General features: G+C 44.7%; 60 protein-coding genes, 1 tRNA gene and 1 pseudogene (2 of these 62 only partly in view). 30 read left to right on the forward strand and 32 right to left on the reverse strand.

Annotated features, from left to right (window positions below):
- On the reverse strand, positions 1-329 hold the 5' end (the start) of the coding sequence (ahcY, locus tag FTT68_RS04030; protein WP_005179150.1) for an adenosylhomocysteinase. It extends 1,054 nt beyond the left edge of the window; only the first 329 of its 1,383 coding nucleotides appear in the window; its start codon is at positions 327-329; its stop codon lies off the left edge, out of view.
- Positions 330-662: 333 nt separating this feature from the next.
- Positions 663-1,175 carry a tetratricopeptide repeat protein gene (locus FTT68_RS04035; RefSeq protein ID WP_180056523.1) on the reverse strand — a complete coding sequence of 171 codons (513 nt, stop codon included), beginning with the start codon at positions 1,173-1,175 and terminating at the stop codon, positions 663-665.
- 306 nt (positions 1,176-1,481) lie between these two features.
- Between FTT68_RS04035 and FTT68_RS04040 the strand changes: the two are divergent.
- Together FTT68_RS04040 and FTT68_RS04045 are read left to right on the forward strand one after the other, a co-directional pair.
- A pseudogene (locus FTT68_RS04040) lies at positions 1,482-1,685 on the forward strand (amidohydrolase); the annotation flags it as partial.
- Positions 1,686-2,116: 431 nt separating this feature from the next.
- The gene (locus tag FTT68_RS04045) at positions 2,117-2,377 is read left to right on the forward strand and encodes a hypothetical protein (RefSeq protein WP_005179143.1); all 261 of its coding nucleotides are present in this window, start codon (positions 2,117-2,119) and stop codon (positions 2,375-2,377) included.
- A 13-nt stretch (positions 2,378-2,390) separates the two neighbouring features.
- Here the strand turns inward: FTT68_RS04045 and FTT68_RS04050 are convergent, their stop codons facing one another.
- From FTT68_RS04050 to lipA, 3 genes are all read right to left on the reverse strand, one after another.
- The gene (locus FTT68_RS04050; RefSeq protein ID WP_104484600.1) at positions 2,391-2,777 is read right to left on the reverse strand and encodes a carboxymuconolactone decarboxylase family protein; all 387 of its coding nucleotides are present in this window, start codon (positions 2,775-2,777) and stop codon (positions 2,391-2,393) included.
- Positions 2,778-2,928: 151 nt separating this feature from the next.
- Positions 2,929-5,502: an acyl-CoA dehydrogenase gene (locus tag FTT68_RS04055; RefSeq protein WP_180056527.1), complete on the reverse strand. Its 2,574-nt coding sequence runs from the start codon at positions 5,500-5,502 to the stop codon at positions 2,929-2,931.
- Positions 5,503-5,954: 452 nt separating this feature from the next.
- Positions 5,955-6,968 carry a lipoyl synthase gene (gene lipA / locus FTT68_RS04060; RefSeq protein WP_180056529.1) on the reverse strand — a complete coding sequence of 338 codons (1,014 nt, stop codon included), beginning with the start codon at positions 6,966-6,968 and terminating at the stop codon, positions 5,955-5,957.
- Positions 6,969-7,181: 213 nt separating this feature from the next.
- Here lipA and sthA point away from each other — a divergent pair, with 213 nt between their 5' ends.
- A complete protein-coding gene (gene sthA, locus FTT68_RS04065) occupies positions 7,182-8,597 on the forward strand; it encodes a Si-specific NAD(P)(+) transhydrogenase (RefSeq protein ID WP_005179136.1) in 1,416 nt (471 codons plus the stop codon).
- Between the two features lie 132 nt (positions 8,598-8,729).
- On the opposite strand, the gene FTT68_RS04070 is transcribed toward sthA, so the two are convergent.
- The 5 genes from FTT68_RS04070 to map form a co-directional block, all read right to left on the reverse strand.
- The gene (locus tag FTT68_RS04070) at positions 8,730-9,695 is read right to left on the reverse strand and encodes a TauD/TfdA family dioxygenase (RefSeq protein ID WP_180056531.1); all 966 of its coding nucleotides are present in this window, start codon (positions 9,693-9,695) and stop codon (positions 8,730-8,732) included.
- 205 nt (positions 9,696-9,900) lie between these two features.
- A complete protein-coding gene (locus FTT68_RS14050; RefSeq protein ID WP_005179131.1) occupies positions 9,901-10,035 on the reverse strand; it encodes a hypothetical protein in 135 nt (44 codons plus the stop codon).
- Positions 10,028-11,242 (reverse strand): MFS transporter, encoded by a 1,215-nt coding sequence (locus FTT68_RS04075; protein WP_104490149.1) that lies wholly within the window; start codon positions 11,240-11,242, stop codon positions 10,028-10,030. Before FTT68_RS04075 ends, FTT68_RS14050 begins: the two co-directional genes overlap by 8 nt.
- Before the next feature lie 156 nt (positions 11,243-11,398).
- Positions 11,399-12,457, reverse strand: coding sequence for an OmpW family protein (locus FTT68_RS04080; RefSeq protein WP_104473685.1), 1,059 nt, complete (start codon positions 12,455-12,457; stop codon positions 11,399-11,401).
- A gap of 319 nt (positions 12,458-12,776) precedes the next feature.
- Positions 12,777-13,598 carry a type I methionyl aminopeptidase gene (gene map, locus FTT68_RS04085; RefSeq protein ID WP_075175260.1) on the reverse strand — a complete coding sequence of 274 codons (822 nt, stop codon included), beginning with the start codon at positions 13,596-13,598 and terminating at the stop codon, positions 12,777-12,779.
- A 207-nt stretch (positions 13,599-13,805) separates the two neighbouring features.
- Here map and rpsB point away from each other — a divergent pair, with 207 nt between their 5' ends.
- The 3 genes from rpsB (at position 13,806) to FTT68_RS04100 (ending at position 16,118) form a co-directional block, all read left to right on the forward strand.
- Positions 13,806-14,552 (forward strand): 30S ribosomal protein S2, encoded by a 747-nt coding sequence (rpsB, locus tag FTT68_RS04090; protein ID WP_005179120.1) that lies wholly within the window; start codon positions 13,806-13,808, stop codon positions 14,550-14,552.
- A gap of 142 nt (positions 14,553-14,694) precedes the next feature.
- Positions 14,695-15,570 carry a translation elongation factor Ts gene (gene tsf, locus FTT68_RS04095; RefSeq protein ID WP_005179118.1) on the forward strand — a complete coding sequence of 292 codons (876 nt, stop codon included), beginning with the start codon at positions 14,695-14,697 and terminating at the stop codon, positions 15,568-15,570.
- Positions 15,571-15,635: 65 nt separating this feature from the next.
- Entirely contained in the window at positions 15,636-16,118 is a 483-nt protein-coding gene (locus tag FTT68_RS04100) for a DUF3465 domain-containing protein (protein WP_075175261.1), read from the forward strand.
- A gap of 45 nt (positions 16,119-16,163) precedes the next feature.
- Here the strand turns inward: FTT68_RS04100 and FTT68_RS04105 are convergent, their stop codons facing one another.
- The 7 genes from FTT68_RS04105 to FTT68_RS04135 form a co-directional block, all read right to left on the reverse strand.
- Positions 16,164-16,625 (reverse strand): DUF962 domain-containing protein, encoded by a 462-nt coding sequence (locus FTT68_RS04105; RefSeq protein ID WP_016659199.1) that lies wholly within the window; start codon positions 16,623-16,625, stop codon positions 16,164-16,166.
- 410 nt (positions 16,626-17,035) lie between these two features.
- Positions 17,036-17,647 (reverse strand): septal ring lytic transglycosylase RlpA family protein, encoded by a 612-nt coding sequence (locus FTT68_RS04110; RefSeq protein ID WP_005179113.1) that lies wholly within the window; start codon positions 17,645-17,647, stop codon positions 17,036-17,038.
- Positions 17,648-17,939: 292 nt separating this feature from the next.
- Positions 17,940-18,941: a lytic murein transglycosylase B gene (gene mltB / locus FTT68_RS04115; protein WP_005179112.1), complete on the reverse strand. Its 1,002-nt coding sequence runs from the start codon at positions 18,939-18,941 to the stop codon at positions 17,940-17,942.
- Positions 18,942-19,247: 306 nt separating this feature from the next.
- Entirely contained in the window at positions 19,248-19,898 is a 651-nt protein-coding gene (locus tag FTT68_RS04120) for a hypothetical protein (RefSeq protein WP_163145606.1), read from the reverse strand.
- Between the two features lie 20 nt (positions 19,899-19,918).
- Complete coding sequence (queF, locus tag FTT68_RS04125) at positions 19,919-20,734, reverse strand: NADPH-dependent 7-cyano-7-deazaguanine reductase QueF (RefSeq protein WP_180056535.1); 816 nt, start codon at positions 20,732-20,734, stop codon at positions 19,919-19,921.
- Positions 20,734-21,507, reverse strand: coding sequence for an ABC transporter permease (locus FTT68_RS04130; RefSeq protein ID WP_005179108.1), 774 nt, complete (start codon positions 21,505-21,507; stop codon positions 20,734-20,736). Before FTT68_RS04130 ends, queF begins: the two co-directional genes overlap by 1 nt.
- The gene (locus FTT68_RS04135; protein ID WP_005179107.1) at positions 21,504-22,439 is read right to left on the reverse strand and encodes an ABC transporter ATP-binding protein; all 936 of its coding nucleotides are present in this window, start codon (positions 22,437-22,439) and stop codon (positions 21,504-21,506) included. Before FTT68_RS04135 ends, FTT68_RS04130 begins: the two co-directional genes overlap by 4 nt.
- A 180-nt stretch (positions 22,440-22,619) precedes the next feature.
- Between FTT68_RS04135 and FTT68_RS04140 the strand changes: the two genes are divergently transcribed.
- Together FTT68_RS04140 and FTT68_RS04145 are read left to right on the forward strand one after the other, a co-directional pair.
- Positions 22,620-22,696 (forward strand) — tRNA-Arg (locus FTT68_RS04140).
- A gap of 550 nt (positions 22,697-23,246) precedes the next feature.
- Positions 23,247-23,465, forward strand: a complete 219-nt coding sequence (locus FTT68_RS04145; RefSeq protein ID WP_075166960.1) for a hypothetical protein — start codon at positions 23,247-23,249, stop codon at positions 23,463-23,465.
- Between the two features lie 101 nt (positions 23,466-23,566).
- On the opposite strand, the gene FTT68_RS04150 is transcribed toward FTT68_RS04145, so the two are convergent.
- The gene (locus FTT68_RS04150; protein ID WP_005179103.1) at positions 23,567-23,749 is read right to left on the reverse strand and encodes a hypothetical protein; all 183 of its coding nucleotides are present in this window, start codon (positions 23,747-23,749) and stop codon (positions 23,567-23,569) included.
- Positions 23,750-24,409: 660 nt separating this feature from the next.
- Here FTT68_RS04150 and FTT68_RS04155 point away from each other — a divergent pair.
- Entirely contained in the window at positions 24,410-24,628 is a 219-nt protein-coding gene (locus FTT68_RS04155; protein WP_005179101.1) for a hypothetical protein, read from the forward strand.
- 42 nt (positions 24,629-24,670) lie between these two features.
- On the opposite strand, the gene FTT68_RS04160 is transcribed toward FTT68_RS04155, so the two are convergent.
- The 4 genes from FTT68_RS04160 to FTT68_RS04175 all read right to left on the reverse strand — a co-directional run bounded on the left by FTT68_RS04160 (position 24,671) and on the right by FTT68_RS04175 (position 27,141).
- On the reverse strand, positions 24,671-24,961 hold the full coding sequence (locus FTT68_RS04160; RefSeq protein ID WP_005179099.1) for a hypothetical protein: 291 nt from the start codon (positions 24,959-24,961) through the stop codon (positions 24,671-24,673).
- Between the two features lie 132 nt (positions 24,962-25,093).
- On the reverse strand, positions 25,094-25,444 hold the full coding sequence (locus FTT68_RS04165; protein WP_005179098.1) for a hypothetical protein: 351 nt from the start codon (positions 25,442-25,444) through the stop codon (positions 25,094-25,096).
- A 216-nt stretch (positions 25,445-25,660) separates the two neighbouring features.
- On the reverse strand, positions 25,661-26,356 hold the full coding sequence (locus FTT68_RS04170) for a hypothetical protein (protein ID WP_180048416.1): 696 nt from the start codon (positions 26,354-26,356) through the stop codon (positions 25,661-25,663).
- Positions 26,357-26,442: 86 nt separating this feature from the next.
- Positions 26,443-27,141: a putative quorum-sensing-regulated virulence factor gene (locus FTT68_RS04175; RefSeq protein WP_168394210.1), complete on the reverse strand. Its 699-nt coding sequence runs from the start codon at positions 27,139-27,141 to the stop codon at positions 26,443-26,445.
- A gap of 251 nt (positions 27,142-27,392) precedes the next feature.
- On the opposite strand from FTT68_RS04175, the gene FTT68_RS04180 reads away from it, so the two are divergent.
- The 7 genes from FTT68_RS04180 to ahpF all read left to right on the forward strand — a co-directional run bounded on the left by FTT68_RS04180 (position 27,393) and on the right by ahpF (position 35,549).
- Complete coding sequence (locus FTT68_RS04180) at positions 27,393-28,652, forward strand: alpha/beta fold hydrolase (RefSeq protein WP_180056537.1); 1,260 nt, start codon at positions 27,393-27,395, stop codon at positions 28,650-28,652.
- A gap of 175 nt (positions 28,653-28,827) precedes the next feature.
- Positions 28,828-30,081, forward strand: a complete 1,254-nt coding sequence (glyA, locus tag FTT68_RS04185; RefSeq protein WP_005179092.1) for a serine hydroxymethyltransferase — start codon at positions 28,828-28,830, stop codon at positions 30,079-30,081.
- 165 nt (positions 30,082-30,246) lie between these two features.
- Positions 30,247-30,651, forward strand: coding sequence for a nucleoside diphosphate kinase regulator (gene rnk / locus FTT68_RS04190; protein ID WP_005179090.1), 405 nt, complete (start codon positions 30,247-30,249; stop codon positions 30,649-30,651).
- 231 nt (positions 30,652-30,882) lie between these two features.
- Positions 30,883-31,671: a tellurium resistance protein gene (locus tag FTT68_RS04195; protein WP_104510240.1), complete on the forward strand. Its 789-nt coding sequence runs from the start codon at positions 30,883-30,885 to the stop codon at positions 31,669-31,671.
- Positions 31,672-31,691: 20 nt separating this feature from the next.
- Complete coding sequence (locus FTT68_RS04200) at positions 31,692-32,825, forward strand: toxic anion resistance protein (RefSeq protein ID WP_045794839.1); 1,134 nt, start codon at positions 31,692-31,694, stop codon at positions 32,823-32,825.
- Positions 32,826-32,868: 43 nt separating this feature from the next.
- Positions 32,869-33,783 carry a hypothetical protein gene (locus FTT68_RS04205; RefSeq protein ID WP_168400247.1) on the forward strand — a complete coding sequence of 305 codons (915 nt, stop codon included), beginning with the start codon at positions 32,869-32,871 and terminating at the stop codon, positions 33,781-33,783.
- A 200-nt stretch (positions 33,784-33,983) separates the two neighbouring features.
- Entirely contained in the window at positions 33,984-35,549 is a 1,566-nt protein-coding gene (gene ahpF / locus FTT68_RS04210; protein WP_075166909.1) for an alkyl hydroperoxide reductase subunit F, read from the forward strand.
- A 135-nt stretch (positions 35,550-35,684) separates the two neighbouring features.
- Here the strand turns inward: ahpF and FTT68_RS04215 are convergent, their stop codons facing one another.
- From FTT68_RS04215 to arsC, 3 genes are all read right to left on the reverse strand, one after another.
- Complete coding sequence (locus tag FTT68_RS04215) at positions 35,685-35,939, reverse strand: YfhL family 4Fe-4S dicluster ferredoxin (protein ID WP_168407484.1); 255 nt, start codon at positions 35,937-35,939, stop codon at positions 35,685-35,687.
- 3 nt (positions 35,940-35,942) lie between these two features.
- On the reverse strand, positions 35,943-37,334 hold the full coding sequence (gene yegQ, locus FTT68_RS04220; protein WP_075166953.1) for a tRNA 5-hydroxyuridine modification protein YegQ: 1,392 nt from the start codon (positions 37,332-37,334) through the stop codon (positions 35,943-35,945).
- 144 nt (positions 37,335-37,478) lie between these two features.
- Positions 37,479-37,907: an arsenate reductase (glutaredoxin) gene (gene arsC, locus FTT68_RS04225; protein ID WP_075166952.1), complete on the reverse strand. Its 429-nt coding sequence runs from the start codon at positions 37,905-37,907 to the stop codon at positions 37,479-37,481.
- 84 nt (positions 37,908-37,991) lie between these two features.
- On the opposite strand from arsC, the gene FTT68_RS04230 reads away from it, so the two are divergent.
- Genes FTT68_RS04230 through arsH form a run of 4 tightly spaced genes read left to right on the forward strand, consistent with a single transcriptional unit; the run spans position 37,992 to position 40,544 of the window.
- Positions 37,992-38,309, forward strand: coding sequence for a metalloregulator ArsR/SmtB family transcription factor (locus FTT68_RS04230; RefSeq protein ID WP_180056539.1), 318 nt, complete (start codon positions 37,992-37,994; stop codon positions 38,307-38,309).
- Between the two features lie 4 nt (positions 38,310-38,313).
- The gene (locus FTT68_RS04235; protein ID WP_016659186.1) at positions 38,314-38,787 is read left to right on the forward strand and encodes an arsenate reductase ArsC; all 474 of its coding nucleotides are present in this window, start codon (positions 38,314-38,316) and stop codon (positions 38,785-38,787) included.
- Positions 38,788-38,790: 3 nt separating this feature from the next.
- Entirely contained in the window at positions 38,791-39,840 is a 1,050-nt protein-coding gene (arsB, locus tag FTT68_RS04240) for an ACR3 family arsenite efflux transporter (protein WP_168397851.1), read from the forward strand.
- Positions 39,840-40,544 (forward strand): arsenical resistance protein ArsH, encoded by a 705-nt coding sequence (gene arsH, locus FTT68_RS04245; RefSeq protein WP_034598177.1) that lies wholly within the window; start codon positions 39,840-39,842, stop codon positions 40,542-40,544. The genes arsB and arsH overlap by 1 nt, the downstream gene beginning before the upstream one ends.
- Here the strand turns inward: arsH and FTT68_RS04250 are convergent.
- Positions 40,525-40,950 carry a MerR family DNA-binding protein gene (locus tag FTT68_RS04250; RefSeq protein ID WP_005179057.1) on the reverse strand — a complete coding sequence of 142 codons (426 nt, stop codon included), beginning with the start codon at positions 40,948-40,950 and terminating at the stop codon, positions 40,525-40,527. The genes arsH and FTT68_RS04250 overlap by 20 nt on opposite strands.
- A 74-nt stretch (positions 40,951-41,024) precedes the next feature.
- Between FTT68_RS04250 and FTT68_RS04255 the strand changes: the two genes are divergently transcribed.
- The 3 genes from FTT68_RS04255 (at position 41,025) to FTT68_RS04265 (ending at position 42,326) form a co-directional block, all read left to right on the forward strand.
- Positions 41,025-41,645: a cation transporter gene (locus FTT68_RS04255; RefSeq protein WP_016659183.1), complete on the forward strand. Its 621-nt coding sequence runs from the start codon at positions 41,025-41,027 to the stop codon at positions 41,643-41,645.
- Between the two features lie 219 nt (positions 41,646-41,864).
- The gene (locus FTT68_RS04260) at positions 41,865-42,119 is read left to right on the forward strand and encodes a hypothetical protein (protein WP_016659182.1); all 255 of its coding nucleotides are present in this window, start codon (positions 41,865-41,867) and stop codon (positions 42,117-42,119) included.
- A gap of 21 nt (positions 42,120-42,140) precedes the next feature.
- Positions 42,141-42,326, forward strand: a complete 186-nt coding sequence (locus FTT68_RS04265) for a hypothetical protein (RefSeq protein ID WP_016659181.1) — start codon at positions 42,141-42,143, stop codon at positions 42,324-42,326.
- A gap of 54 nt (positions 42,327-42,380) precedes the next feature.
- Here FTT68_RS04265 and FTT68_RS04270 read toward each other — a convergent pair whose 3' ends face one another.
- Positions 42,381-43,160 (reverse strand): ferredoxin--NADP reductase, encoded by a 780-nt coding sequence (locus FTT68_RS04270; protein ID WP_005179053.1) that lies wholly within the window; start codon positions 43,158-43,160, stop codon positions 42,381-42,383.
- 105 nt (positions 43,161-43,265) lie between these two features.
- On the opposite strand from FTT68_RS04270, the gene tsaA reads away from it, so the two are divergent.
- Positions 43,266-43,976 (forward strand): tRNA (N6-threonylcarbamoyladenosine(37)-N6)-methyltransferase TrmO, encoded by a 711-nt coding sequence (gene tsaA / locus FTT68_RS04275; protein ID WP_168397853.1) that lies wholly within the window; start codon positions 43,266-43,268, stop codon positions 43,974-43,976.
- Positions 43,977-44,078: 102 nt separating this feature from the next.
- Here tsaA and FTT68_RS04280 read toward each other — a convergent pair whose 3' ends face one another.
- Both FTT68_RS04280 and FTT68_RS04285 read right to left on the reverse strand, forming a co-directional pair.
- Positions 44,079-45,137 carry a hypothetical protein gene (locus FTT68_RS04280; protein ID WP_180175220.1) on the reverse strand — a complete coding sequence of 353 codons (1,059 nt, stop codon included), beginning with the start codon at positions 45,135-45,137 and terminating at the stop codon, positions 44,079-44,081.
- A 129-nt stretch (positions 45,138-45,266) separates the two neighbouring features.
- Entirely contained in the window at positions 45,267-46,532 is a 1,266-nt protein-coding gene (locus FTT68_RS04285) for an MgtC/SapB family protein (RefSeq protein WP_168414883.1), read from the reverse strand.
- Positions 46,533-46,723: 191 nt separating this feature from the next.
- On the opposite strand from FTT68_RS04285, the gene FTT68_RS04290 reads away from it, so the two are divergent.
- The 4 genes from FTT68_RS04290 to FTT68_RS04305 all read left to right on the forward strand — a co-directional run bounded on the left by FTT68_RS04290 (position 46,724) and on the right by FTT68_RS04305 (position 51,074).
- Positions 46,724-48,481 (forward strand): GspE/PulE family protein, encoded by a 1,758-nt coding sequence (locus FTT68_RS04290; RefSeq protein ID WP_180056541.1) that lies wholly within the window; start codon positions 46,724-46,726, stop codon positions 48,479-48,481.
- A 111-nt stretch (positions 48,482-48,592) separates the two neighbouring features.
- Complete coding sequence (locus FTT68_RS04295; protein ID WP_005179042.1) at positions 48,593-48,949, forward strand: NirD/YgiW/YdeI family stress tolerance protein; 357 nt, start codon at positions 48,593-48,595, stop codon at positions 48,947-48,949.
- A 118-nt stretch (positions 48,950-49,067) separates the two neighbouring features.
- Positions 49,068-49,733: a response regulator transcription factor gene (locus FTT68_RS04300; RefSeq protein ID WP_016659177.1), complete on the forward strand. Its 666-nt coding sequence runs from the start codon at positions 49,068-49,070 to the stop codon at positions 49,731-49,733.
- A complete protein-coding gene (locus FTT68_RS04305) occupies positions 49,734-51,074 on the forward strand; it encodes a HAMP domain-containing sensor histidine kinase (RefSeq protein WP_160241173.1) in 1,341 nt (446 codons plus the stop codon).
- Between the two features lie 117 nt (positions 51,075-51,191).
- Here FTT68_RS04305 and hemP read toward each other — a convergent pair whose 3' ends face one another.
- Positions 51,192-51,362 (reverse strand): hemin uptake protein HemP, encoded by a 171-nt coding sequence (hemP, locus tag FTT68_RS04310; RefSeq protein WP_005179034.1) that lies wholly within the window; start codon positions 51,360-51,362, stop codon positions 51,192-51,194.
- Between the two features lie 138 nt (positions 51,363-51,500).
- Between hemP and FTT68_RS04315 the strand changes: the two genes are divergently transcribed.
- The gene (locus FTT68_RS04315; protein ID WP_005179031.1) at positions 51,501-52,424 is read left to right on the forward strand and encodes a thiamine phosphate synthase; all 924 of its coding nucleotides are present in this window, start codon (positions 51,501-51,503) and stop codon (positions 52,422-52,424) included.
- Here FTT68_RS04315 and FTT68_RS04320 read toward each other — a convergent pair.
- On the reverse strand, positions 52,421-52,975 hold the full coding sequence (locus FTT68_RS04320) for a hypothetical protein (protein WP_104470304.1): 555 nt from the start codon (positions 52,973-52,975) through the stop codon (positions 52,421-52,423). The two genes, FTT68_RS04315 and FTT68_RS04320, sit on opposite strands and share 4 nt — an antisense overlap.
- A gap of 16 nt (positions 52,976-52,991) precedes the next feature.
- On the reverse strand, positions 52,992-55,394 hold the full coding sequence (mrcB, locus tag FTT68_RS04325) for a penicillin-binding protein 1B (RefSeq protein WP_104472396.1): 2,403 nt from the start codon (positions 55,392-55,394) through the stop codon (positions 52,992-52,994).
- Between the two features lie 189 nt (positions 55,395-55,583).
- Here mrcB and FTT68_RS04330 point away from each other — a divergent pair, with 189 nt between their 5' ends.
- Positions 55,584-56,277: the 5' portion of an NAD(+) kinase gene (locus FTT68_RS04330; RefSeq protein ID WP_005179018.1), read on the forward strand. It continues 215 nt past the right edge of the window; the window shows 694 of its 909 coding nt (coding positions 1-694); it begins with the start codon at positions 55,584-55,586; its stop codon lies off the right edge, out of view.

The raw sequence follows: 56,277 nt of genomic DNA on the forward strand, positions 1-56,277 counted from the left end.
GTTTCACCTTTCCAAGCGAACACAGGAACACCAGACGCAGCAATGGCAGCAGCAGCGTGGTCTTGAGTTGAGAAGATGTTACAAGAGGTCCAGCGTACTTCAGCGCCAAGTTCAACCAAAGTTTCGATCAGAACTGCTGTTTGGATTGTCATGTGGATACAACCCAAAATTTTAGCGCCAGCAAGTGGTTTAGCCGCAGAGTAGCGTTTACGCAGACCCATCAGGGCTGGCATTTCAGCTTCTGCAAGTTTGATTTCTTTACGACCGAAGTCTGCTAAAGTGATGTCTGCTACTTTGTAATCAGTAAATGAAGCATTAACCGCGTTCATCACGATCTCCTTAATAAAAACAATTGATCATTCAGTTCGCGGATGCCGTTGTTGATCAAAGCGGATGTTTGACCGATGGTCGAGCCTAGCGCTTTTACATTTCGTACCTGTAAAACGTCGCAGCATCCCTCGACTAGCGCAGTATTGTACTTGGAAATTGCCCAGAGTTCCAATCTGAAATTGTTGAATATCTGGCTAAACTGTTCCGGTTTCTCGCTGTAGTGTTCTTTGATCTCCAAAACAATTAAAAATTCCGGCTAATCCAGCGCCTATCTCCATGCATCAATATAAAAAAGCCCATCATCTGATGAGCTTTTGATCGGGTTGAGTGGGTTACTCGGCAGCTTTGGCTTTTTCGGCCCAGTAATCTGCCTGTGCTTCATTAATTTCGACTCCCAGGCCATGTTCATAAATACAGGCCAAATCACGCATGGCCTGTGCATCGCCTAGTTCAGCCGCTTGCTGAACCAAATTTACCGAGGTCGGAATATCTTTTTCTACCACATTCCCACGACGATAATAGCCAGCCAGCTCCAGAATTGCGCCTGCATGTTTCTGTTTGCTTGCTTGTTTCAACCAGTAATAGGCTAACTCAAAGTGAGTTTTGGAATCTTCAGGATCATCTTCCTGCACGTCTTTGGCATAGACGGTATAACCTTCGCCCAACCAGTACATGGCTTCCAGATGACCATTTTCAGCGGCTTTTAAGGCCCATTCTTCAGCCAGCAGGTTGTCATCTTCATGCTCGCTTTGCATATACAACTCAGCCAGCTCAAACTGGGCATCGGCTTGGCCTGCAAGCGCACGGTTAATCAGGGCGGGAGGAACAGTGATGGCGTCCGACATGGTCATATCCAGAAAATATTTGCTATAAGCCTAAAAGGTCTGCCGGAAAAAAGCCAATCTGAAATGAAATGTTTTGAGTCATAGCGCAAAATTGCTCGCTAAATTGTGGTAATTTTCAACTTTTAAAATATCAAGTATAGTGCAAATGACTATATAAAATTACAACAATAGCCTTGTATTTTAACCCTAAATTCTCCGAAGATAAGATTTTAAACGGTTATAAAAATGGAGTTTCCATGCAGCTCACTAAAACCTGTCTTAGCTTGGGGTTAGCCATGAGTATCTCTCAGTTTGCTTTTGCAGATTGGATGGATGATGCCATCTTTATTTGTATTCCTGGGTGCGACACCGGCTGATCAGGATATGAGTAAAGCTGCACCGAACCATAACCCATACTTTATTGTCGATGATAAAACCTTAAAAACCGGGGTAGAGTCGCATATGCGTTTTATTCTGGATTATCCAAAAGTTGCCAGCCAGGTACAAAGTGCATGGAAGGCAAAAAAATAATGGTCTTGAACCTCTGAAACTCAAGAGAAAAACGGAGCAGATCGGCTCCGTTTTTTATGACTCATAGATAGAACAATCAAATATCCGCTTTGAAATATAAAATTGAGCAGGAGAGAGTTAGGTAATAACGATGGAAGTTTAACGGAACCCATATATCAAAATAGCCTAAGTTATTTAATCTCTTTTACCTCTCAGAACCTGATCATGCGTTAATTATAAAATGAAGATTAAATATTCCTTGTTTGCGTCTGTTATGCCTTAGAGAGAAAACCAGGATAAGGGAGTTTTTGATTTATCAGAGGATGGATAACAGCAGTCGATATAAACCAATTCATCTTTAATTTAAATTACTTACAAAAATAGAGTTGAGCGGAGCCGTAGCATTTTTTAAGTTAGACCCATACAACGGAACAAAAAAAGAGAAGAAAAAAATGGTGAACTTTCTAACCGCAGAAGATGCAAAAGTGCTTTCGGCGCATGCCAATCTGGACATCAACCTGTATAAAGCGCGTTTAGCCAGTTTAATTGAAGAGAATGCCAAGCAGGGCAACACTGCAGTATTTACGGTATTGCCCAAACATTTGCCTTTGGAAGAAATCCGTAATCTCTCCGCCGAACTGACCCAGCTTGGTTATCAGGTGCGTTTTGAGGTCAGTGAATTCTTTTACAGTTTTAATGTGTACTGGATTTAAACTCGTCCGAAATTTACGAGTTGGCCTGATAGTCCTGAATGACTTCTAACGCCGCACGGAAGGCCTCTTGCGTAGCCGGTGCGCCGCAATAGGGCAGGCTATGTAGCAGCACTTCCTGAATTTCTTCCACTGTCGCGCCATTATTTAAAGCCCCGCGTACATGACCTTTTAATTCAGTCGGGCTTTTGAGCGCAGTTAAAAAGGCAATTGTCACCAGTGAACGATATTTGCGCGGCAATACATCTTCACGTTGCCAGGTAGAACCCCAGGCATGTTCATTAATCCAGTCCTGCAAAGGCTGGGTAAACGGCACAGTATTGTCCTGCGCACGTTTCACGAAACTTTCACCCATGACTTCTGTACGTACTTTTAAACCATTGTCATAATCTTGTTGTGACATCTTGTTTCCCTCAATATTGTTTTCGATGTAGCTTAACGGCTTATGCAGTCTATACCATTGGAAGATGGTCGTAGAATGGCTGTCAGAAGTGTCATTTCCAGTCCATAAAAAAGTGGCCCGAAAGCCACTTTATTCAATATTCAGCATATAACTAAAAACGGATAAACGGTTCCGGATCCTCTTTATGATGATCTGTGGCCAGTTGTGCGGTGCCACCGGTTTTCGGTTCTGCTGAAGTTGCCGGAGGATGAGCTTCCGTATCGACACCTAAAGGTTCAATTAAATGCGGATTATCCAGCGGCAGGGTCTGTTCCAGCTGCATATCGAAAATATCGGTCAAAATACTGTCAAAGCGCTGCGCGTTATAACTGAGTAGCTGGCTAGCTTCTTCGGGTTGAATCGCGCCGGTATTTAGGGCATCGGCAATGTGTTCTTCAAAACTGAGGCCATCAAAACTGCCTTTGGCTTCAGCTTTTTTAAAGCGATCCCACAGCGGTTCAATCTCGGTTAAGCTCTGGAAGGTACTTTCCATCCGGCCAAAGACATCGTCCGGGTCCGTGTTATAGAAAACATGCTGTTTCAGCTGCTGGCGAAAAGCATTGTCCTGCATCATGCTCATGGCCACATCACGTTTCAGCTGATCGCTTGGTGGCTGCAAGGCACGGCCCCACGGGAAGCAGATCAATTTCACGACGCCAGCCGCCAGCTGCATAGGGAAATTATTGAACAGTCCAAAGAAGGCTTCTTGTGCATTAAACAGTGCTTTGTCTAAAGCCAGTTGCGCATGCAGTTGCTCATCTGCGGTTTTTTGCCCATGTGCATAGTATTTTAAGATGGCGGTGGCAATAAACAGCTGCGCATGAATATCGGCCAGGCGTCCGGACAGCATTTCCTTGCGTTTAATATCACCGGCCAATAAACCCAGACACATATCGGCAGTCAGGGCAAAGGCCGCACTAAAACGGTTGATGGTTTTGTAATAAGGCCGGCTAAATTCATCGGCTTGTTGCGGAGCATCGGATGAACCGCCAAACCAGCCAAAGGCAAATGCGCGCGCAGTCCGGTTAAAGGTATAACCGAGATGATGGTAGAACAGTTCATTAAATTGTGTCAGCGCGGCATCTTTATCAGGGGCTTGTAGCAGTTGTAATTCTTCATACAAATACGGATGGCAACGCATCGAACCCTGGCCAAAAATCATCAGCGAGCGGCTTAAAATATTGGCCCCTTCAACGGTAATGGAAACTGGAATGGCCTGATAGGTCAGCGCCAGAAAGTTCCGTGGACCCAACTGGATGGCGCGGCCACCGACCACATCCATACCATGATTAACCACACGGCGCATAGACTCTGTGGCATAGTACTTGGCCATCGCGGTCATCACGGCAGGTTTGCCGCCCTGATTCAGTCCACAGGTCACCAGATAGCGAAAGGCTTCCAGCATATAGGTTTCACTGGCAATATCACTGGTGACTTCCTGTACGCCTTCAAATTTCCCCACCGACAACTTGAATTGCTGGCGGATTCGCGCAAAAGCACCGACATTTAAATAGGTCATTTCCCCGGCAGCGGTTGACAGTGCCGGTAAGGAAATCCCGCGACCGACGGCCAGACATTCCATTAACATGCGCCAGCCTTTACCGGCATTTTCAACACCACCGATAATCCAGTCGAGTGGAATAAACACATCCTGACCTTCGACCGTGCCATTCATAAATGGTGAACCGGGATGATGGCGCGGCCCGACTTTCACTCCGGCGTGATTGGCCGGCAGCAGCGCACAGGTAATGCCGTAGTCGGTTTTAGTCTTATCGCCGAGTAAGCCTTCCGGATCATACAGTTTAAAAGCCAGACCAATCACGGTGGCAATGGGTGCCAATGTAATCCATCGTTTGGAGAAATTCATTTTCAGACCCAGTACGTGCCGGCCTTCAAACTGGCCATAGCAGACCACGCCAGTATCGGGGATGGCACCGGCATCGGAGCCGGCTTCCGGGCTGGTCAGCCCAAAGCAGGGAATTTCTTCGCCTTTGACCAGACCGGGCAAGTAACGTTTTTTCTGCTCATCGGTACCGTAGTGCAGCAGCAACTCACCCGGGCCTAAGGAATTGGGCACCATACAGCTGACCGCGGCGGTTAGGGAGCGTGAGGCAATTTTGCTCATAATCCGGCTTTGCGCAAAAGAACTGAAAGCCTTGCCGCCGTATTCCTTGGGAATAATCAGGCCCAAAAATCCATGGGTTTTAATAAACTGCCAGGTTTCAGGAGATAAATCTTTGTGCTTATGATGGATTTCCCATTCATCCAGCATGTTGCACAGCTGTTCCACTTCATTGTCTAAAAAGGATTGTTCCTCCGCACTGAGCGTAGGATAGGGATATTGCTCAAAGGTATCCCAGTTGGGCGCACCCATAAACAGCTCTTTTTCCCACCAGCTGGTGCCGGCATCCAGTGCTTCACGTTCGGTGCTGCTCATGCTTGGCATGGCTTGTGACAAAGCCTTATACGCGGGTTGGGTGATGATTTTCATGCGCAAGGCATCCACCATCACAATTATGCTCAGCACAATTAACGGAATGCTTAAAATTAAGGACCAGGGATTAATAAAGGCAGAGACAATACTGACCGCGATCAGGGTCATGGCACCGCTGTTGCGAGACAGCTGAAAATAGAAAATCGCCCACAGTGTAAAAACAAGAATGACGATACTGAGTATAAAAAGCATTATTGTATTTCTCCCGGCTGCTACAGCATCACCGTGCCTGCAAGGAAAAATGAAAGAAATACTGCTTCATTTTGTCTGAAGTCATCCGGTGGAGGCTGTTCTTGGAACGTCGGTATCGTTTTTTTAAATATCAAGACCATCAAAACGATTGCTAAAAACAAACTCTATAGATGAGATTGGTTGAAAAATGATCGCTATTCAAGTAAGAACGCGCAACGAAATGTGAAGATAAGTAAGGGTTTAGCAGCTAGGTCAAAGAATGATAGAAATTTTACTTCTGGTTTAAATGGGGTATTTTTTAAAGATGAGCCGTCTTTAGGTCTAAGAGGAAATAGATGATCTCTCTGGCTAAAAATTCTGATCCGAGGACGATGTAAAAATTTAAGTAAAAGATGACCTTGTAAAAAAGCCCCGAATCCGGGGCCTTGTTTTCTAAGCTTAGTTTTCTCAGCTTATGCTTCGATGGTTTGTACACTAATTTTCTTGGCAGGATCAGTCTTGCGACGTACCGCTGGAACTGGCTCGCCGTAGTATTGACGGTCTGCAAAATAACTTGAACGCACCATTGGTGCAGACCAGATATTTTTAAAGCCCAGTTTGCGGCCGTGTTCTGCATAACGCTCGAACTCTTCTGGCGTGACAAAGCGGTCAATTGGTGCGTGCTGTTTCGATGGCTGTAAATATTGGCCTATGGTCACATAATCTACATCATGTGCTTTCAGATCATCCAATAATGAAATCACTTCTTCTTCAGTTTCACCAATACCCACCATCAGACCGCATTTGGTTGGAATTTCCGGACAATATTCTTTAAACATTTTCAGCAGGTTTAAAGAGTGCTGATAGTCTGAACCCGGACGCATGGCTTTATATAAACGTGGCACGGTTTCAATATTGTGGTTAAATACATCTGGCGGACATTCAGTCATGATGCGCAGCGCAATATCCATACGGCCACGGAAATCCGGAACCAGAATTTCTAGCAGGGTGTTCGGACTTAAGGCACGCGCTTCTTTAATACAGTCAACAAAATGCTGTGCACCACCATCAAGCAGGTCGTCACGGTCTACCGAGGTAATGACCGCATATTTCAGGCCTAAGTTGGCAATGGTTTCTGCCATATGACGCGGTTCATCCGGATCAAGTGCATTCGGACGACCATGGGCAACGTCACAGAACGGACAGCGACGGGTACAAATATCACCCATAATCATAAAGGTTGCAGTACCACCACCAAAACATTCTGGCAGGTTCGGACAGGCTGCTTCTTCGCAAACGGTATGCAGTTTTTGCTGACGCAGTGTCGATTTGATCCGTTGAACTTCTTCTGGCGCCGCCATCTTGACCCGAATCCAGTCCGGTTTGCGCGGCGTTTCAACCGTAGGCACAACTTTTACAGGAATACGAGCGACCTTTTCTGCGCCACGAAGTTTAACACCCTGTTCTGGTTTACGGTTTTCAGACATATTCAACTTTTCCACTGTTTTGACGGGGGAGATATTCGAAAAATAGCGCCTCCATTATAACGGACTTGGGTGCAAATAGGAAAAAAACGATATTCATTTAAAAAATGTGGCTATCACGCAATATATGCTAGGTAAATACAGAAAATCATGATGTTTTCAGTCATAATATGCATATGAGATATAAACAGAATAGATTAGTTTAAGGAGCGTTGAATGCCACGTAAAAAAGAGGTGGTTGCCGGAACTTTCGTTAAATATGATGCGGTGGTCCTAGGTTCTGGTCCTGCAGGTGAAGGCGCAGCAATGAAACTTGCCAAATCAGGCATGCGTGTTGCTGTGGTGGATATGCGTGAGCAACTCGGCGGTAACTGTACTCACGTGGGCACAATCCCAAGTAAGGCGCTGCGTCAGACGGTATCCAGTATTATCCGTTACCAGCGTGATCCGATGTTCCAGAAAGTGGGCGACTGGAAACAGTTCACCATGAAACAGGTGCTGCGTAATGCACATAAAGTGATTCAGCAGCAGGTCGATACTCACTCACGCTTCTATGACCGCAATAAAATTGATATCTATCACGGTCGTGCTTATGTGCAGGACAAAAATACCGTGCTGGTATTCAGTCCGGAAGGCATTAAGGAAACCCTGATTTTTAAGCAGCTGGTGATTGCAACCGGTTCACGTCCGTATCGTCCGGAAATTTTAGACTTTAACCATCCACGTGTATTCGATTCAGACAAGATTCTGGATCTGGATTTCTCGATTCAGAAAATCATCATTTATGGTGCCGGTGTCATTGGCTGTGAATATGCCTCGATCTTCATTGGTCTGGACCATAAAGTCGACCTGATTAACACCCAGCATAAATTGCTCAGCTATCTGGATGATGAAATCTCCGATGCCTTGTCCTATCACTTGCGTGAACAGGGTGTGTTAATTCGTCACAATGAACAGATTGATCATTTAGAAACCTTTGATGATCACGTGGTGCTGCATTTGCAAAGCGGCAAGAAAATCAAAGCCGATGCCATCTTGTGGTGTAACGGCCGTTCAGGCAATACCGATGGTTTAGGCCTGGAAAATGTTGGCTTAAAACCAAACAGCCGCGGTCAGCTGACGGTAAATGAGCAATATCAGACTGAAGTAGAAAATATTTTCGCTGCTGGTGACGTGATTGGCTGGCCATCTCTGGCGTCTGCTGCCTATGACCAGGGTCGCTGTGCAGGGGCCAACATGAGTGGCGAAGAAAATGTGGCACCGGTGACTGATATTCCAACCGGTATTTATACCATTCCGGAAATTTCTTCAATTGGTAAGACCGAGCAGGAACTGACTGAAGAAAAAATTCCGTACGAAGTGGGTCAGGCTTCTTTCCGTCATCTGGCACGTGCGCAAATTACCGGTGATACGGTTGGTGAACTGAAAATTCTGTTCCACCGTGAAACTTTAGAAGTATTGGGTGTACATTGCTTCGGGAATAACGCGGCAGAAATTATTCACATTGGTCAGGCGGTGATGAACAGCCCGAACAATACCATCAAGTATTTTGTGGAAACCACATTTAACTATCCAACGATGGCAGAAGCCTATCGTGTGGCGACCTTAAATGGTATGAACCGTCTGTTCTAAGCGGTTGCTCATACTGAAAAACCCGTAAACACAGTTTGCGGGTTTTTTTATGGTTAGATAAAAAGGATAAATATCCTGCAGTCAAAGTCCTGAACATCGGTGCATATTCAGTATCTCTAGTTCAGTTCCTGCTTAAAAAGGTCGGCTTCCGGCAAGGCTGATACGTTTTAACAGACGGCGCTGTTCGGCCGGAAATGGACGGCGGGAATGCAGGGTGGCCTGATTATCCCAGAACACAATATCACCGACTTCCCACTGATGCTCATAGGCAAATTCTGGTTGAAGCAGATGGGCACGTAACTGGGTAATCAGTTCGCTACCAGCCTGATCGTCATAGTTTTCTAGTTCCACTTCGGTATGGGTATTGAGCCACAAGGCTTTACGCCCGGATTCTGGATGGGTGCGCACCAAAGGATGTGGATAGGCATGGCTTAAAACCGGTTGATCTTTAAAGCGATACAGCGGACTGTTGCCATAAACGCTGTCTTGCGACGAGGCTTGGGTTTTCTGCCGGCGAACAAAAGGGTTGTAAGTAATTAATTGTAGCTGGTTGATATGTGCCTGAGTGTCGGCATCTAGGGCATTATAAGCTTTGATGGTATTAATCCAGCTGGTCTGGCCACCATTTTGTGGCAGTTCAATAGCATAGAGCAAAGAGCCAAAGGAGGGCAGCGGTGTCCATTGATGATCGGCATGCGGGCTTAATTCACCATGACCAGTATAATCGCCTTGTCCTACTGCATTGGAAACAGGCACGATATCGGGTGGTACACCGCTATCATCCTGCGCGGCCAGTACAGGCGTGTCGGCAGCGGGACGGAAAATTGAACCGAAATAGGTGGCAAAGGCCAGATACTGTAAATCATCCAGCTGTTGCTGTTTGAAAATTAAAACTAAATGTTCTGCCAAGGCCTGTTTCAGCCGGAAAATGGTTTCACCCGATTGAGCCTTGCGCGCATCTAATCCATACACCACCGCACCAAGAGCCTGGTCAGTGTGTGGAACAATACGGATTTCGCTGCCGTCCTGGAATTGATTGGCCTGATGCCAGCGCGGTGCATCATGAATGGCTTGGGAAAGTGGGGTCAGACTGGTCATGTTTAAATTTTTCTCTCAGTGTTATTGCCTCAAGAAAATTTAGAAAAAACCGCAGGCCAAATAAAATCAGAAGAAATGCTAAACTTATGAAAAGGCTATAAAAATAATTAAATATATGATTTATATTCTTTTAATTAAAACAGCAAACCAAATAACTGAATTTGCTGTTTCGGGGTTTGCTGTTGATGCTGCGGGTTTTTAAACATTAATGTGCACAAAACGCCTGATTAAAGTATTCAAACAGCTGCGGGGTTTTCATCCATAACAGCAGCGATAAAATAAAAAAGCTGATGATGCACAGGCCAATCAGAATTTTTAACAGCGACATTGAATTAGTCATGCACCACCGCCTGTTCATTCACAAAGAAATGTACCCAAACGCCAAAAGCACTTAGCGCAATCGAGAACATCCAGATGGCATTATAGTTGCCGGTTAAGTCATGGTTCAGGCCGCCCAGCCAGCCGCCAAGGAACGAACCAACCTGATGGGTGAAGAATACAATCCCACTGAGCATGGTCAGGTATTTCACCCCGAACATATTGGCTACAATGCCGTTGGTCAGTGGCACGGTCGATAACCATAACAGTCCCATAATGACACCAAAGCCATAAATTGTCCAAGTACTGAGCGGTAACAGTAAAAAGGCAATAATGGCAAGACCACGCAGGCCATATAGCCACATCAGTAAATGCGGCTTGGAATATTTGCCGCCCAGCCAGCCAGCCGTATAAGTCCCGACAATATTGAATAAACCGACTAAGGCCAGGAAGATGGTGCCGGTGGTGGCGTTAAATCCATGATCAATTAAATAACCCGGCAAATGAATACCAATAAATACCACCTGAAAGCCGCAGACAAAAAAGCCCAACGATAAAAACCAGAATGGCTTGTGGTTTTTGGCAATTACCAGAATCTGCTTAAATGTTAACGCCGGCTGCGGTTTGGTGGTCGCTGCATTCGGGTCGGTATACATCGGTGCTTTTAAGGTCCATGCCAAAGGAATTAGCAGGGTCATTAAAATGGCGCTAACCACCAGTGCACCTTTCCAGCCTAAATTCTGCAATAACAGCAGTGTGGTCGGCAGCATAATAAACTGACCGAAAGAACCCGCTGCACTGGCAATCCCCATCGCCAGGCTGCGTTTTGAAGGATGTGCGGCACGGCCAACTGCAGACAGTAAAATCGGAAAAGAGGTGGCAGAGAGTGCCAGACCTAAAATTAAACCGGCACTTAAATTCAGCAGCCAGCCGGTCGAGCTGACCGCCATCAGCAATAAACCCAGTGCATATAAGGCACCACCGGCAGCGACCACAATTTTACTGCCATATTTGTCGGCAAAGGCGCCGGTAATTGGTTGGACTGCACCCCAGATCAGGTTTTGCATGGCAATAGCCAGACTAAAGACATTGTGTCCCCAGCCAAATTCATGGCTCATTGGCACCAGATACAGGCCAAAGGCATGTCGTACCCCCAATGACAGCGCCAGAATAATGGCACTTCCCATCAGCATATAAATCAGGGTTTTGGAAAAACGGGTATCTGACATAAAAAGTCCGGCAGCCAGGAAAGACCTGCTTATGTTAGTAGATTGCCGCGCGGGAGGCGATAGAATAAAAATTAAATAAAAGATAAAATTTTTTTATGGCTGCATCAAAAAAGACAGCCCGAAAGGCTGCCTGATGATGGACTAAAAAATTGAAGCCTAGAAACGGATACCAATACCGGCATAGGCCAGAATCGGATTCACTTCAATATCGGCCTTAGAACGAATAAGTTCGCCATGTGTGGCATCGGTCACGGTAATGGTGGTGTCATTTTGCAGATGTGCATAGGACAGCGAACCAACCGCAAACCATTTTTCATTAAAGTCATAAGTAAAGCCTGCTGTGATTACTGGAGCAAAGGCATCTGTTGCTTCAACTTTGACTTTAGGATTGGCTTTGTCATTCGGTGACCCATCTAGTGATGCTCCGGCTTTATTATCCAGAATATTAGCGATCATATGTCCTGCAGCAATCAGGTCTTTTTCAGTCTGTGGATTAATTTCCAGTTCATTAAAATAAGCATACATTAAGCCTACGCCAACATAAGGACGGAATTTATTTACGCCAGTCTTGCCAAAGTGATACTGAAATTCAAAAGCAGGCGTCCATGCCCGAGCTGAAGCGGCAGGGCCATGTGCTTCTAAATCCGTAATAAAAATATCATTGTCTAACTCAATGGAGCCCACAAGTGGGGAAGCTATAGCACTGAATGGAGCATATATTTTTCCCTTACCTTGTAAGTCTACTTTAGGTGGAATGCCAGCTTTCATTTCAAACGAAATATTATCGGTAAAAAAATAGTTGGTCATAATGCCTAAAGTGGTAACATCATCAGCCTCTAATCCAGTGCCTGGATTCGTCCAGTTCTCTAGGCCATAAACTTGTGCTGTACCGCTCATGAACGCAGGTAAGGTACTATCTGGATTGATGCCATTAATTAAATCAATTAACCAATTCGCTAAACCAGATGAATTTTCTACGCGGTTATCAATGACTGCCTGCGATGAAATTTCTCCAACGTCAGACTGTATTCCTTCATAGGCAGCAGTATTAACTTTGAATGGCTGCGCTTTACCTTGTGGCATCACATGTAAAGCACCCACTGATACAGAAAAACGTTTAAAACCATCACCATCTTGCAGGCTAAAATACGGTGAGGCATAAGAAACAGCAGGTAAGGCCAATAGCGTGCTGGCAAATAATAAGGTCTTCTTCATATAAGGGACTCCATGTCCAATTTGTTGCTCGTTTTTATAAGGGCCATTATTTAATAGTTAGATAAAGCAAGACTGTTGTTTTTGAAGAAGATTGTTTTATTACATTTGTAACATTCTTGAAATAACTTTGCTGCTCTGTGACTTATTTATGACTTGTGTAGCTAGAAATGGTAATACGGTTTTTAGGGATGAAACCCGAATATTGATATAAGTATTTGATTTATTTGTTTTAAGTTGAAGTTTTAGACGATAAAAAAGGCCACATCAATGTGACCTTTCTGACAATTTTTTTAGTTTTTACGCCAATGACAGCTTATGACTAGAAACGTGACAAGTCTTCTTCAGGACGTGCAGTCAGGACTTCCAGACCGTCTTTAGTCACTAAAATAGTGTGTTCATATTGCGCTGAAAGTTTGTGATCTTTAGTGACCACGGTCCATTTATCGCCAAGTAATTTGGTTTGCCAAACACCCGCGTTTACCATTGGTTCAATGGTAAAGGTCATGCCTTCTTCTAAAATCATGCCGGTATCTGGCTGGCCATAATGCAGCACTTGCGGTTCATCATGGAAGGTTGTTCCAATGCCGTGACCGCAATATTCGCGCACCACACTAAAGCGCTCAGATTCGACATATTTCTGAATGGCATGGCCAATATCACCAATGGTCGCGCCCGGTTTTACAACTTCCATACCGCGGTACATAGCTTCCTGTGCTACTTTGCATAGACGGTTGGCCAGAATTGAAGTTTCACCACCCACGATGTACATCATGTTGGTATCGCCGTGGTAACCATCTTTAATGACCGTGACATCAATATTCAGGATATCGCCTTTTTTTAATGTCTTGTTTTCAGATGGAATACCGTGACACACCACGTGGTTTACCGAAGTACAGATGGTATGCTGGAAGGCTGGACGACCTGGGGCTGCACCATAGCCCAGGCAGGCTGGAATGGCATTTTGTACATTGACAATATAATCGTGACAAATCGTATCAAGCTCAAGTGTGGTTACACCCGGTTTGATATGTGGCTTGATCATATCCAAAACTTCCGCTGCCAGTCGTCCCGCTACCCGCATTTTCTCAATTTCATCTGCGGTTTTAATTAATCGACGAGGCGCTTGATAAGTACTGTTCATGATCTCTAAAAACTTTTGGAAATTTATATGTGACTATGGTATAAATAGCCGCCCATTTTATCAAATGCTTTTTCGTGAATAAATTTCGCGGGCATTGTGCGATGGGGCAACAAAATCCGCACATATATCGTCACATTACTCTGGGTGCCCTTTGGGGTGGAGAATGCGGATATATGGAGGCCTAACCCAAACTTTAAGGTAAAGAAAATGGCAGATTACAACGTAAGCATGCGCGACCTTCTACAAGCTGGCGCGCACTTTGGTCACCAAACTCGTTTCTGGAACCCAAAAATGCGTCAATACATCTTTGGCGCGCGCAACAAAATTCACATCATCAACCTTGAGCACACTGTTCCTGCGTTAAATGATGCTTTGAACTTCGCTAACCAATTAGCAAGCAAAAAGAACAAAGTTTTGTTCGTTGGTACTAAACGTGCTGCTTCTAACATCATCCGTGAACAAGCTCAACGCGCTGGTCAACCATACGTAGATCACCGTTGGTTAGGTGGTATGTTGACGAACTGGAAAACACTTCGCCAATCTATCAACCGTTTAAAAGATCTTCAAACTCAATCCACTGACGGTACTTTCGCTAAGCTGACTAAACGTGAAGCTTTAGAGCGTAGCCGTGAGATGGAAAAACTTGAACGTGCTTTAGGCGGCGTTAAAAACATGGGTGGTTTACCTGACGCATTATTCGTAATTGACGTTGACCACGAAGCAATCGCGATCAAAGAAGCGAAAAACCTAGGTATTCCTGTAATCGGTATCGTTGATACAAACTCTAACCCAGACAACGTAGACTACGTTATTCCGGGTAACGACGATGCGATCCGTGCAGTAACACTTTACGCTTCTGCTATGGCTGATGCGATCATTGCTGGTAAAGAGTACGCTCAAACCCAAGCAAATGCTCAAGCGAAAGGCGAAGAAGCTCCAGCTTCTGAGGCTTAATGCGTTTTTGACGCAAGCTTGTCATTTTTGCGACATGTGATGGTGGCAAAGTAAGCGTCATGTATGCAGGCGGCCCATGAGTATCCTCTGGGCCGTTTCTGTTCTAAAAAGAATTCATTTTCTACCGAATTAGGAGATTCACATGACTGCTATTACTGCAAGCATGGTTAAAGAATTGCGTGACCGTACTGGTTTAGCAATGATGGAATGTAAAAAAGCTTTGACAGAAGCGGGTGGTGACATCGAATTAGCGATTGACAACCTTCGTAAATCTGGTCAAGCAAAAGCTGCTAAAAAAGCAGGTAACATTGCTGCTGACGGTGCGATCACAATCGCTCAAGAAGGTAACAAAGCAATCCTTCTAGAAGTAAACTGCCAAACTGACTTCGTTGCTAAAGACGAAAACTTTGCTGGCTTCTCTGCGAAAGTTGCTGCTGCTGCACTTGCTGCTGGCGAAACTGACGCTGCAAAAATTGCTGAACTGAAACTTGAAGATGGCCAAACTGTTGAAGAAGCGCGTATTGCTCTTGTTCAAAAAATTGGTGAAAACATCCAGGTTCGTCGTGCGCAAATCATTGAAGGTGAAAACCTTGCAGTTTACAAACACGGTCTGAAAATCGGTGTTGTTGTTGCTTACACAGGTGAAGCTGAAACTGGTAAAGGTATTGCAATGCACGTTGCTGCGTTCAACCCAGTTGCTGTTACTGCTGAGCAAGTTCCTGCTGAGCTGATCGCGAAAGAGAAAGAAATTGCTGAAGCAAAAGCAATCGAATCTGGTAAGCCAGCGAACATCGTTGAAAAAATGGTAACTGGTTCGGTTGAAAAATACCTGAACGAAGTTGTTCTTGAGCGTCAAATGTACGTAATCGACAACGAGAAGAAAGTTGCTGATGCATTGAAAGCTGCTAACACAACTGTTGCTCAATTCGTTCGCTTCGAAGTAGGTGAAGGTATTGAGAAGAAAGCAGAAATGAGCTTCGCAGAAGAAGTTGCTGCTGCTCAAGCTGCTGCAAAATAATTTATTTTGCGAAAAAGCCCCGTTTCGGGGCTTTTTTTATGACCAAGACAACAACAGGAAGAACAATGTCGAAGAAAACCAATATGGGCATTGGCGCAGTAATTGCGCTGCTGGTTGCGGCTTATTTAGGTATCGACCTACAACCGCAAAACTCCGGTTCAAATACCTTCACTCAACAGCAGTCTGAAACCACACTGCAAGCTCCCGTTCAGGATGATACCGCCAAAATTGCCCAAGCCTTTCAGCAACGAAAAAATGATGTACAGGTACAAGCTACTGGTACAGTAGTGGCACTGTTAAGTGATGACAATGAAGGTTCGCGCCATCAGCGTTTTATTCTGGAACTTGGCAATGGGCAAACCTTGCTGGTTGCCCACAATATTGATTTGGCTCCACGTATCGACCGTCTGCAAAAAGGCGATACTGTCGAGTTCTTTGGTGAATATGAATATACCGACAAAGGTGGCGTGATTCACTGGACCCATCATGATCCGCAAAAACGCCATGTTGATGGCTGGTTAAAGCATCAGGGAAGCATCTATCAATAAGCCCTCCAGCACTGGAGCAAAATGCTTCCTGATGTGTAAGCATCTTTAGGTTTGGACATCCAGATGCGTGGTGTGCTGGCGAGATTTCCAGGATGGTAAAATCTTGCCTAAATAGGCATCCATACACCAGAGCGGTCCAATCAGCAGGAATTGCAGATCTTTAAAGAACGATGGTTTTTTGCCTTCGACCTTGTGGCCATAAAACTGTCCAATCCAGGCAAAAACAAACAGCGCAATATAAAAACCAACACCAACCGGTAAAATCCAGATTAACCAGGCCATCACCAGAGTCAGTGCTGCCATGGCCACGGCCAGTACCAGATCCAGGCGTGCATAAAAAATAAAGGCCAGCACCAGTAACAGGGCAGTAAGCAGGGCGCTGAAATGCGCAATGATGCCAATAATGGAAAAATAGATGGTCGGTACACAGACCCAGTGAATCAGTTTATTGGTCTTGTTTTGATGACTTTCGCTATATTCATCCAGCCATTCTGAAATTGTTTTCATGCAGCACTCCTTTTGCATTATTTTTCTGAGTTTCCAAGAATGTTCTCACTATAAACGAGAAGCGGAAAACGGTCAAAATTGGCCAGCAAAAATACCTGAAAATCGTAAAATGAGGGAAATAGGGGGATTCCTGTATAAAGGAATAGGGCTAAATGCGCATAGGATGCGTTTTAAGCGCAGAAAAAAATAAAAAGCTACCTATGGATTCAAAAAGTAAGAAAAGCACGCTAAGCGTGGAAATGAATGCAAATTTGTAGTTTCAAAATGGATTATTCGATTTTATGACCAGATCAGCGTATTCAAAATCCAAAAAACGGGTAGGGAAGCAAGCGTCTTTCCCTGAATTTGGGCATTAAAAAAGCCACCTGAGGTGGCTTTTGGGTCATATGGTGCAGGAGCTTAAACGGGTATTAGGAATTTGGACCATCTACACGTTCAATGCTGACTTTGGCTACGCCGGCATTGGTAATGCCTAAACGTTTCGCAGCACCGTAAGATAAGTCGACTACACGGTTACCATGGAATGGACCACGGTCATTAACCTTAACGATTACGCTTTTGCCATTGTTCTTGTTGGTTACACGGATATAGCAGTTCAATGGCAGGCTGCGGTGTGCTGCAGTCATGGCGTTCATGTCGAATGTTTCGCCGCTGGCAGTTTTACGACCGTGGAACTGACGACCATACCAGGAAGCCATACCAGTCTGGCTGAACTTACGAACAGTATTCGATGCTACGGTGTTTAACTTTTCAATGACAGAAGGCTCTTCTTCTGGGATTTCAATTTTTGCAGCGATGGTTTCGCGGCGGATTTTATCGCCAGAACGTTCTGTAATTGAAAGGCTATTTAAATTAGAGAAGTGAGTATTAAAGCTTTGTGCTTCTTTGTTCAGCACACGCGCAGCCAGGCTAGAACTTTCATTGTCGTTATTGAACGATGATGACTGTACCATTTCGGCTTGCGACTGACTTAAGGTAAATACCGTCGACAGCGCCAGTAAATATTTAATTGAAGAATGCATATGTTTAAAACTCCTGCAGCTTGATGCCGTGAATCAACCCTAAGTGGTTGATATAGCAGACATCATGCCTGTTATTTCACTTTTGCAACCATATTTGACGAAATGGATAATATTCATCGTTTACTAAGGGTGTCTAGTCTTTACACGGAAATAACGACAAAAAATACCAAACTTTTACCTATTTTGGTTAAAAAATAACCAATATTGTAACAAAGTGTGTGAAAAGTCGTTTTTGTGCGCAAAATCTCGTAAAAAAATCTTGACTTTGTAACTTTTGAGTAAAAATAAGTTCTTATCGACTGACAATTTCAGTGCCCAATAACCAGAGTGCAGTAGCATACATACGGCTGCGGTTATAGGTGGTAATCACCTGAAAGTTTGGATAGGTGATGTAATAAATTGGACCATAATTTTCTTGTAATTGAATGACATTGACCAGATCGAGATCATCAATTTTCACAATCGGGTTCAGCGGACTGATGCCCTGATTTTTCAGCACACCATACGGGGTAGGTAAGGTTAGATCTTTGGCAATCACGGCATCCGGAGTTGAGCCGCTATAACGAGCTGGAAAAGCAATCGGCTGATTACGCTGCCAGCCATGTTGGGCCAAATAGTTGGCAATCGAACCAATCGCATCTACTGCTGAATTTCTTAAATCAATATGTCCGTTGCCATCATAATCGACGCCAAATTTAGGAATATTGCTTGGCATAAACTGTGGATAGCCAATTGCACCGGCATAGGAACCGACCACAGAATGGGTGGCAACGCCATCTTTATAGCTCCAGGCAATTAGTGCAGACAGTTCGCTCTGGAAATATTCGGCCCGGCGTGGATAGCCAAAACCTAAAGTGGCCAGCGCATCCCGGGTAATAAAAGAGCCTTTATTGGAACCAAAACCGGTTTCAACGCCTAAAATCCCCAGAATAATCGCTTGCGGCACGCCAAACTGCTGTTCGGCACGATTCAGGGTATCGGCATATTGCTGTTTGAAACGCACACCACGTTGAATGGTGCTTTCAGCCAGAAAATTGGTTTTATAGGCATACCACGGTTTACTTTCACCGGGACGATTCATGATGTTGATAATATTCGGCAGATTTTTGGCACCGCTCATGGCGCGATCAATTTGCTCGGAACTGAGCCCATACTGCTGCATGGTTTTTTGCTTAAAGTTTGGATAGTCCGGATGGCTGAGGAAGTCATTGGCCTGAACAACACTGGATAAGGAAAGAGCACCAACAAGTAAAGAAAGACGCTGTAATTTTTTATAGAAATAACGATTCAACATATTGGTTCAATTTCCCAATGTATTATCAATTTAGTGACAAAAAGCAGATGGTGTTTAAAAATTAAAACAGGTTGAGCAAAAGTGTCGATTTAAAAAGACAGTTCACACAGGCAATTAAGATAACATTCATTCTGGCGCTACAGGCAAGCGCATATACAAAAAGTGACAAAGCCTGTCTAAAAAATGCACGCTGTTTGTAACAAAGTTCAACCGGGGCTTCATCATCCCTTCTTTATAGAGAAATGTTGCGGGAAAAGAGGCATAAAAAAACCTGACCGGAGTCAGGTTTATTGAAGGTGTTTCTACTTAGGCATGAAACAGGGTGTCGTGATATTCCGCCAGCGCGACCAGTTCATCTTTGGTCAGATTTGGAATAATTTTATCCACCGCAATATGTACAGCTTTAATAACCGCAGCTGAGCCAATATCAGCTGCTTTACGTTTGATCATGCCCAAATCGAGGGTTTTATTAAAGTCATTCATAAAATGACGCACAGTAGCTTCAGCAAACTGTTTATACAACTCGGCCAAAGCTGACTTGTTAATGTCATTGCCGGCTTTAATCTCGGCATAGGTGTTTTTCAGATTGGTCACCAGGCTGGCATCTAAACTTTCACCGACACGCGTATTGCCGTCTACATCTTTAAATAGGCTGCGTTCAGAAAATTCAATTGATTGCTTGACCACATCGTTCGGGGCTTTACTCAACAATTGCTTGAGTAACACCGCTACGGTGGATTTGACATAACCGGCCAGTTTTTCCGCAGTATCGCGTTTGTCACTTGGCGGGAAACGGCGGACAAGCTCGGTTAAAATGGCATCAATGATTTCATCATTAATCATTAATGCTGTTTTATCACGTAATGGATACAGCGGTTCGCTTGAATTTTTTTTCTGCTGCGCAGTTTGAATGGTATTTAAAAGTTCCTCGGAAGGAATAAAACCAAAAAATGGCATCTGTTAACCTCAATGTTTTTTTATTGTCGCGCTAAACGAATAGGGCGAGGCATCCATGTTAAATCCGATACACGACATGGATTAATGTCTAATCCGCCACGACGTGTATAGGTGGCATACACCATCAGTTTTTCAGGATTCAGGTTTTGCCAGATGTCGGCAAACATCTGTTCAACACATTGCTCATGAAAACCGTTATGCTGACGGTAAGAAATAATATAAGCCAAAATACTGCGATAACAAGGTTTTTTACCCTGATAGCGGATAAAAACTGTGCCCCAGTCAGGTTGACTGGTGACCGGACAGTTACTTCTCAGTAAATGTGAATACAGTTGCACTTCGACCTGTTCGTCTTGCTCGGCATCGTGCTGTAATAAGGACGCATCCGGATGATTTTCCAGTCGGGTCGGGCTTAAGTCATCAATACATATGCCTTCAGGATGGCTAATTGCCAGATCATCGACAGATAACAGTTCCAGATTGACCTGTGCCTGTGCCGCGGCTGATAAATCCTGCTCGACGGTATTGATCAGCGCGTCTGTTGAAGCAAAGGTGCTAAAGTTCAAACTGTTGAAATACAGCTTTAAAGATTTCGACTCGATTAAATTTGGTGAGGTGGCAGGCAAGTGAATCCGGCCAATAGCAACTTGCGGAACGCCGGCTGCATTTAACCAAGACATCTCAAAGACATGCCACCAGTCTTTACCTTGTTGAACACCAGCCACATGCGCATATTTTTCCCGCGCTTCAGCACGCGCAATCGGAAACAGCACATCAGGTTGATAGGTTGTTGGGTACTGAGTGTCTTTACCCAATAAAGAATTTTCTACGCTCATTATTCACGCATTCCTGAACCACGGGAGAGTAAATGATAGGCAATGCCATATAACACAGCACAGCATAATGTAATCACGCCTAGGGAAACGGTCACGTTGACATCGCTATGTCCTAAAATGCCATAACGGAAGGCGTTGACCATATACACCACAGGGTTAATTAAAGAAAGGTTTTGCCAAAACGGCGATAATGCACTAATTGCATAGAACACACCACCTAAATAGGTGAGCGGTGTTAGCACAAAGGTTGGAATAATGGAAATGTCATCAAATGATTTGGCATAGACCGCATTAATAAAACCGCCTAAAGACAGTAATAATGAAGTGATCAGGACGGTATAAATGGTCACAAACCAGTTGGTAATGTACAGGTCGGTGAAAAACAGACTCATTAAGGTCACAATAATGCCGACCAATACGCCACGACACACTCCACCCAGCACATAGCCCCACAAAATGGCATGTAATGGCACCGGACTCATGATCAGTTCTTCAATGCTTTTCTGGAATTTGGCACTAAAGAAACTAGAGGAGACGTTGGCATAACTATTGGTAATGACCGCCATCATGATCAGGCCGGGCACAATAAACTGCATATAGCTAAAGCCGCCCATTTCCCCAATACGTGAACCGACCAGATTACCGAAAATCACGAAATATAGACTCATGGTGATGGCCGGTGGTAACAGGGTTTGTGGCCAGATCCGCATAAAACGGCGGATTTCCTTATGAACCAGCGTATACAGCGCAACTCTTAATTGATTAAAGTTCATTGCGCGACTCCTGCAAGATTTTTCTCTACCATCTTCACAAATAATTCTTCAAGACGATTGGCCTTGTTGCGCATACTGCGCACCTGTACCCCTTGTGATTCCAGTAACTGGAACAGCTCATTCACGGTATGGGCCTTGTCCATAGTCACTTCCAGGGTCAGCGGATCGACCAGATTAAAACGTACCCCGATAATATCCAGATGAATGGGCTGAATCGGCTGAACTAGATCGAAAATAAAGGTTTCTTCATTCAGCTGGTTCAGGAAGCCTTTCATGGTGGTGTCTTCTTTAATCACACCGCGGTCAATAATGGCAATCCGGCGGCACAGCATTTCCGCTTCTTCCAGGTAGTGGGTGGTCAGAATAATGGAAGTGCCACTATTGTTCATTTCAATCAGGAAATCCCACATCGAGCGGCGCAGTTCGATATCGACCCCGGCGGTCGGTTCATCCAGAATCAGCAATTTCGGTTCATGCATCATGGCGCGGGCAATCATCAAGCGGCGTTTCATCCCGCCAGATAGCATTCGCGCTTGCGTGGCACGTTTATCCCACAGCCCCAGTTTTTCTAAATACAGTTCGGCGCGCTGCTGCGCCACTTTTTTGGGAATACCGTAATAACCGGCCTGGGTCACCAGAATATCAAAGGTTTTTTCAAAATGACCAAAGTTAAACTCTTGTGGTACCACGCCCAAACACTGTTTGGCTTGAGAGGGATGGGTATCCAGATTGTGGCCAAAAATTTCCACGGTGCCCGAGGTTTTCTTGGTTAAGGAGCTAATGATACTGATCGTTGTAGATTTGCCTGCACCGTTGGGACCCAGCAGCGCATAAAATTCACCTTCAGGTACGGTCAAATTGATACCTTTTAAGGCCTGAAACCCGTTGCGATAGGTTTTAGACAAGTCTCTTAACGTCAATGCATCAGTCATGAAAATCTCGCATGGTGTAGGGAGAGGCTATTGTGAGCGATATTGCCCAATAAACCAAGTAATCTACCGGGAATTCTGCATCGTATATTTGGAACGATTGCTTAAAGCATAAGCATAAAAATAAAGAACTTATATATAGTTGCTTTACCTTGTGCATTTTTTTGTTATGATGTGCGACGCGCGCTCGTAGCTCAGTTGGATAGAGTACAAGTTTCCGAAGCTTGGGGTCGTGGGTTCGATTCCCGCCGGGCGCACCAAATTCTGATCAATAAAAAACTATAAAAATTACCAAGATTCAATCATTTAAAACTCTTTACTTCAGTTTTGAACCAAAATCCTTTCCATAATCTGGCTTGAATAACGAATGCTGAACCATCATCGTAGGACAGTGCTTATTGGTCTGCCTTTCTATATTTGGTTAAAAAGTAGTCATTGAACTGCATTTTCTTTGCATTTTTTATCTTTATTTTGATTAAAGAATCATCCTTTCTAGATTTTTATCGCCTCATCACCCACAAAATAGAAACATCCGTTTTAAGCTTTAAACAGGACAGAAAGGCTGAATAAAAAACCTGTTTAATCAGAAAAAATCTCGTCGCTATACCAGATCAGTTTAGTGAGATATAGAAGCACCTAAATTTAAATAATCTATATGATTTTAAAATATTTTTTCTTTATATGACTGGCATTGAGATGGCATATCAAAAATAAGCATAACTGTCGAATGAATTCGCCATAGCCGAAAGCGATTTTTCAGCCTATAAATGTCGCAGGGTAAATTATTAAAACACCATAAGAGTCAGAACAATGGGTTATATCGTTAAATTAATTCCTGAAGAAGTCTATTTTGTGCCGAATGATCATGAAATTGGCATGACAGAATCGCGTGAAAAAGCAATTGCAGAGGGTCTGTTTTTTGAATATGCCAATGCGCGGGCAAAAGTCAGGCTGTTTAATAAAGACCTGGTTGAAAATATTGATTACATCATTGAATCGACCAGCGAAGATCCGGTGCAACTTAAGTAAAGCTAGACATAATCCAAGAAAAATAGTCAAAGAAAAAAGGACGCTGAATTGAGCGTCCTTTTGATGAATAGGGGATCAATGAGTCGTATCTAGCTTATTCATTATGGATGATTCGGTTCCTGATACACAATCAGGGCCGTTAAAATAGGAACTGCGAAGGCTGGAATTAACAGCATAATCCAGTACTCGACGCTTGGCATGTTGCTCAAGAATTGATACACGATAAAACCTAGACCTAAAACTGCAAACAGGCAGAATGCAAACAGAATAATAAATTTTTGCATCTTCAATTCCTCTTTTTAATTTAATGTCTCAAGTCCACTATAACGGATAACGCAGAATTTAGAAAAAGACTTATGTTTCATTCTGTTGCCGGCGATTATTTGCTATCAATCTAGCGATAGAGCAGGGTGAAAATGAGAGCAGATGCGCTGAGAAAAATAAGGCTGAATTTCACGACAGAAATATAATAAGCCTGATTAAGTTTTGGTCAATAGGCTTTTTGCTATACAAATGCTGAGAAATGTTAGAAGGCTTGCCAATCCAAGCCGAAGGGGACTATAGTGAACCTACAGTAGGTCGCAAAACAAAGACGCTACGATGTAGTTGGACGGATCAATGACAGCTTGTTGAGTTTGTAACTCCGGTTCAAACAATAGATCTAGCACTAGCCTTCCAACATAAAAAAGCTCGCAGCAATGCGAGCTTTTTCTTGCTTAAAATAACGATGAATTGAGCGTCACATTGAGCAAATTGTTAAGAATAAGAAAAATCGGATAAAATGTTAAACCATAAAAATCAATCACTTATTTTTAATTGTAATGACCTAATAAAGCATAGAATTAACATTGTCAAACAAATTAACAACTCTGTTTAGTCAAACTTGAATCAGCTATGCTATAACAAATTGTCTTCAAGAAAACCAATGATAAGAGGAAATAATCATGAGCCAATTAATTGATATTAAAGTAGAAGATCAGTATCAGCACCGTTATGATGCCAAAGCACAGCTGCGTCAGATTGCTGAAAATGCCAAAACAGCTGAATTGCCGTTATTTAAGAAAATTGACCATATTATTGTCGAGGATGAAATTATCCTGCCAAGTATTGAATTATTTTTTGAAAGCCAGAAGAGCAATAATATTTATAAAATTATTGAATAGAAAGAAACTTAGCATTTGCTAAGTTTCTTGTTTTAAGCTGGCCTAAGCGGTTTCAAACTGATTCAGCACATGCGCCAACAGTTGATAAAGCGCCAGACGATTTTTATTGGCCTGCTCAACTTCTGTTTTATTTAAGCGGATTTCTTTTTTCAAACGACCTTGTGTACGTTGTTGTACACAGACATGCTGCGAAGATACCGGATCATTTTTAAGCGTTAATTGTGGGCCTTGATGATAATGAAACAAGGCATGTAAACATTGATCCAAGCTCGGATAAAAATGAGAAATGGTTAAGGCGGTGAGGTTCGCAGACTTAGGGATATGCCGACTCATACGTCTTTACTCTTTATTTATAAGTGACCTGATTCTAAAAGACTTGTGCCCATTTTGCATGCATAAAGTTGTAAAAAGCGATGCTTGATCTTCAAGGACTTCAAAACAGGTGATGATTTCACTCTAACCGCTTTAAATCAGGCCGACATCAACATCGTATTTATGGAACTCCTGCAAAATATTGCGCAGCATCTGTTGGGCGGTTTCATCTGTGGCGTTCAGGATGATTTCCTGATTGCGAGTGCTGTCGAAGCATTCAATCGCCTGAATCAGCCAGCGCTGTTCATGTTCGGTGTTGTGAATGATGATACGGCGGGGCTGTAACTGTGCGGAAACCTGACGTGGAATGACATGGGTAATGGCCAGCTGAATCTGCTTGAGTTCGTCTTTAGGACTTAAAAAGGTGATGACCCAGTTACCAACTTTGCTGAGTTGCATCGGATTATCAAAGGGTTCAAATTGCAGGTAGTGCAGGGCAGACATGCTTCATTCCCAACAGAATACAGAGCTGTTGTTATGCCGTGCTGTGGCCAATCTCACTATTGGTCTTAAGTCTTAGTGTTTTAAGAAAGGATTGCTTATTTTTAATTATTTTTCTAAAAGCTGAACAATAACCGCTATTTATAAAGGTTTTTAGCGCATATAAAGAAAATTCTTAGATGAAAAAAGACTTAAAGCAAAGCAAAATTATATGAATCTTCAGGCACTTTGCAGGCTCTGCAGCGAAAAGTTAATTTGCTGTAAAGCATGGTTCAGTTCTTTTGGTGGCAAACGCGATTCCTGTAATTCGGTAATCCACTGCATTTGACACAGTTTCAGGCTACGAATATCCGGTGCAGCCTGAATGCGGAGAATAAGCTGTTTGGCCATTAGACCACAATAACGCTGCAACAAGCTGGCCATTAATTGCTTGGTGTCTTCAAAGCTCAAGGTAACCAGCGGTTCTGGCTCTGGCTCCACTTCTGGCGGTACTTCAATTTCCAGGGCCGGAATTTCTGGAGCAATCTGAGCGGGTTCAGCTTCAGCCACTTTGGCCGCTGAAGACGGGGCAATAATATGTTCGACCCATTTTTCCACCAGTTTTGGTACCGGCGTATTTAAGGTGGTTTTAATTTCTGAACGTAGGGTAGAGGCTGCTTCACTTTGCGGTTCGGCTTGAGCTGGCACCAAAACTTCTGCTTCGGCTGGCTCGGTCGCAGCAGAGCTGATTAAACCCATCTCCAGCAATTGTTCAATTAATTCTGGCGTAGCAATACGCTGTTTAAACTGGTCGCCCAATTGCTCGAAATCTTCGGTTCCAATTAGCACCAGAAGACGGCGTTGACGTGCATTCAATTGCAGCTGGCGTTGTTGCAGGGCGTCAATGCCCAACTGTGTTTTATGATAATGAATCATGCCTTAATTTATTCCCCAAATAAATTAAGGCTGACTATAAAGAATGAAAATTACACTAATATGAAGTGTTTATGACATTGTTGGGCTTAGAGTGTGACGATGTTGGTGTTCTCAAGGGCTTTTCTTAAATAAGGGTCAAGTTCATCCTGACGCAGTAACCATTGGATATAATCATTTGGTAAATCGGCAATGGCCGTACCGCGATGCTTACCAAAACTCATGACACGTGGAATACGGGCGTCTTCAGATGCAGCATATAAGGCTTCAATACTGTCAATTTGCAGATGATGCACAATATGCATCAGGATATTGGCGGTCAAAATAATATCCATATCGGCCCGGTGCGCTTTTTTAATCATATCGCGGGCTTTTTCGCTGCCTTTGCTGATCATGTAAATTAAGGCAGAAATGTTGTGTGCTTCAACATCTGGCCAGACCAGACGCGCCAGAGCAAGGGTACAAATCGCCTTAATATGAGAAGTATCAACACCGCATTTTTGAATGGCGCGAATGTCATAATCAATATTGTGACCAATGATATATACCGTTTCTTTAGGTAGGCAGAAGCTGGTGTAATGCGGCTGATCAATCAGGTCGGATTCCAGAATATGATGCACGGCCATCGCAGCATAGGAAATCGGTTCATCGACCTGATAAAACTGGTCAAAAATTTGCGATTTATCCAGGCTGATTTTGCCCTGTTGTAATTGAATGGGCGCATAGGCAACTTCGATCGGATAACCATTCAGGGTATGAGTTTCAGTGTCGAGAATAATCGCGTGCATGTGCTCATTCGCTTGTTAAGGGATTTAAAAAGCAATCTAACACTATCATGTTGAAAGTTACAGGGCTGTCGGGCGAATAATCGGCATTTGTGGGCCGTTCAGCTTATCTATTTTAAAGATAAGTGACTCTATTTAAATACAATACACTTATATATTAATTGCACTGATATTGCCTGAGCGCAGCAAACAGCGTAAAAGTGAAAATTGCGAAGGACGCAACTTTAGAATAATACCTGTATAAGGATAATCAGATGAGAAAAATTTGGCTTAGTGTGGCGTTGGCCAGCAGCAGTTTATTTTTAACGGCATGTAATGATGACAATGACAACAGCACAGTCATCATTGATGATGGTATTCCGAAGCATAATATTAGCCAGCCAGTAGTAAAAGCTGAACTTTATTTAGACCAGGATTCAAATGCAAATATGGTCTTACAGTCGGTTAGTGCTTCACAAACCTTGATGACGTATAAAATGCTAGGAGTGAATGGGCAGGAAACACAAGCTACGGCCTTGCTGTTTGAACCCAATCAGCCTAAACCGGCTGGTGGATGGCCCATTGTGGTCTGGGCACATGGCACCACGGGCGTCGCCGATATTTGTGCACCAAGCCGTCAGGGCCTGAAAGGCAATGAATATTTTATTGCGCGCCTGCTGGCTGAAGGTTATGCCGTGGTCGCTCCAGATTATGAAGGGCTGGGCGAACCGAGTGGACAAGAGCTGCATCCGTTCTTGAATTTAAAAAGTCAGGCTTACTCCATTACCGATGCGGTTGTGGCGGCACATCAACATTTTAACAATAGCGCTGAAACACGCTGGACCGTGGTCGGTCATTCCCAAGGTGGCCAGGCGGCTTTAGGTGCAGCGCAATATGCATCCCGGGCGCAATTAAATTATAAAGGTGCGGTGGCCATAGCGCCGGCATCTTCCCTGAGCATGATTCTTAGCGGTGGAGAACAGCAGGCAGCAGCAGAACCAGATCTGAGCAAAAAAATACAGATTCTGGCTCCATTAGATACTTTCACGGCATTAATTACGGCAGGTCTTAGAAATAGTCATCCAACCCTGCAATACTCTGAAGTGTTCAAGAACCCGACCGATCTGCTTGCGGCAGAAGCCGAGTCGCTGTGTAATGCTGATCTTGGCGCAGCATTCGGTGGAGAAATGATGAAGTATGCGCAGACCTATGGCAACTTGGCCGCTTATCCACGTACTCAGACCGACTTTATGACTACGGTTCCTGAAATTAAAGATTTCCTGACCCAGGCATCACAGCCATTAACTGTTAAGATTTCAACGCCTGTGTTTATTTATCAAGGCTCTGCCGACCCGACCATTCCAAAACAGGTCACTGATTTTCTGGTACAGTCTGCACGCCAGCAGGGAACCAGAATTCATTATGTCACCGATCAGGACTTACCTATAGATCAGAAATGGGATCATGGCTCTGTATATGTCGATAATTGGGATGAGATTGTGGCAGATGTGAAATCGATCATGCCTACCCAATAATTTTTTCAATTCCGGTAAAGATAGAATTAATGATATAGCTCATGTTTTTATAAAAACATGGGCTATTTTTATGCAAAACTGATTAAAGTTGATGGGTAAAAAATATAAAGTTCATGTTACAATATGCGCCAATCTTAGCACGGCTTAAAAGCCCTACATGAATAGGACCTCGCTAATGTTTGCCAATATCTCTATTGCTGACTTTGATCCAGATTTAGCTCAAGCAATCTCTAATGAAGATGCGCGTCAAGAAGCGCATATTGAGCTAATCGCTTCAGAAAACTATTGCTCACCTGCAGTAATGGAAGCTCAAGGTTCAAAACTGACCAATAAATATGCAGAAGGCTACCCAGGCAAACGCTATTACGGCGGTTGTGAATATGTAGACGTTATTGAACAATTGGCTATTGACCGTGCTAAAGAACTCTTTGGTGCTGACTATGCTAACGTTCAGCCACACGCAGGTTCTCAAGCAAACTCTGCAGTTTACTTAGCATTACTGAACCCGGGCGACACGGTTTTGGGTATGAGCCTGGCTCACGGTGGTCACTTGACTCACGGTGCAAAAGTTAGCTTCTCTGGTAAAACATATAACGCGGTTCAGTACGGTTTAAACCCTGAAACTGGCGAAATTGACTATGAAGAAGTTGAACGTCTGGCTTTAGAACACAAACCACGCATGATCGTTGCTGGTTTCTCTGCATACAGCCAAATCGTAGATTGGCAGCGTTTCCGTGACATCGCGGACAAAGTAGGCGCTTACCTGTTTGTGGATATGGCACACGTGGCTGGTCTGGTTGCTGCAGGCGTTTACCCGAACCCGGTACAAATTGCTGACGTTACTACAACCACTACCCACAAAACACTACGTGGTCCACGTTCTGGTTTAATCCTAGCTAAAGCCAACGAAGAAATCGAGAAGAAATTACAATCTGCTGTGTTCCCAGGCAACCAGGGTGGTCCACTGGTTCACGCGATTGCTGCAAAAGCAATCTGCTTTAAAGAAGCAATGGCGCCTGAATACAAAGCCTATCAACAACAAGTTGTGAAAAACGCACAAGCGATGGCTGAAGTGTTAATCGAACGCGGTTACGATGTGGTATCTGGCGGTACGAAAAACCACTTGTTCCTGTTATCTTTAATTAAACAGGACATCACCGGTAAAGATGCGGATGCTTGGTTAGGTGCTGCTCACATCACTGTGAACAAAAACTCTGTACCAAACGATCCACGTTCTCCATTCGTCACTTCTGGTATCCGTATTGGTACACCAGCAGTAACCACACGTGGTTTCGGCGAAGCTGAAGTACGTGAACTGGCTGGCTGGATCGCTGACATCCTGGACAGCAAAGGGGATGAAGCTGTAATTGCTGATGTCAAAGCAAAAGTTGAAGCTGTTTGCGCGAAATTCCCGGTTTACGCGAAATAAGCCTGCACTTGAGAAAAAGCTCCCTCAAGGGAGCTTTTTTTATAGGTGCTAAAAAACAAATTGCAATTATTCAGCCGGATTAAATTCTGCTATAACAGTTGCATAGCACTTGTGAAATAGATCAATTATTTTTATTTTTGGCTGATAATGATAAAGGAACAAAGAATGGATAAACCGACAATTATTTTGTCTGAACAAGACTTGCACCGTTTAGAAACCATGCTTGAACATCAGTCTAAACTTACCCCGACCATGGAACATCTGGAAGATGAGCTGGCGCGTGCCGAAGTGGTTGCACCGCAAGATGTGCCAAGCAATGTGGTGACTATGAATGCCCGCGTGCTGGTGACCATCGCACCTTTCCCGGAACCAACCGAAATTACGCTGGTGTATCCGCATGACTTCCGTGGCGATAAAGGCCAGGTCAATGTACTGGCACCTGTCGGGGCGGCTATTTTAGGGCTGGCTGAAGGGCAGGAAATTGAATGGCCACAACCCGATGGTCATATTATGAAAGTCCGTATTGATAAAGTGTTGTATCAGCCGGAACGTGAAGGTGATTATTTATAATCTCCGCTGCGCGAAAAATTAAAGCCCTCAGTTGAGGGCTTTTGTGTCTTTGCAGTTTGGCTTAAAAATTTGATAAGTATGCGCGAAAAGGAGAGGATTCACTCTCTGTCATTGATCAGTAAAATATTGTTAATTTTAAATATTCCGCTTTTACTGCATTTGCAAAAAGCTACAGCTTGCTTTATATAAAAGTCTTAGTATAAAAAATGATTTGATCAAGCTGATGATGTTATGCCGCAAATAGATGTGTTAGAACCATTAACAGAGCTGGAGCTGAACCGGGATACCATTCTCTCGATCAAACGTCATGAGCTGGTGCCGGTATTAAGTGACCAGTACAAATTAAATCATTATGCCGATGCCCTCATTCAGTCGCAGGCAGTGCTGTTAAACGGGATTGATCCGCACATGACCCAGCAGCTCAGTCAAACCATTGAAGAACTAATTCGCATGCTGGCGGATTCCAAAAAATATCTGAAAAAACGCAAATTTAATGCGCTGCAAAAATGGCTGGGGATTGATCTGGAATATGGTTCCAGTCAGGTGGAATATTATAAAAAGCTGGACCGCTTGCTGGATCAGGCCAATCATTTAAGCCAGAAATTACAGATTGAAATTCAGAAATCCCAGGCGCGTTTTCAGCAGTTACGTGGCTTAAGAGAGCAGATGGCGCAGCATATAGTGGCCGCTGAGGAGTTTTTGACTGAATATCCGAGTTTTGTGAAACATCAACATCCTTTAGATAACTTCTCGGAACGATTATCTAAAAAAATAAATACACTGCGCACACTGCAGGCGAGTAATGATATTGCCATTACCCAGATGCAGCTGAGCCAGCAGCTGTCATTTACCTTGTTGGACCGGTTTAAGGAAGCGCAGCAGGTGCTGATTCCGGCCTGGCAATATCATGTCAAACAAAGTCAGCAAAGCAGCTCGACAAGTGAGCTGGAAAAGCTTGATAATAGTCGGGAAAATCTGATTAAAACGCTAAAAAAATCACTCGAAAACAGCTCTAAATAGAATCAAATATAAGGTGACGTATGACCCATCCTGAACAGGTAAATGCCGTGGTGGAAGCCACAACCGAAGAAAATCAGCAGAAATTCCAGGCGCTCAATTTACAGGAAATTGGCTTGCAGCCATCCGATTTCAATGAGGTCATGGCCGCGCGTAAAGAACTGGCCGACTTAAGCCATAATTCGGTGGCGGAATATGGGAAAAATATTGCCACCAAAACTTCGACTTATACTGATGAACTGCTTCATCTGGTGCAGAATAAAGATCTGGATGCGACCGGGCAAAAGCTGAATCAGGTGGTACAGGTGGCGCAGCAGTTAAATACCAGCAGTATTCTCAACAAATCGAAAAGCTCCGGTTTTTTTGGCAGCCTGATCAGCAAGTTTAAAGGTGCCAAGCAGAATTTTGACCAGCACTTTAACAGCACCAAAGAACAGATTGATGTACTGGTCAAGGAAATTGAAACCTCGCAAAACGGCTTAAAAACCCGGGTCGATACTCTGGATAAAATGTTTGAAGGCGTGCAGGAAGAATATAAACAGCTGGGGATTTATATTGCCGCTGGCCAGCTCAAGCAGCAGGAAATCCAGCAGCAGATTGGCCAGTTAACCACCCAGGAACAGGACCAGAGTACCACCCAGAAAGTTTATGATTTAAATCATCTGGCCAATAATCTGGAAAAACGCGTCAGTGATTTACAGGTGTTGCAGCAATCGGCCATGCAGACCCTGCCAATGATCCGGATTATCCAGTCCAATAACCTGATGCTGGTCGACAAGTTTTATGCAATTAAAAACATTACCTTACCGGCCTGGAAAAACCAGATTAGTCTGGCAATTTCCTTAAATGAGCAAAAGAACAGTGTGCAGCTGGCCAACAGTATTGATGATGCCACCAATGAGCTGCTACGCCGTAATGCCGACCTGTTACATCAGAACTCGGTCGATACCGCCAAAGCCAACCAGCGTTCAGTGATTGATATTGAAACGCTTGAACATGTGCAAAACACCCTCATTAAAACAGTCAATGATGTGATTCAGGTGCAAAAAGAGGGAATGCAAAAGCGTGCCGAAGCAACCACGCGTTTACGTGTGCTGCAAGATAACCTGAATCATCTGGTGCTTGAATCAAGTTCGAGCGGTTCCAATCCTTCCTGAGTAAACTCTGGCTCGGGAGTATTGCAAACGTAAGGAGAATACATTGCCCTTAGATGATTATGCGGTACCGACCGAGCACATCAATAGCGGTGTGCTGGCGCTGAAAAAGCGCCAGCGCAATCTGATGTTGCTGGGTATAACCTCCAGCACGGTGTTCATTGCCTCCATTATTGCTTTTTTTGTACAGCAAGATTTTGTCTATGGCTTTTTTGGCCTGACCACACAGGTCGAACAGCTGCACATTCCCTTAAGTGTTGATGCAAACCTGGCGATTTTAGAGCAGCAACCGGATTATTTTCTGGGGCTGTTGTCCTGGTTTGGCTGGCTGTTTCTAAAGTTATTGCTGTCGTTTATTGGCGCCTTTTTTGTGGTGCATTTTCTCAAGAAAATCCGCTTTTTCTATGTGCGCTTTCAGTCCTTTATCCTGAAGTTTGTCGGCTGGTTAATTGCCTTTATCATGCTGTGGTCAGGTCTGACCTATCTGCAATATGACCTGAAAAATGATGACTATGATGCGCAGCAAAAAATTGTCTATTACGACAAGCAGCTGGCAGAAAGTGAGCTAGCGCGTTATCTGGCAGATGCACCGCTGGATACACCAGTCAAATCCTATTTACTGGCGCAAACCGCTTTGTTGCATCAACCACCGGATAAAGCCGCAGCTATTCCGCATGTGTTGAATCTGGTGAAAGCCGAGCAGCAGAATCCGGACTTTATTCAATATGGCTTTAAACCGGAACAGCTCTGGTCAATGCAGCAACAGGTCTATGGCAAAACCCTGACCCCAATGGCAGAAAGCGTGAATAAACAGGTGGTTCAAGCTGAGCGTTTAAGCCAGTTTGTACAGATTCTGGTGATTGCAGCGGCGATTGTGTCAGCCATTTTCAGCCTGATTTTCTTTGTGTTGGCACAAAGTTTTAAAAAGCGGGCATTAAGAATTGAGCAGCGGATTTTTTAATGCTGATGATGAGGCTCCTGTGGGAGTCTTTTTCTGGTAGATGATTTTTATCGTGTTGTTACAATTTAGATTAATCTATCCATAAAAGATAATGATTTATAAAAACGATCATTAATATAAAAACAAACTGTTTTATCTATTTTTAAATTTGGCCTATGATAGCGGTATTGAAAAATTTGACTCCTTAGGAGACGTTAGCAATGTTAGATCAAAATACCACAGCCCAATTAAAAGCCTTGTTAGAACGCCTTGAAGGTCCAATCGAATTAGTGGCCACTTTAGATAGCTCTGACAAATCAGACAAAATCAAAGAACTGGTAACTGAAATTGCCGCCCTGTCTGATCAGGTGACTGCACGCTTCGATGGTAACAACAAACGTGCACCAAGCTTTGGTGTCGCCAAAGCCGGTGAGCAACCGCGTGTATTCTTCGCAGGTTTGCCAATGGGTCATGAGTTCACTTCTTTGATTCTGGCATTGTTACAAACCTCAGGCTATGCACCAAAAGTGTCTGATGAAGTGCTGGCTTCTATTAAAGACTTGGGTATCCAATCGGACTTTGATGTGTTCGTATCGTTAAGCTGCCATAACTGTCCAGACGTGGTGCAGGCATTGAACCTGATTGCGATTTATAACCCGGGTACTACTGCCACCATGATTGATGGTGCATTCTTCCAGGATGAAGTGGAAGAACGCAAAATCATGGCGGTACCTATGGTATTCCAGGACGGTAACCACATCGGTCAGGGTCGTATGACACTGGAAGAAATCATTGCCAAATTAGATACCAACTCTGCAGCCAAAGAAGCGGAAAAGCTGAATGCCAAAGCGGCCTTTGATGTACTGGTGATTGGTGGTGGACCTGCTGGAAACACTGCAGCGATTTATGCAGCACGTAAAGGCATTAACACCGGTATCGTGGCGGAACGTTTTGGCGGTCAGGTGATGGACACCATGGACATTGAAAACTTCACTTCAATCAAGAAAACCCAAGGTCCAAAATTTGCCGCTGAAATGGAAGCACACGTACGTGAATACGGTGTCGACATCATGAACCTGCAACGTGTATCTGACATTAAAGGTGCAGATGAAACAGCCAACGGTTTAGTTGAAGTGACCTTGGAAAACGGTGCCAAGCTGGAATCGAAAACTGTGGTGCTTTCAACCGGTGCACGCTGGAGAGAGATGAATGTCCCAGGTGAAGCAGAATACCGTACCCGTGGTGTGGCGTATTGCCCACACTGTGATGGTCCTTTATTCAAAGGCAAACGTGTTGCAGTCATTGGTGGGGGTAACTCGGGTGTAGAAGCGGCGATTGACTTGGCGGGTATTGTTGAGCATGTGACCTTAGTAGAGTTTGATACCAAGTTACGTGCGGATCAGGTATTGCAAGACAAGCTAAACAGCTTGCCAAATACCACAGTGATTAAAAATGCACTTTCAACAGAAGTCGTGGGTGATGGTTCACAAGTGACAGCACTGAAATACAAAGACCGTGCAACAGATGAAGAGCATACGGTTGAACTGGCGGGGATCTTTGTACAGATCGGCTTATTACCAAATACCGATTTCTTGAAAGACACCCAAGTTGAACTGAGCAACCGTGGCGAGATTGTGATTAACGACCGTAATGAAACCAATGTCAAAGGTGTATTTGCTGCTGGTGACTGTACTACAGTCCCATATAAGCAGATTATTATTGCCACAGGTGAAGGCGCAAAAGCATCCTTATCTGCCTTTGATTACATCATCCGTTCTGGACAGTAAGCAGAATTAGAATAGGGCCTGAGTTCCCCAATACCCAGGCCCTATATGCGGTAAAATATCAAAAAATAGTTATTGTTTTTTTACAGGAACTGAGATCGCTAACAGCTCAGTTCCTTTTTTTGTTGTACCCCAGTTTTAAGGGTGAAGCAAGTTTAAGTGCTTGAACTTCTCAGTCAGTTCTTCCGGGCTTTCCCGGTGTTCGGGATGCGGCACAATACATTCAATCGGGCATACCGCAACACAGGTTTGATGATCATAAAAACCAACGCACTCGGTGCAGCGGCTGACATCAATCTCGTAGATTTTGTCGCCTTCATAAATGGCATCATTCGGACATTCTGGCAGGCACATATCACAATTGATGCATTTATCGGTAATCAGCAGCGCCATGAGTTAACCTGCCTGATAGGCCAAGGAGGATGCTGAAATATCAGCAGTGGAGTTCGGTAAATTGCGGATCAGCAGGGCATAACGCATATCAACATCAGCCGGGACCGGAATTTCCACAATATGACCAGAGCCTTTGGCTTCCTCAATTGAATTGCCTTTTTTGTCTTTGATTTCGGTGAGGATAAAGCTGATATTGCCTTTTGTGGTCATCAGTTCTAAAGAATCACCCACGACAAAACGGTTTTTGACATCAATTTTAATGTAGTCGCCATTGCGCTCCAGCACTTCACCACAGAATTGCTGATGATCAAAACTGGAGGAACCATTTTCATAGTTTTGATATTCGCTATGCACATGGCGGCGCAGGAAACCTTCGGTATAACCGCGATTGGCCAGACCTTCGAGCTGGGTCATCAAGGATGGATCGAACGGTTTGCCGGCTAAAGCATCATCAATCGCTTTACGGTAAATTTGCGCGGTACGGGCGCAGTAAAAATAGGATTTGGTGCGGCCTTCAATTTTCAGTGAATGTACGCCAATTTTGGTCAGACGTTCTACGTGTTGGACCGCACGTAAATCTTTGGAGTTCATGAAGTAGGTGCCGTGCTCATCTTCTTCGGCGGCAAACATATCTTCTTCATTGCGTTGTAACAGCACCGGTTCATTAAACTGGTGCTGGGCTTGCATGTGGAGCGCATCAGCATCTTGCGAGCAACAGCCTGCGTCCAGATTTTTTACCGGAATTACATCGCCGGTTTCATCCTCGGCGGCATCCAGCACTTTGTATTCCCAGCGGCAGGCATTGGTGCAGGCGCCCTGGTTGGCATCGCGTTTGTTCATATAGCCTGACAGCATGCAACGGCCGGAATAGGCCATGCACAGGGCACCATGTACAAAGACCTCAATTTCCATATCGGGAACTTGGGTTTTGATTTCTTCAATTTCCTCAATGGACAGTTCGCGCGACAGAATCACCCGGGTCAGGCCCATATTTTTCCAGAACTTGACCGTGGCCCAGTTGACCGCATTGGCCTGTACCGACAGGTGGATGTCCATGTGCGGGAAGTGTTCACGCACCATCATGATCAGGCCCGGATCAGACATGATTAGTGCATCAGGCTGCATGGCCACGACTGGCTCAAGATCACGGATAAAGTTTTTCAGTTTGGAGTTATGCGGCTGGATGTTGACCACCACATAGAATTTTTTGCCTAATTCATGTGCTTCTTTAATGCCGATGGCCAGATTGTCATGATCAAACTCGTTATTCCGGACACGTAAACTATAACGCGGCTGCCCGGCATACACGGCATCTGCTCCATAGGCAAAGGCATAGCGCATATTTTTTAAAGAACCGGCAGGAGAGAGAAGTTCGGTAACAGGATGAAGATGCATGATCAATCAAAAAGGCGTAAAAAAATTGTGGCTTTATTGTAGGGATAAAATTTTTCGATTCAACCTAGTAAAAAACTCGGGATTATCAGGCACTCAGCCTGCTAGCGCTGAGAGATGAGCGGCAGCAGGCGAGAGGAAAAACGGTTAATTGACACGCTGACCGTGTTCATCAATCACCAGTTCACCATCTTCTTTACGAAAGGCCTTGAGCTGCGGCTGGGTCAATAAATCCAGCACCAGTTCAGAAGGTCGGCACAGTTTAACGCCGCGTTCAGTCACCACAAAAGGACGGTTAATCAGCAGTGGATGTTGTACCATCAGGGCAATCAGTTCTGCATCGCTCAGGTCACGCTCGGCCAGTTGCAGGGTTTCATACGGCGTTACATTTTGACGGATCGCCTCGCGTACGCTTAAACCGGCCTGCTGAATCATGTCAGCCAGCACTTCGGCTGTTGGTGGATTTTTTAAATATTCAATAATTTCAGGTTCTTGTCCAGTATTACGGATTAAGGCCAAAGTGTTGCGCGAAGTGCCGCAGTCAGGATTGTGAAAGATTTTAATTGGAGCTGCCATGATGCTAAAACTCAGGTAAAAGAGGAATATTGCTTTTATATATGGATATGCGTATATTCGCAAGTATAAATATGGGGAAGCTGTATGAATCAAACTGATTTTTTTAAATGCCTGTCCGATCCGACCCGTCTGGATATTTTGAAACTGGTGCTGGCCAAACAGAATATTTGTGTCTGCGAGCTGACCGAGGCATTAAATTTAAGCCAACCTAAAATTTCCCGTCATTTGGCTTTGCTGAGAAATTTATCGGTTTTACTGGACCAGCGTCAGGGGCAGTGGGTGTATTACCGCCTGAATCCAGATTTACCCGAGTGGGCAGTGGGTGTGCTGAATATTATCGCGGAGCAAGATGTCAGTCCGATGAATTCGCTGACAGCAACGCTTTCAAGTTATTGTGAGTAAAACCATGAAATTCCTCTTTTTATGTACCGGAAATAGCTGCCGCAGCATTTTATCTGAAGTGTTATTTAACAGTCGTGCTCCAGAAGGCTGGACAGCCTATAGCGCCGGCAGCAAACCGACCGGTCGTGTCCATCCACTGACGTTAAAGACGCTGGAAAATCTGGGCCTGTCGACTGAAGGGCTCTCCAGTAAAAGTATTGATGACTGTGAGCAGTATCAGCCCGATGTGGTGATTACCGTATGTGATGCGGCTGCCCAAGAAGCCTGTCCTTTGTATTTGGGCGGCGCGATTAAAGCGCATTGGGGACTTGCCGATCCATCGCATCTGGATTTGCCGGAAGCGGCCAAGTTGCAGGCCTTTTTAGAAACAGTCGCGCATATCAACAAGCGTCTGGATGCACTGTTTGCGTTACAGCCTGAGCAGATGACCCGTCCCGAACTGATTGCAGCCATCAACAACATTTCCCATATCGAGTAAGTCATGGCCAGCACCCGTAAACTTTCCTTTTTAGACCGCAACCTGACGCTGTGGATTTTTATTGCCATGGCGCTCGGGATTGGCATTGGGCTGTATTTCCCGCAGGTGTCGAGCAGTCTGGACCAGATGAGTATGGGCAATGTCAATTTACCGATTGCTATTGGCCTGATTCTGATGATGTATCCACCGCTGGCCAAAGTGGACTATGCCGCTTTACCGCAGATTTTTCAGGATAAACGCACGCTGCTGTTGTCGCTGGTACAAAACTGGCTGATTGCACCGTGTTTGATGTTCGCACTGGCATTGATTTTCCTGCAGCATTATCCGGAATATATGACCGGCCTGATCTTGATTGGACTGGCACGCTGTATTGCCATGGTACTGGTCTGGAATGATCTGGCCTGTGGTGATAACCAGTATGTCGCTGCCTTGGTGGCCTTTAACAGTATTTTCCAGATTCTGTTTTTCAGTACCTATGCCTGGTTGTTCTTAAGTGTGTTACCGCCTTATTTTGGTGTGGCCGGTCAGGTGATTGATGTCAGTTTCTGGACCATTACCCATGCGGTATTGGTCTATCTGGGCATTCCGTTTTTGCTGGGCTTTCTGACCCGGCTGATTCTGGTGAAAAACAAAGGACTGGACTGGTATCAGCAGCGTTTTATTCCCAAAATCAGTCCACTTAGCCTGCTGGCGCTGCTGTTTACCATTGTCGCCATGTTTAGCCTGAAAGGGGCCGATGTGGTTGGGTTACCTATGGATGTACTGCGCATCGCCATTCCATTGACCATCTATTTTGTATTGATGTTCTTTGTCAGCTTCTTGATGAGCAAGTGGATGGGCAATGACTATCCGCGTACCACAGCCATTTCTTTTACCGCGGCCGGCAATAATTTTGAACTGGCTTTGGCGGTGGCAATTGCAACCTTTGGTCTGGCCTCACCGGTGGCATTTACCACCATTATTGGCCCGCTGGTGGAAGTGCCGGTGTTAATTGCCCTAGTGAGTGTCTCGCTGTGGCTGAAACGTAAATTTTATGATGGAACAGGTGGATGATGTCACTTCCCAATCTTGATGTAGACTTAATTGAACAGCCGAGTTTTGAGCAGGTTCAGGCCAGAGCATTGCCGCATCCGCCGCGAATTTTATTGCTGTATGGTTCAAACCGCGAACGTTCCTATAGCCGTTTGGCGGTGATGGAAGCCGGCCGGATTCTGGAGCACTTCGGTGCCGAAGTTAAAATTTTCCATCCCAAAGGTTTACCATTGCCGGAAGATGGCGATGCTTCACATCCTAAAGTTCAGGAATTGCATGAATTGCTGGCCTGGGCAGAAGGCATGGTCTGGTGCAGCCCGGAACGTCATGGTGCCATGAGTTCTATTTTGAAAGCACAGATTGACTGGATTCCTCTGGCTGCCGGTGCCATTCGTGCGACCCAAGGTAAAACTCTGGCGCTGATGCAGGTCAGTGGTGGTTCGCAATCCTTTAATGCGGTGAATCAGATGCGTATTTTAGGGCGCTGGATGCGGATGATCACCATCCCGAACCAGTCCTCGATTCCGAAAGCCTTTTTGGAGTTTGATGAAGCCGGACGTATGCAAGCCTCTTCCTTATATGACCGGATTGTCGATGTCATGGAAGAGCTGTATAAGTTCACTTTATTGACCCGCGGGCAGGCCAGCTATCTGACCAACCGTTATTCCGAGCGTAAGGAATCGGCTGCGGAACTGTCGAAACGGGTTAATCAGAAGTCGATTTAGGCGTTTCATCCGCCTCTAGCTGTTTTAAAATTTGGCAATGGTCGATGGTGGTTCGGGCATTGCAAGATTGCCGTAATTGCTGCAGTTGCAGCTGAAAATGCTGTAACTCAGCAATTTTGCTTTCGATTTGTACTAAATGATGATCAAGCAGTTCATTTACCGCCTGACAGTCCTGATCGGGCTGCTGTTCCAGTGCAATTAGGGTTTCAATTTCTTTTAAGGATAAATCCAGTGCGCGGCAACGTTTAATAAAAATTAGCCGTTTTAAGGTGTCATCATCATAATAACGATAATTATTTTCGGCCCTTAAGGTGGGTTGGATGAGCGCTTTCTTTTCATAAAAACGCACCGTGTCTGCACTCAGACCGGTTTTTTTGACCAAATCCCGAATCAGATAATGTGCCATGACTTGACCTTGGAGTTAGACCATAGTTTCTAATGAGCATAATACAGTCATAGAAAAATGCAACAGGAGGCTTTATGGCCTGTCAATGTCAGCCTGCACCGGTCAAACCCGATGGCCGTTTTCGTACCGCACTCTGGATTGCCCTGATTATTAATTTGCTGATGTTCGTGGTGGAACTGTTTGGCGGGATGTATGCCCATTCGGCAGCACTCTGGGCCGATGCGCTGGATTTCTTTGGTGATGCCGCCAACTATGCCATTTCACTGGCTGTGCTGGGGATGAGTCTGTACTGGCGTGCTACCGTGGCTTTATTAAAAGGCATTACCATGGCCACGTTTGGCTGTCTGGTGTTGGCCAAAACGGTCTATAACTATATGCAGGGTATTCCCCCGGAAGCGATTACCATGGGGGTAATTGGTGGATTGGCCTTGGTGGCCAATGTAGTGGCAGCCGTGATTCTGTATCGCTTTCGTGATGGCGATTCCAACATGAAATCGGTCTGGCTGTGTAGCCGTAATGATGCAATTGGCAATGTCGCGGTGATTCTGGCTGCGGTCGGTGTATTTGGAACGGGCAGTTTATTGCCGGATATTATTGTCGCGGTAATTATGGCGGGGCTGGGTTTAACTGCGGGCTATCAGGTGATTAAAAAAGCCTGGGCGGAGAGACAGATGAGTGCGACCACCTCCGCTTAATAGGAGTATAACTGAAGCGATCAACGCGAGTAATTTTAGGCGTTGATCGCTTTTTTGTTGATCCATGACAGATTTTTATTCAAAAAAGAAAATTTCATCTTGATGCAAAAAGCTATTTACAAAAGTTAACATATTATTAGAATAAAGCATAAATTTATGTATTTAAAAGATAATTCAAATTATTTACTGGGTTTTTAGTATTTGTGAATTGAGGGTTTAATGAAACTAATTAAATTGTTTTCTATCGTCAGCCTCGTGGCATTGGCGGGATGTAGTTCTAAAGTTATGACCTATGATACCGCAGGAAATTTGATCGGTTCCTGTGTGGCGACACAAGGTTTTATTTTAGGTGCAAAAGCCGTTTGTTATGGTGGGGCAAATTTACAGGGCGTAGATTATTCCAAAATTGATGAACACACCGGTCTATTACCGTCTGTGCCGAAGTCCAACCAGATTACATTGCAACACGATTAATTTTTTTAGAGGGGTAATATCATGAAATTTTTTAATTTAATCACGCTAACTGCTGCTATTTTAATGACAGGTTGTGCCTCAAAAGTGACGACCTATGATTCAAATGGCCGTATGATCGGTTCATGTGAAGCACAAACAGGTTTTGTTATTGGCGGTGGTGCTCACTGTGAAGGGCATGCTAATCAGGAAGGGCGTAGCACTCGCTAAATTAGAGAAATAAAAAACCGGTCAATCTGACCGGTTTTTTTGCTATGGAAAAGCTTATTTTTCCACGAATGCACGTTCAATCACGTAATCGCCTAAAACGCCCATACGTGGTGATTCTTTTAAGCCGTGTTGATCAAGCAGCGCAGCAACATCATCCAGGAAGGCTGGGCTACCACACAGCATCGCGCGGTCAGTTTCCGGGTTAAAACGTGGTAAACCGATTTTCTCGAACAATTGACCAGATTCAATTGCAGTGGTGACACGACCTTGAGTATGGAAATCTTCACGTGTTACCGTTGGATAATAAACCAGTTTTTCTTTCGCGCCCAGTTCCGAGAAGAATTCGTGGTTTGGAATTTCGTTCAGAATCAGGTCCTGATACGCCAGTTCAGAAATATAACGTGTACCATGAACAACAATGATTTTTTCAAAACGTTCATAGGTTTCCGGATCACGAATCACCGACAGGAACGGTGCAAGACCGGTACCTGAAGACAGCAGGTATAAGTTTTTACCCGGATTTAAGTCATCGAGTACCAGAGTTCCGGTTGGTTTGCGAGAAACCAGCAGTTCATCGCCCACTTTAACTTTTTGCAAAATCGAGGTTAATGGACCATCTGGCACTTTAATCGAGAAGAATTCCAGCTCTTCTTCATAGTTGGCACTTGCAATCGAATATGCACGCATCAAAGGCTTACCATTCACTTCAAGACCGATCATTACAAATTGACCGTTTTTAAAACGCAGTGCAGTGTCACGAGTCGTTTTAAAAGAGAATAAAGTGTCATTCCAGTGGTGGACGTGAGTAATCTTTTCGACGTTAAAAGCAGCCATTAAAGGTCTCAATAAATTATCAAATTAGAACAGGTTGCTATTCTAATCTAAATTCATACTCGATAAACTGAATATATTTAATTGAGCTTATCAAAAAAAGTGATTATGACCGAACTCACTCTGCCGATTATTGGCTATATGCATTCTCCCTATAAAGAAAAGTTTGGCATCCCGCGTCAGCCTAATTTGGTACAGGTTGAAAGCTATATTGAAATGACCGGTCCATATAATGATTTACTCGCATTTGAAGGCATCGAAGAGTTTAGTCATCTCTGGTTAGTCTGGCAGTTTCATGACAATAAAAATCAGCGGAGCCAGCAATTTCGTCCGCAGGTTCGTCCACCCCGTTTAGGCGGAAACCAGAAAATCGGGGTGTTTGCGACACGTAGTATGTACCGTCCTGCACCCATTGGTTTATCTGTGGTAAAGCTTAAAGAAGTTAGAAAAGTAGGGAAATCGATACGTGTATATGTGAATGGCAGTGATTTATTAGATGGTACTCCGATTGTAGATATTAAACCTTATATTCAATATTCGGATTCAGTGATTGATGCGCAAAGCGGTTATGCTCAGGACGAACCATCACGTAAGCCCGTGATTTGGAGTAAGGACGCTGAACAGCAAAAAAAATTATTATTAGAAAAAGGAAAAATATCTGCTCAATTGCTAGAAGAACTTGAAGCCGTTTTATCTCTCGATCCTAGGCCGGCATATCAGGATGATGAGAACCGGGTTTATGGAATGAAGTTTGCGGACTTGGATGTGAAATTTAAAGTTACTTTAGCTGATATCGTAGTCGATCAGTTAATTTTTTGAATTTTTAAAATGAAATACTGATTTAAAAATAGGAACCTCAACTAAATTGGAGTTCCTATTTAATATTAAGATACAGCACTCGAAGTACTTTATATCAAGTTGTTACGAGTATTTTTTAATTTGCTTTCTTAATTCTTCAGATGCAGTATTATTAAATAAAGTGCATGCATTTTCTTGTAAAGTTGCATATTCCTGTAGAGCTGGTTTGTCCTGAGCAGATGCTGAATTAACCAGTGCTTTAGATGCAGTTAAAATATTTTTGATATTGTATTCTTCTCCAGCTGGATGATAATCAACTTCATAATATTTGCTCTTATATTCAGCTAATCCCCATTGCTGATCTTCTCTAAGATCTAGATATGCTATAGCATCCTTAAAAGTATGTTTGGCATATTTATTGTCTTTTGAAATATCAGCCCATTCAAGTTTCAAATAATCTTGTACATAATCTTCAAGTGAATATTTATATAACTCAATATATTTTTGTGAGTTATCAATAGTTTGGAATTGAATACAAGTAGATCCGGTAGGGAAGGTTGAATTAGAAAGTGCTCGATAAAAATCTTCCCCTTTTTCTCCCATAGGGTAGGTATCGAGTAAATTATATTTTAAATTGATATAATGCTCTGGACTGAGGATTTGAGCAATATTTTTACCACTAATATCAAAGACCTTGAATGTAAGTGTACTGCTTAATCCTGTGGAATTAATTGGAGAATATGGAACTTGCTTCCAAGTGGTTGCATTAGCCGTAATAGTCCCTTGCAATTTGCCATAGGTCGCATGTGTAGAACCGTGATCATATAATCCATTTTCAGTTAGATAGAAAGTTTCACTTTCATCCCAGCCTGTTGTCTCATCAACTTTAATATAGACATTCCCTTGATCAAAGGTTAGCTGTTCAATTTCATAATTTAGATCCGAGTCGGAATATTCATCAATATAGAATGATGACCATTGTTGGAAGTCAGGTTTTGTAAGGGTAGTATTTCCAGTTCCAGTTCCAGTTCCAGTTCCAGTTCCAGTTCCAGTTCCAGTTCCAGTTCCAGTTCCAGTTCCAGTTCCAGTTCCAGGGTTTGAATCAGAAGAAGAGGAGCCCCCACCACAAGCACTTAGCATGAATGCACTAAAAATTGCGAGTGATAAATTCTTAAATTTCATAAAAATCCCTATAAAAAATCGTAGTAATAAAATTGTTTTTTAAAATAAAGCAGACTAATTATAGCGAATAAATATAAAAATTAAATTTGCAAAATATATAAAAATTAACTATTTAAATATACTTAACAATCAAAATACCATCCACCACAAAATACCAATCAACACCGCCATATGCAAAATCTGTACTGGCGCAAAGTACAGGGAAAATTTGAAACCACCTGTTACAGCAGCATTGACTGACTTGGCTACAGCATGTGCGCCCAGCCCCAAAAGCAGGGCATAGATCAGCCGGGTATTGGATGGATCTCCTTGAATGACCACGCTTGCCATTGCGGCATGAATTTCAAATAAGGATGCAAATAAAGTACCAGCAAGAAGACCAGCATTGCCCAGTAATATTTCCAGACCGTAAACTCCAGCCTGAATCAGGGTTAATGCAGCAGCGATAATCACAGCTTCTTTGAGACTAAACATTTTACTATCAGAAGATTCTGGAGACTCCTGATTTTTAGCAGGTTCAGCTTTATGTAATAATACAAATGCACATGCAGCCAGAATAAGCATAGCCACCAATGAAGGTAGGAGCAGAATTTTTAGCCAATCCCAGGAAACGCCTCCCACTACAATAAACAATAGAACTAATGTCGAAATGCAGGACATCAGGGCAGCACCAGCATTGGATTTTGCATCCATTTCACCTTTGCGCACCTGTATCCCTAATTGAGCAATAGTGGCTGTACTGGAAACAAAACCCGAGGCAATTGAAGACAATATCAAGGCATTTTTAGTCGAGAAGAAACGTTTAGCGATATGTGCCAAAGCTTGAACTACCAGAATCAGAGTTACTAATTTTAAAATCAGATAAGGGTTCAGCACTTCACCCCATAAAGGCCGGTCAGGGGTTAGCGGTAAACCAATCAGAATCAAGGCTAATAATAGTAATCCATCCCTAAATTCAGCCTCAGTAATCCACTGTCCGGCAATATTATGCATAGAGTGTTTGGCCATTAAAATTATCGTGATCAGAACTGCTAGTCCTGCAGCCAGAGGAATATTCCACAGACAAATCGCCCCAATAAAATAGGTCATGATAAAGGCCAATTCGGTGGTCGCACCCGGGTCTTCAACCTGATTTTTAAGCGAAAACAGCCCAACTCCGCCAATAATCACGGCCCCGACAATACCAAAAACTGGCCCTAGCAAAAAGCAGATCGCACCGAGCAAGGCACACACGGCAAAGGTGCGCACCCCGGCAAAATGATGGTTGGCTTCATTGTGCTTGCTGCGTTCACGTTCCAGACCAATTAACAGGCCACAGCCAAGTGCGGCTGCAAGCATAGTCATCAGCTCCTGAAAAGAGGTACTCAAGATTGAAGGGGCAGTTAAAAATTCCATCTTTATATCCCGCGGCAGTGGGGCGACGTCTCCATCATATAATTGATTCTGTGAAGATTGCTATGCGGAACTGTATGTTTAATTTGCAGGAGCTGCGCTTGATGCGTATCTGCATCAGATTTTCCAGTGGCAAAGGCAGGCGGGAAAAATAAACTCTGCTATAGTGTGCTGATGTTGGGGGAACAAAAACAATGAATTTTAATTTTGAAATTGATACCACCTGGTGTTTAGAGCAATTATTAAAAGATGGCCGGATCAGCGAACGCGATAAAATGCTGGTACAGACCACGCATCGCCAGCGTGAGCAGCTGAAATTGCATCCGTTGCAATGGATTGCGCATTTTAACCTGACCGATCAGCAACATCCCCAAACCACATTGACACTGAACCGTTTATGTCAGTGGCTGGCAGAAAAGACCGAGCTGCCTTTTTATGTGATTGATCCGTTAAAGGCCGATGTGGCCGCTTTAACCGCGGTGATGTCCCAGGAATTTGCCCTGCGCAATAAAATTCTGGCGGTAGAGATTCAGCCCGATACGGTGTTCATTGCCACCGATCAGCCGTTTATGACCGATTGGGTCGCTAATTTAGAACACAGTTTATTGCCGCGCAAAATCCAGCGCGTGCTGCTGAGCCCAGAACAGTTACAGCGTTATCTGGTGGAGTATTATCAGGTCAGTCGTGCGGTCAGCGGTTCACAAAAAGCCGCAGCACATGACCGTGAAAATAAAGGCGTCGAAGCCTTATTACAGCTGGGCGATACCCAAAACCCCGATGCCAATGACCAGCATATTGTTAAACTGGTGGACTGGGTGCTGCAGTTTGCCTTTGAACAGGGTGCCAGTGATATTCATCTGGAGCCACGTAAAGACAAGGGGAAAATCCGTTTCCGGATTGATGGCGTGCTGCATACCATTTATAACATGCCGGCCAATACCTTAACTGCGGTCATTTCACGGATTAAAATTCTCGGCCGCATGAATGTGGCAGAAAAACGCAAACCCCAAGATGGTCGTTTAAAAACCCGTACTCCCAAAGGTCAGGAAACCGAATTACGTTTATCAACCTTACCGACGGCTTTTGGTGAAAAATTGGTGATGCGTATTTTTGACCCGGAAGTGCTGGTACGCAGCTTCCAGCAGCTCGGTTTTGAAGAACGTCTGTTACAGGGCTGGCAAAGTCTGACCAGTCATAGTCACGGTATTATTCTAGTCACCGGGCCGACCGGCTCCGGTAAAACCACCACACTGTATTCATCACTGAAGCAGCTGGCCACCGATGAAGTCAATGTCTGTACCATTGAAGACCCGATTGAAATGATTGAGCCGAGCTTTAACCAGATGCAGGTCAATCAGGGCATTGAGCTGGGCTTTGCCGATGGCGTGCGCGCGCTGATGCGTCAGGACCCGGATATTATTATGGTCGGGGAGATTCGTGATCAGGATACGGCCAATATGGCCATTCAGGCGGCATTAACCGGTCACCTGGTGTTATCGACCTTGCATACCAATGATGCGCCGTCCAGTCTGACCCGTTTGCATGATTTAGGTGTGCAGCCTTTTTTAACTGCGGCCACCATTCTGGGGGTATTGGCGCAGCGTCTGGTGCGCAAGCTGTGTCCGCATTGCAAACAGGAAGGCATAATTAATGCCAATGAATGGGAACATCTGACATTTGACTATGTCATGGAGATGCCGGAAAAAGTCTATAAGCCGGTGGGCTGTGAAGCCTGCCGTCAGACCGGTTATAAAGGCCGGATCGGGATTTATGAGTTTATGCCGCTGAGTCTGGACACCAAACAGCTGATTGGTGCCAATGCCGATCTGACCCAGTTACGCCAGCAGGCCAAGAAAGAAGGCATCGAGCCACTACGGATTGCCGGGGCGCGTAAAGTCATGGCCGGTATTACCACCTTGGAAGAAGTACTGCGGGTGGTGCCGTTAAACTAAAACCCAAAAAAGTGAAAAATTTTTGAATATGAGGAAATCTTAAGATTCAGCTCATCTTGCTTTGTTTTAATGACTACATCGAAACGAACAACACTGAATGAGGAAAGACAGATGAACCTATTTTCAAAAGCACTTTTAACTGCAGGTCTAGTGGGTGCAACTACATTTGCTGTTGCAGATACCGCAGTGAACCAGTCTGCACTGGCGCAAGCAACCACGGTGAAACAGGCGTTAACCATGAAAGATGACAGCAATGTTCAGCTGAAAGGTTATATCGTAAAAGCCATTGGTGATGAAAAATACCAGTTCCGCGACAGCACTGGCACCATCACAGTAGATATTGATGATGACCTGTGGAATGGTAAAGCGATTTCTGCCAAAACTCCAGTGGTGATTACCGGTGAAGTGGACATCGATTATAAACCATCTAAACGTGTTGAAATTGATGTCGAGCAGGTTCGTTTCTAAGCCGACCTTTTAATCAGATTGATTGCAGCTCCACGCAAAACCACATGCTCCATGCATGTGGTTTTTTTGAATCTTGTGAAAAATCAGGCATGATGTAAAAAAGGCTAGAGTAGAACCAATGCGTATTTTACTGGCAGAAGATGACGCCTCTCAGGCAGAAAGTATTAAAACCTGGCTGGAAATGGACGGTTATAACGTCGATTGGGTCGAGCGTGGCAATCATGCCATTTTGGCCATTGAGCAGCATCACTATGATTGTGTGCTGCTGGATCGTGGCCTGCCGGGCAATACCGGCGATGAAATTCTGACCGCTTTGCGCCGCAAACAGTTGGATACCCCGGTGATTTTTATTACCGCCAAAGACAGCATTCAGGACCGGGTCGATGGACTGGATTTAGGCGCCAATGACTATCTGGTCAAGCCTTTTAGTCTGGAAGAACTGTCAGCACGGGTGCGCAGCCAGTTACGTACCCGGCAGACCCAGCCCGATCATCAGATCCGTTTTGCCAATTTGCTGTTAGATACTCAAGCCAAAACCTTAACCCAAGATGGCCACGCGGTGAATTTAACCGCCAAGGAATTCCAGATTCTGTATAAATTAATGCAAAAGCCCGAGCATATCGTAACCCGGGAACAGCTGGAAGAATCGCTGTATGCCTGGGGTGATGAAATTGAAAGCAATGCCATTGAAGTGTTTATTTATCAGCTGCGTAAAAAAATTGGCAGCCATTTAATTAAAACCATTCGCGGTTTGGGCTATCGCATGCAGCAGGAACAGGCGTAAATGAAGCAAACGGGTGCGGTTTCTTTACAGAAAACCCTAGTTAAAACCTCGGTACTGAGTTCCATGATTGCCGGCCTGCTGGCACTGGTGCTGCTGTTTGCCGTGTCAATTTATCAGACCATGCAGCTGCAAGATGAAATCATGGATGAAGCGGCCGATATGCTGTTATTGCAGGATATTAGCAGTGGCGCCGGCGAGCAGGTCGATGAACTCACTGAACAGTTCAAGATACATTATCAGCTGCGACTGGGCCAGCAGACCTTGACCGAAACAGAAGATTTTCCCTTAGCACCAGCTACGATCACACAGCAGGAAGAGGGATTTTCCTTTGTCTGGGCGAATCAGCGTTTATGGCGTGTTTATGTGGCCAGTGATGATGACTTAAGCGTATTGATGACCCAGAAAATGAATGTCCGTTTTCAGGAAATCTGGGCCACCGGTCTGGGCTATGCCGCGATTTTAATTTTACTGTGGCTGATTCAATGGGGCATTGTGCATTTTGCCATTCATAAACAGTTCCGCTCTTTACAGGCCTTATCTGCGCAAATTGCGCAAAAGCATGTGCAGGATCTGAGTCCGGTACAAAGCACCCAGCCAGAATTGCTGGAATTACAGCCGATGGTGCAGCAGTTAAACCGTTTGCTTAGCCGGCTGGAACATTCTTTAGAAGCCGAGCAGCGTTTTACTTCTGACGCCTCGCATGAACTGCGTTCGCCGCTTTCTGCCATTCAAATGCGTTTGCAGGTGTTAAAACGCAAATATCAGGATCAACCGCAATTAGCGGAAGATCTGGCCCAGATTCAACGCGATGTCAACCGCGGCACTCAGGTACTGGAGAATCTGCTATTACTGGCGCGTTTAGACCCGGCACATCTACAAGACTTGCCTATAACCGAGGTTGATTTACAAAAGCTGGTGCTGGATGTGCTCGAGGCCTTGGCACCGTTTAGTCTGGAAAAACAGATTAAACCGCGCTTGCAGCTACAACCGGCGATCATTCAGGCCAATCCGGAATTGCTATATACCTGTATCCGTAACCTGATCGACAATGCCATCCGCTATGCCACGCAACAGGGTGAGGTGGTGGTCAGTATCAATGGTGATGCTGAACAGGTGCAGCTGTGTATTGAAAATAATGGTCAACAGATCAGTGATGAGGTGTTACAACGTCTGGGTGAGCGTTTTTATCGGGCGCTGGGCACACAAACCCAAGGCAGTGGTCTTGGTATTTCGATCTGTAAAAAGATTATCAGCCTGCATCAGGGCCAATTGCAGTTTAGCCGTTCAGCTTTAGGCGGTTTACTGGTGGAACTGAGTTTGCCCGGTGTGAAGCAAAAATAACAAAATCGAAAATAACAACATTGAGTTCAATCTTGAGATACGCATGGGCAGTTAAAAAGCAGTATGCGCTGATTCATACTGCTGCTTCCCACGATTATTATTATTCAGATGTTGTTCTTATTTGGTGAGAATAAGGCGATTATTACGGGTAAGGCGTAGGCGGTATTCTTCTCCGGCATGCATGATGCGAATTTCACGACCGAGAGCAAACAGGTTATTAGAATGTAACATTGGTAAGGCATACTGTTGATCTGCATTACGGCTAAACAGGCTAAATGGTGCGTTCATTCCTTCGACTCCGTGGTGTATGTTGAACGATATAAATGATAATCATTATCAAATATATCTGTCAACGCTTGATTTGGGGAATTTATAAAAAGTATAAATTTGCTTACACTTGCTCATATTTCAAAAACAGGACGTTTCATGTCAAAGCCACATCTACATATCGCAATTGGGATTTTATTGCATCAGACCCAGGTCCTGGTCGGCTGGCGCGAAGCCAAACAGCATCAGGGCAATAAGCACGAATTTCCCGGCGGCAAGGTAGAGCAGCATGAAACGCCAGTGCAGGCCTGTCGCCGTGAAGTGCGCGAAGAAGTAGGCATTGACCTGATCCAGTGGCATGAGTTTGATTTTATCCGGCATGAATATGAAGATGTGATTGTCAATTTGCATGTGTTCCATGCCTTTGTGCCGGCGGCGTTGCTCTCAGACATCCAGCAACCGTGGACCTGGTATAAACGGCAGGATTTGGCTCGTTTGAATTTCCCGCAAGCCAACCAGCGTATGCTGCAACGCCTCTACTGGCCTGAATGTATCAAAATTAGTGAAGACTTAAACTGTCTGGATACCCCGGATACCCAGCAACTGCTGTACTGGCGTGTCGCACCGGCACCGGAACGCAGTATTGAACTGGCTGAGCAGAATATTGGCTGTTTAAAATCATTAATTGTTAATCTGGAACTGTGGAAGCAGCTGAATAGCGTGCAGCAGGTCTCGGTCGCTGCCATCCATTTAAAGCAGCAACAATGTCTGCAATTGCACAAGGGCAGCCTGCAGGCCGGTCAGCGTTATATTGCTGCCTGTCATGATCTGGAATCGTTACAACATGCGCAGAATATTGGCTGTGATGCTGCAATTTTAAGTCCGGTGCTGCCAACAGCCAGCCATCCGGATACTCCGGCATTAGGCTGGGCACAATTTCAGAACTGGGCCAAACAGGTCGATATTCCGGTGTTTGCCTTAGGCGGGATGCATCGGCAGGACTTGGCGCAGGCCCAGCAACACCATGCCTATGGTATTGCCGGGATCCGCTTTATGGATGCGTTGGATAGCGCTTCAGCCTAAAGTTGTTTCAGCGCTTGCTGTGCCTGTTGCACGGTACGGCTATTGTTTTGTAGCTGGCCGGCTTTTTGAATAATCAGCCATAATTGGCGTTTCATCGCCGGTGTTTGTGCATAGCTCAGACCACGGCGGGCCAGGGCTTCTGCATTTTTCGGCTGTTTTTTCTGGTTCGCCACCAGCCCTAAATACATATAGGTTTCAGCCGATTGCGGTGCCAGACGCTGTGCCTGTAAGGCGGCAGCTTCGGCACGCGCCCATTGTCCCTGACGATAAGCCGTCTGGGTCTGCTGCATCAGTTTCTTAAACGCTGGTAAAGAGCGGCCATCTTCAAAACGCTGCTGTACTTTTTGTTCAGGAACCACGACCTGTAATTTCTTGCGCTGAATTTCTTCCTGTTCATAAGGATGAATCACCACGCCGGTGGGTGTGCGAATGGTTTTTCGTTCAGTCGTTTTTTCTTGGTCCGGTTGCGGTGCCGGCTTGGATTCCGGCAGGCTTTGACAGCCCACCAGTCCAGCCAGTCCCATCCCCAAGATCAGATATTTCAAGGTCATTTAATTAAGGGTCCACTTATTGCGTATAACTGCCGCTTGAAATGATGCGTGCATCATTTTCGGAAAGTTGTCTTTCCATCTCGGCTTCACTTTCCTGGATATAATTCTCGATACTGTCACTGCTTTCAGGTACAGCTTGGTAATATTCGGTATCCGGATTGTAAACCGGCTCAACCTGATAATGCGGTAAACCACAGGCGGTGGCCTGACGCGGCACATGATTGCGATAAATCGGAATATACATCGCACCAGCACAGCCTTGAGCCGACAAGTGACCAGAGTCACGGTCAATCCAGTGCCACTGCACGCTGTCCGGCTGGCGCAGATTTACCGGCTTCTGGCGCAGCTGACGCATCACATTGCTCCACACCGGCAGGGCACCCGATGAACCTGTCAAACCGGTGACTTTGTTATCATCCAGCCCTAACCAGACCACACTTAAATAGTTGCCCGAATAACCGGCAAACCAGGAGTCGCGGGTATCATTGGTGGTGCCCGATTTACCGGCCAGTTTTAAATCGCTGGACAGGCTGTTATAGGCTGCACGTCCGGTTCCTGCACTCATTACCTGTTGCAGGCCATAATTCAGCATATAGGCCGCAGACGGTTCAATGGTCTGCTGTACTGACAGGCCATAACGCTCGAGCAGACGACCATTAGAATCGACCACCGCGCGAATGGCTTTGGTTGGATACTGGAACCCACCGGTGGCAAAGTTGCCATAAATATTCATCACCTGCATAGGCGATAAATCGACTGCACCCAGATAAATGGACGGATACTGTGGAATATTTTCGCTGCTGACGCCAAATTTAATCAGATGGTTACGGAAGGTTGATAGACCAAATTCCTGACCTAAACGTACCGCCGACAGGTTATAGGAATTGGCCAGCGCTTGCGCCATCGGGACTACGCCATGTTCGCTGCCGCTGTAATTACGCGGTGTCCATGACTTGCCGGCAGATGGAATACTGATTTCGGTATCCTGTACCGGACTGGCCCAGTTATAGCGACCCGATTCTAGTGCGCTTAAATAGATGACCGGTTTCAAGAGCGAGCCGACCTGACGCTTGGCATCCAGCGCACGGTTAAAGCCGGTAAAGTCCTGGGTAGAACCGACTGCAGCCACCAGTTCACCATTTTCAGGATGGGACACCAGCACCGCCCCTTGTAAATCTTTTAAACGGCGCGGATTGGCATTGGCCAGACGGTTTACTGATTCTTTAAATGCACTTTGTACCTTGGTCTGTGCAATTGGGTCTAAAGTGGTAAAAATCCGTAGTCCCTGATTGGTCAGATCACCTTCTTGATATTCAGCACGTAACTGACGGCGCACAATGTCCAGAAAATCCGGGAAGCGGGCAGGGCCCATGGTCGGTTTGGCAATCACATTTAACGGACGCGCGGTTTCGGTTTCATACTGTTCCTGAGTTAGATAACCCATCACCAGCATATTGTTCAGTACAATATTACGGCGTTTTTCTGCCGCTTCCGGATTACGCCATGGATTATATAAAGACGGTCCCTGCACCAGACCAACCAGGAAAGCCTGCTGGGCAATATTCAGTTCACGCAGCGGCAGACCAAAATAGAACTGTGAGGCCAGACCATAACCATTAATAGAATAGTTACCGTTTTGACCCAGGTTCACTTCATTTAAATAGGCTTCCAGAATTTCATCTTTGTCATAATGCAGCTCAATTAGCATCGCCATCAGTGCTTCATTGGCTTTACGCTTTAATGTACGTTCCGGGGTCAGATAAAAGTTTTTCACCAGTTGCTGGGTCAGGGTCGAACCGCCCTGACGCTTACCGCCGGTAATATTGCTGACAATAGCACGCGCAGTCCCACGAATCGACACCCCATGATGCAGATAGAAATTACGGTCTTCGGTGGCAATTAAGGCTTCAATTAACGGTTTTGGCACCCGGTTCAGTTTAATTAGCACCCGGTCTTCATTGTGCTGCGGATAAATCCCGCCAATCAGCATGGGCTCTAAACGGGCAATACCGGTAGTCGATGGTTTGGTTGCACTGACTTCAGCAATCTGGTTATTGGCAAAGCTGACTTTGAGCACCTGTTCCGGTTCAACACTTTCACCAAAATCGAAGCCGCGGGTATGTACAAACAAGGTATCACCCGCATCGACATAGCTGCCGGTTTTGTTATAGCTTTCTGCGCTTTTATAGCCTAAAAGTTTTAATTCCTGCACGAAATCGGCTTTATTGAGCGGTGCATTGGTATAGATTTCCAGCGGACGAGCAAAGACCTTGGCTGGAATGTCCCAGCGCTGTCCTTCAAATTTATCTCTAACAATATTATCTAATCGAATCAGGTAGATACTTAATGCCAGAAATGCCCCAATCACCAGTATACAAAATAGAAGTGCAATAATACCTATGCCACGTTCAGACTTCATAAATCGCAATAAAACCCTAAGAAATTAGGCTAATCATGCGAAGCTTTTACATAATTTGCAATATTTAATCTGTGAATGAAGCGGCCAATCGAGGAGAAAAAACGGTTGGATTCAGATTTCTAAAGTTTTTTTAAAACATTCGGGTTAGTGCTATTATAGTCAACGGATCGTAGCGGAGCGATGTCGTAGGTGCAAATTTCACACAAGAACTTTCGTAATATCGGATTGATTGGACGTCCTGGCAAAACTTCGGTCGTAGAAACGCTCAGTTTAATTCATGATCATCTGCTGAATTTAGGCCTGCATCCGGTATTTGATGCAGAAACAGCAGAACTGGTCCCTTATCCGAACACCCAAACCGTCAGCCGCGCCTTGCTGGGCGAAGTGGTTGATCTGGTGATTGTGGTCGGCGGTGATGGCTCGTTGCTGCATGCAGCGCGCGCGCTGGTCAAATACAATACGCCGGTCATCGGGGTAAACCGTGGTCGTTTAGGCTTCCTGACCGATATTAAACCCACGGAAGTCATCTTCAAGCTGGATCAGGTATTAAAAGGCGAGTTTCAGCTGGACCGCCGTTTCCTGCTGGAAATGGAAGTGCGCTCCAAAGGTGAAGTCATTTATGAAGCAGTGGCTTTAAATGATGTGGTGCTGCATTCCGGTAAATCGGTACACATGATTGATTTTGACCTGAATATTGATGGTCAGTATGTTTATCGTCAGCACAGTGACGGTTTAATTGTATCTACGCCTACTGGTTCTACCGCCTATGCCTTGTCTGGTGGTGGCCCGATTGTGCATCCGAGTATGGATGCGATTGTGCTGGTGCCGATGCATCCGCATACCTTGTCTTCACGCCCGATTGTGGTGGGTGGACAAAGCGAAA

The organism is Acinetobacter sp. Q85-2 (assembly GCF_013420555.1).
GTDB lineage: Bacteria > Pseudomonadota > Gammaproteobacteria > Pseudomonadales > Moraxellaceae > Acinetobacter > Acinetobacter indicus.

Excerpts from the sequence above, each read along its gene's own strand:
- FTT68_RS04035 (WP_180056523.1), bottom strand. The coding sequence starts at position 1,175 with ATGTCGGACGCCATCACTGTTCCTCCCGCCCTGATTAACCGTGCGCTT.
- FTT68_RS04045 (WP_005179143.1), top strand. The coding sequence starts at position 2,117 with ATGGTGAACTTTCTAACCGCAGAAGATGCAAAAGTGCTTTCGGCGCAT.
- FTT68_RS04050 (WP_104484600.1), bottom strand. The coding sequence starts at position 2,777 with ATGTCACAACAAGATTATGACAATGGTTTAAAAGTACGTACAGAAGTC.
- FTT68_RS04055 (WP_180056527.1), bottom strand. The coding sequence starts at position 5,502 with ATGCTTTTTATACTCAGTATCGTCATTCTTGTTTTTACACTGTGGGCG.
- lipA (WP_180056529.1), bottom strand. The coding sequence starts at position 6,968 with ATGTCTGAAAACCGTAAACCAGAACAGGGTGTTAAACTTCGTGGCGCA.
- sthA (WP_005179136.1), top strand. The coding sequence starts at position 7,182 with ATGCCACGTAAAAAAGAGGTGGTTGCCGGAACTTTCGTTAAATATGAT.
- FTT68_RS04070 (WP_180056531.1), bottom strand. The coding sequence starts at position 9,695 with ATGACCAGTCTGACCCCACTTTCCCAAGCCATTCATGATGCACCGCGC.
- FTT68_RS14050 (WP_005179131.1), bottom strand. The coding sequence starts at position 10,035 with ATGACTAATTCAATGTCGCTGTTAAAAATTCTGATTGGCCTGTGCATC.
- FTT68_RS04075 (WP_104490149.1), bottom strand. The coding sequence starts at position 11,242 with ATGTCAGATACCCGTTTTTCCAAAACCCTGATTTATATGCTGATGGGA.
- FTT68_RS04080 (WP_104473685.1), bottom strand. The coding sequence starts at position 12,457 with ATGAAGAAGACCTTATTATTTGCCAGCACGCTATTGGCCTTACCTGCT.
- map (WP_075175260.1), bottom strand. The coding sequence starts at position 13,598 with ATGAACAGTACTTATCAAGCGCCTCGTCGATTAATTAAAACCGCAGAT.
- rpsB (WP_005179120.1), top strand. The coding sequence starts at position 13,806 with ATGGCAGATTACAACGTAAGCATGCGCGACCTTCTACAAGCTGGCGCG.
- tsf (WP_005179118.1), top strand. The coding sequence starts at position 14,695 with ATGACTGCTATTACTGCAAGCATGGTTAAAGAATTGCGTGACCGTACT.
- FTT68_RS04100 (WP_075175261.1), top strand. The coding sequence starts at position 15,636 with ATGTCGAAGAAAACCAATATGGGCATTGGCGCAGTAATTGCGCTGCTG.
- FTT68_RS04105 (WP_016659199.1), bottom strand. The coding sequence starts at position 16,625 with ATGAAAACAATTTCAGAATGGCTGGATGAATATAGCGAAAGTCATCAA.
- FTT68_RS04110 (WP_005179113.1), bottom strand. The coding sequence starts at position 17,647 with ATGCATTCTTCAATTAAATATTTACTGGCGCTGTCGACGGTATTTACC.
- mltB (WP_005179112.1), bottom strand. The coding sequence starts at position 18,941 with ATGTTGAATCGTTATTTCTATAAAAAATTACAGCGTCTTTCTTTACTT.
- FTT68_RS04120 (WP_163145606.1), bottom strand. The coding sequence starts at position 19,898 with ATGCCATTTTTTGGTTTTATTCCTTCCGAGGAACTTTTAAATACCATT.
- queF (WP_180056535.1), bottom strand. The coding sequence starts at position 20,734 with ATGAGCGTAGAAAATTCTTTATTGGGTAAAGACACTCAGTACCCAACA.
- FTT68_RS04130 (WP_005179108.1), bottom strand. The coding sequence starts at position 21,507 with ATGAACTTTAATCAATTAAGAGTTGCGCTGTATACGCTGGTTCATAAG.
- FTT68_RS04135 (WP_005179107.1), bottom strand. The coding sequence starts at position 22,439 with ATGACTGATGCATTGACGTTAAGAGACTTGTCTAAAACCTATCGCAAC.
- FTT68_RS04145 (WP_075166960.1), top strand. The coding sequence starts at position 23,247 with ATGGGTTATATCGTTAAATTAATTCCTGAAGAAGTCTATTTTGTGCCG.
- FTT68_RS04150 (WP_005179103.1), bottom strand. The coding sequence starts at position 23,749 with ATGCAAAAATTTATTATTCTGTTTGCATTCTGCCTGTTTGCAGTTTTA.
- FTT68_RS04155 (WP_005179101.1), top strand. The coding sequence starts at position 24,410 with ATGAGCCAATTAATTGATATTAAAGTAGAAGATCAGTATCAGCACCGT.
- FTT68_RS04160 (WP_005179099.1), bottom strand. The coding sequence starts at position 24,961 with ATGAGTCGGCATATCCCTAAGTCTGCGAACCTCACCGCCTTAACCATT.
- FTT68_RS04165 (WP_005179098.1), bottom strand. The coding sequence starts at position 25,444 with ATGTCTGCCCTGCACTACCTGCAATTTGAACCCTTTGATAATCCGATG.
- FTT68_RS04170 (WP_180048416.1), bottom strand. The coding sequence starts at position 26,356 with ATGATTCATTATCATAAAACACAGTTGGGCATTGACGCCCTGCAACAA.
- FTT68_RS04175 (WP_168394210.1), bottom strand. The coding sequence starts at position 27,141 with ATGCACGCGATTATTCTCGACACTGAAACTCATACCCTGAATGGTTAT.
- FTT68_RS04180 (WP_180056537.1), top strand. The coding sequence starts at position 27,393 with ATGAGAAAAATTTGGCTTAGTGTGGCGTTGGCCAGCAGCAGTTTATTT.
- glyA (WP_005179092.1), top strand. The coding sequence starts at position 28,828 with ATGTTTGCCAATATCTCTATTGCTGACTTTGATCCAGATTTAGCTCAA.
- rnk (WP_005179090.1), top strand. The coding sequence starts at position 30,247 with ATGGATAAACCGACAATTATTTTGTCTGAACAAGACTTGCACCGTTTA.
- FTT68_RS04195 (WP_104510240.1), top strand. The coding sequence starts at position 30,883 with ATGCCGCAAATAGATGTGTTAGAACCATTAACAGAGCTGGAGCTGAAC.
- FTT68_RS04200 (WP_045794839.1), top strand. The coding sequence starts at position 31,692 with ATGACCCATCCTGAACAGGTAAATGCCGTGGTGGAAGCCACAACCGAA.
- ahpF (WP_075166909.1), top strand. The coding sequence starts at position 33,984 with ATGTTAGATCAAAATACCACAGCCCAATTAAAAGCCTTGTTAGAACGC.
- FTT68_RS04215 (WP_168407484.1), bottom strand. The coding sequence starts at position 35,939 with ATGGCGCTGCTGATTACCGATAAATGCATCAATTGTGATATGTGCCTG.
- yegQ (WP_075166953.1), bottom strand. The coding sequence starts at position 37,334 with ATGCATCTTCATCCTGTTACCGAACTTCTCTCTCCTGCCGGTTCTTTA.
- arsC (WP_075166952.1), bottom strand. The coding sequence starts at position 37,907 with ATGGCAGCTCCAATTAAAATCTTTCACAATCCTGACTGCGGCACTTCG.
- FTT68_RS04230 (WP_180056539.1), top strand. The coding sequence starts at position 37,992 with ATGAATCAAACTGATTTTTTTAAATGCCTGTCCGATCCGACCCGTCTG.
- FTT68_RS04235 (WP_016659186.1), top strand. The coding sequence starts at position 38,314 with ATGAAATTCCTCTTTTTATGTACCGGAAATAGCTGCCGCAGCATTTTA.
- arsB (WP_168397851.1), top strand. The coding sequence starts at position 38,791 with ATGGCCAGCACCCGTAAACTTTCCTTTTTAGACCGCAACCTGACGCTG.
- arsH (WP_034598177.1), top strand. The coding sequence starts at position 39,840 with ATGTCACTTCCCAATCTTGATGTAGACTTAATTGAACAGCCGAGTTTT.
- FTT68_RS04250 (WP_005179057.1), bottom strand. The coding sequence starts at position 40,950 with ATGGCACATTATCTGATTCGGGATTTGGTCAAAAAAACCGGTCTGAGT.
- FTT68_RS04255 (WP_016659183.1), top strand. The coding sequence starts at position 41,025 with ATGGCCTGTCAATGTCAGCCTGCACCGGTCAAACCCGATGGCCGTTTT.
- FTT68_RS04260 (WP_016659182.1), top strand. The coding sequence starts at position 41,865 with ATGAAACTAATTAAATTGTTTTCTATCGTCAGCCTCGTGGCATTGGCG.
- FTT68_RS04265 (WP_016659181.1), top strand. The coding sequence starts at position 42,141 with ATGAAATTTTTTAATTTAATCACGCTAACTGCTGCTATTTTAATGACA.
- FTT68_RS04270 (WP_005179053.1), bottom strand. The coding sequence starts at position 43,160 with ATGGCTGCTTTTAACGTCGAAAAGATTACTCACGTCCACCACTGGAAT.
- tsaA (WP_168397853.1), top strand. The coding sequence starts at position 43,266 with ATGACCGAACTCACTCTGCCGATTATTGGCTATATGCATTCTCCCTAT.
- FTT68_RS04280 (WP_180175220.1), bottom strand. The coding sequence starts at position 45,137 with ATGAAATTTAAGAATTTATCACTCGCAATTTTTAGTGCATTCATGCTA.
- FTT68_RS04285 (WP_168414883.1), bottom strand. The coding sequence starts at position 46,532 with ATGGAATTTTTAACTGCCCCTTCAATCTTGAGTACCTCTTTTCAGGAG.
- FTT68_RS04290 (WP_180056541.1), top strand. The coding sequence starts at position 46,724 with ATGAATTTTAATTTTGAAATTGATACCACCTGGTGTTTAGAGCAATTA.
- FTT68_RS04295 (WP_005179042.1), top strand. The coding sequence starts at position 48,593 with ATGAACCTATTTTCAAAAGCACTTTTAACTGCAGGTCTAGTGGGTGCA.
- FTT68_RS04300 (WP_016659177.1), top strand. The coding sequence starts at position 49,068 with ATGCGTATTTTACTGGCAGAAGATGACGCCTCTCAGGCAGAAAGTATT.
- FTT68_RS04305 (WP_160241173.1), top strand. The coding sequence starts at position 49,734 with ATGAAGCAAACGGGTGCGGTTTCTTTACAGAAAACCCTAGTTAAAACC.
- hemP (WP_005179034.1), bottom strand. The coding sequence starts at position 51,362 with ATGAACGCACCATTTAGCCTGTTTAGCCGTAATGCAGATCAACAGTAT.
- FTT68_RS04315 (WP_005179031.1), top strand. The coding sequence starts at position 51,501 with ATGTCAAAGCCACATCTACATATCGCAATTGGGATTTTATTGCATCAG.
- FTT68_RS04320 (WP_104470304.1), bottom strand. The coding sequence starts at position 52,975 with ATGACCTTGAAATATCTGATCTTGGGGATGGGACTGGCTGGACTGGTG.
- mrcB (WP_104472396.1), bottom strand. The coding sequence starts at position 55,394 with ATGAAGTCTGAACGTGGCATAGGTATTATTGCACTTCTATTTTGTATA.